The following is a 44,021-nucleotide window of genomic DNA, read 5'->3' as shown; positions in this document are numbered from 1 at the left end:
TCCAAAGCAAGGCTGTGTTCACTTTCAATATAAAAACCTTTTTGCGTAGCTAAACCGGCTTGAGGACGACTCCAACGCCCCCAGTACACAGGCACGCCTTGTACTTCTGTATGATAACGACTGTCTATATCGCCTATTTCTGCAGAGGAGCTTAGACGATTCACAGAAACAGAATCTAGGCTTTTCTTGTTGCCGCTGTTGCCGCTGTTGCCGCTGTTGCCACTGTTGCCACTGTTGCCACTGTTGCCACTGTTGCCACTGTTGCCACTGTTGCCACTGCTGTCACTGCTGTCACTGCTGTCACTGCTGTCACTGCTGTCACTGCTGTCACTGCTGTCACTGCTGTCACTGCTGTCACTGCTGTCGTTATTGCCGTTATTGCCGTTATTGCCGTTATTGCCGTTATTGCCGTTATTGCCGTTATTGCCGTTATTGCCGTTATTGCCGTTATTGCCGTTATTGCCGTTATTGCCGTTATTGCCGTTATTGCCGTTATTATTAGTGTTACCGCCATTGCCATTATCTGGCCCAGTTTCATCGTTACCATAACCCTTATCATGGTCATCAGGCGAATCTTTATCCTGGCCATTTCCCTGACTCTGTTCATTATCACAATTCAAAGTGCAGGTTTCTGAGTCTGTCGTTTCTGAGTCTGTCGTTTCTGAGTCTGTCGTTTCTGAGTCTGTCGTTTCTGAGTCTGTCGTTTCTGAGTCTGTCGTTTCTGAGTCTGTCGTTTCTGAGTCTGTCGTTTCTGAGTCTGTCGTTTCTGAATCTGATGTTTCTGAATCTGATGTTTCTGAGTCTGGTGTTTCTGAATCTGGTGTTTCTGAATCTGGTGTTTCTGAGTCTGGTGTTTCTGAATCTGGTGTTTCTAGGTCTGGCATTGCTGAACCCGATGTTTCTACGTCTGGCATTGCTGAACCTGATGCTTCTGAATCTGGTGTTTCTGAATCTGGTGTTTCTGAATCTGGTGTTTCTGAATCTGGTGTTTCTGAATCTGGTGTTTCTGAGTCTGGTGTTTCTGAGTCTGGTGTTTCTGAGTCTGGTGTTTCTGAGTCTGGTGTTTCTGAGTCTGGTGTTTCTGAGTCTGGTGTTTCTGAATCTGATGTTTCTGAGTCTGGTGTTTCTGAGTCTGGTGTTTCTGAGTCTGGTGTTTCTGAGTCTGGTGTTTCTGAATCTGATGTTTCTGAGTCTGGTGTTTCTGAGTCTGGTGTTTCTGAGTCTGGTGGCTGTGGATAATAGCTATCATCAACAACTACACCTGATCCGGAACCATCAAGCCAATCTGAGGGATCTTTATCTTCTTCTACAGGTATTTCAGGTGTCTGAGGTGGTTCTGGCTCAGGTTCAGGCAAGGGCTGAGGCACTTGATAATCAAGCAATTTTTCTTGTAAAGCATCCCCTAGCTTCTGATTAGCGGCCTCTGATGAAGCTGTTTGGGGTGCTTGTGCAGGCAAACTCATACTACGAGCTTCACCCTGTGGACGCGGACTTAAAATAGGCTCGACACGTCCATCAGTAAATAAAGTCTGGCCGGCATCAATCATTTTTAAGTGCTCGGCTACCTGCATAAAGGCTTGCCCAGAATTCACACTGAGATAAGAGCCCGGTACTTGATATGGATAATCTGGGTGACCTTGTTCTGGGATATGTAAAATATCTATATCCGTACCACGAATCCCCATAGTGGCAACTGGTGTTTTATAACTCACACCTTGTGGATTGAGCTTACCAATGGCACCACTAATCGCACGCAACCCTCCTTGCAACAAGGTGGTACTTGACTGGTTAGCCTCTGCTTTCTCTGGTTGATACTCAAAGGTATCAAGACGCAATTGAGAGTGAGGACGTAATGCAAAACGTGCACCATCTTGGTAACGAATTTGAATGACACTTGCTGACCCTGTAGTCAACAAATCCCCCACAAATAAAGCCTCTCCCTTAGTGACATGATCGAATGTTTGCTGATCACGGGTGAGGCTAAGTGCTTGCCCATGTGCAAAAGTCACTTGTGCAATTGCCTCAGCCTTAGCCTGTACTTGGGGACTTGCCAAACCCAGCACAGCAATCAGCCCCAAAGGATGTATGGAAAACACAGAACGCAAGGACAACATAGAAAAACCTCATATCGCTGCGGCTTAGTGAAAATAACTTAAACTCAGGACAGCTTGATACTGATCATAGGTGTATAAAGGCAGGTTGGCATCTTGCTCGTACCAATGCCCACTTAAGACCATTTGCCAATGCGAATTCCATTGCCACCGCCAGCTTATAGAGGCACTTTGGCGTTTATCTTCACGTTTTACATCAAAGCCCGGTAAATAACGTAAGCCTTCTGCATAATAATGAGAATAATCTTTGAATTGATAACTATAGTCTGCCGCCAAAATATGTGCTGGCGCCACTACGTATTCCACCCCAAATCCTGCTTCCCAAGACCAAGCATCTCCATTAGGTTTTTGTTGATCTGCTTCTTCAGTTGCTAAAGCCAAGGAGGTATCAAGGCGCCAACGAGGGTGAGGTTGATAACGCCAGTCAAGCTGCCAACTGAGCTCTGTATATTCAGATTTTCGGCTGTCAAAATGATAATCCCGTAAACTTTGACGGCTGATCAACTGATGGGTTTTATTCAACTGCCATACAGCGCGCGCCCCTACACCATAATGCTGTCGATAATTATCGTCATCGAGCCAAAGCACACCGGCTTCTGTAAAGACCTGCCAATAATTTTTGGTATCTTCAAAAACTTGCCATGCCCATTGGCTATTTAACAAACGGGTATCAAAGGCTTGTGCCTGTGTGCGCCAGTGCTTTTGTTCTGACCAAGAGGTAGTCCATTGAAATGCTTGGTGAGTATCCCAAGCCTTCTGGTACTGATAGACCCCTTGTAATCGGGTATAGGGTGAGGCAATTTCATCTAGGCTCAGTAAACCCAGATCAAGTTGAGGATAAGCAGAAGCATTATCATTGTAACCTTGCGCCAACACGAGCAGAATATAATCAGCATCTTGTGCAGGCGCTAAGGCTTGTTCAGTTTGTGCTAAGTAATATTCGATAGCCGCTTGTGCTGATGCGGGTGGCTTTAACGCCAGTAAGGCATGTAATTGCTCTTGTGCGCCAAGGTAGTTGCCCAATGCTAAGTAAGCACGGGCTAAATCTAAACGTGCTTCTGCATGATAAGGGGCCAGTAAAAGTACACGCTCCAGCACCCAAGTAGCATACGCAGGATCATCCGCAGCTAAAGCGACTTGGCCTAATAAAGCATCGAAAGTCACCTCGCCTGCATACTTGGCTTCTAGGGCTTGCATCTTTTGGTAAAGCGTTTGTACTTCACCCGCAGCTAAAGCAGCTTGCACTGCTGAGATATCTAGCTCATCCTGCGCGTAAGCATGCGTACCTAATACACAAATACCGATGACAGCCTTCAACCAAGTCTGACGCTTTATTATTCGCTTCATCGCACTGATTCCTACTTGAGGCTTGTGTTACTTTAGAATATCAAAAGTTAAGATTTGCAACATACTTTTCTCAGGGGCATCTGCTGAGTATAGCGGTTGAAAACCTTGTGCGCTCAGTTGAGGATGTTCAGGTGCATGGGTTTGCAACAAATCGATATAGGTTTGTGCTTCTGCCATCTGTTGCAAGTGTGTATAGGCTTCTGCCATAACCGCCAATGCATCTCGGGTTGCCGGCGTGTCTGGATACGCCTCTAACACTTCGCGGCCACGATTGACCGCCGCCACATAGGCCCCACGCTTTAAATAATAACGCCCAATATAAATTTCTTGGCGGGCTAATAGGTTTTTCAAAAATTGCAGACGTTGATAAGCATCAGCTGCATAAGGGCTCTGTGGGTAGCGGCGCACTAACAAACTAAAGTCTTGGTAAGCATCTCGGGTGGCACCTGGATCACGCTGAGAAATATCAATCAGCTCTAGCCATTCCAAAGCATGGCGCCCTGCACTCCAAGAGGATAAACCGCGCAGATAATAAGCATAATCAACTTGTTCATGCTGAGGGTGCAGACGAATAAAACGACCCGCAGCTACAGCGGCTGCATCATAGTTTTGCAGTTGATAATATGTATAAATTAATTCTAGCTGTACTTGCTCTGCATAACGCCCAAAGGGATAACGTGCTTCCAATGTCTGTAACTTTTGTAAGGCTTGTGTATAGTCTTCCTCTGTCAAAGCATCTTGCGCTTCTTGGTAGACTAGGGCTTCAGTTTGTACTTGCTGTTCACTTTGATTAGCAAACCAAGACGTGCTCGTTGCACAACCTGTCAATAACCATAAACATACAGGCAAGCAGTATAAAATCCGTGGCATATTTTCACCTCAAGACAAACAGACGCTGGAAGACGCAAATCGGCCCCAGAGTATAGCGAATCTTGCCGGTATAGCGAATCTTGGATGAAAAATAAGAGGGTAGGAAAGAAGTCAGCGGAAGTGGCCCGCCCTACAGGATTCGAACCTGTGGCCTCAGCCTCCGGAGGGCTGCGCTCTATCCAGCTGAGCTAAGGGCGGATTTTATGAATTGACTTGCAGAAAAAAGGCGCTTTGTGGATGAAAGCGCCGATATGATAAAGGTTTATCTTGTCAGAGTCTAGCCTAGGTTGATGATGCTAGAAGATCTCGTTAGGACGCAACTGGAATTCTGGTTCCTCGCGAATTTGCACCCCATCAGGAAGAATTTGCTGCTCCAGTTGATCAATTGCTCCGCGACTTTCCGCGTTGCTTTGATTAACAACGATTTCTACCCGTCGATTCATCGCACGATTATCTGCAGAGTCATTGGCAACTCTAGGTTTTGTCTCCGCATAGCCAATCACTTTTACCCGTTCCGGAGTAATATCACCACTGACAAGCAGTTCATTGGCGACCGAGGCCGCACGAGCTGCCGACAAATCCCAATTAGAACTAAAACGATCCGTTGAAATAGGCACATCATCTGAATGCCCTTCAATCGTAATGGTCCCTGGAGTATTCATGAGCGCAAAGCGGATTTTATCCATCACATCGATAAAAGATTCATTTAAAGTTGCAGATCCAGATGCAAAAGAGCCTTTTTCTTCTACACGAATAATAATGTTACGCCGATCTAGCTCAACTTGTACGCGTCCATCTTCAATCGAATCTTGCAAAGCCTTGGCGATATTTTCCGCATCTTGCTTGGTTTGTTCTAAAGGTAACTCGTTGGTCGATTCTGTCGTTAGATTCTGTTCATAACGCGTGGTTTGCTGCTGAATGATTTCCATCGGATTGGGTTCAGGCTTACCGGGCGTATAATTATGAAAAATAGGACTAGTTCCCATAGGGACATCATCCGCGCGAATCTGACGCTGTACCCCAAAGGCACGTTGGAGTTCACCCGCTAGGCGCTTAAACTTCATGGCGTCGATTTCAGCAAAGGAAAGCAGCAACACGAAAAAGCACATTAGCAGTGACATCAGATCAGCAAAGGTCATGACCCAAGCCGGAGAACCCGCCTTACATTCTTCCTGCTGTTCTTCGTCATCTACATCAGCACTCATAGCCTGACCTCTCACTCATCATGATTTGATTAACACCTAAGCTTAACCGCCTTCACCACCGCCTAAATCAACTTCACGTTGGGAGTTAGGCAAGTAAGTACGCAACATCTCGTCGATTACTTTCGGGTTTTGTCCTGCTTGGATCGCCATTAAGCCGTCAATCACCAAAGACTGTAGACGCGCTTCTTCTGTCATACGTAAGTTCAGCTTGTCTGCAATGGGAATACAGAACATGGTAGCTAACATGGCGCCATAAAGGGTTGTGAGTAGGGCGACGGCCATTGCAGGACCAATCGCTTTAGGGTCATCCATATTGGCCAACATTTGTACCAGACCAATCAAGGTCCCTATCATCCCCATTGCAGGGCCAACGTCCCCTAGCGCACTAAAAACTTTAGTCCCCCATTGGTGACGATCCAGTGTTAGGGCCCTGTCTTTTGCCAGCATAGCACGTACCACATCCCTATCATGACCATCGACCAATAGCTGAATACCATTTTGTAGGAAAGGGTGGCTAATTTCCTTATCTTCTAAAGCTAATAAGCCACCTTTACGTGCAATCTGGGCGATTTCTACCATTTCATAGATCATTTCCTCTAAGCTAGGAAGCTTAAAAGAAAAAGCCTTAACCGCAGCCTTCATCGCAATGGAAAAATTTTTGAAGCTAAATTTTGCCATAACAACAAAAAGACTGCCGCCAATCACAATCAGGATCGAGGGTACGTTAAGAAACATACCCGCCGAGCCACCCAAAATTATGGCGGATGCTACTATCGCGGTCGAGCCTATTAAACCTAGTAGGGTTGCAATATCCACTGATGTCTCCTCGATATATAGACCTGATATTAGGGTGGCTAGCTACTTCCCAAAGGCTAAGTGTATATCTTGCTTAGCAAGTTCATGGGGTAAGCGACTACCGACATAGCAGATTTATTTTACGGTAGCCAGTTTGGCCTTGTTACATTTGGTATAATACCTATTTTTGCAGCGTATCAAAACACAGCAAGGAAATACATGAATAGTCTTGGTGAAAATCTAAGTTCCCTGTTTGCTGAAGAAAGCTGCTATCATCCCGAAACTGAGATTGATTAGGAATGAGCAAGCGCCTGTGACTCTATCATCATCCCCTATAGATACTATCTTTGCTGATTACCGTGACCGCGTGAATCAAAGCTTGGATGCTTATTTAAGCCCTGAAAATATCACCAATGAGCGCCTCAGTGCTGCCATGCGTTACAGCGTACTGCAAGGTGGCAAACGGTTTCGTCCGGTTCTTGTGTATGCCACAGGTGAGACGCTAGGTGTACCCTTGCACGCCTGCGATCCTTTTGCCATGGCTGTCGAGTTGATTCATGCTTATTCACTGGTCCATGATGATTTGCCAGCAATGGACAATGATGACCTACGTCGTGGACAACCAACGTGCCACAAAGCCTTTGATCCAGCGACGGCTATTCTAGCAGGGGATGCGTTACAAACCTTAGCTTTTCATTGCATTAGCTATGCAAAAACTTTGGACTTAACGCAAAAAAACAAAGGTATCCAACTTCTTAGCCAAGCAAGCGGTCCTGCTGGTATGGTCGCAGGGCAAATGTTGGATATGCAAAGCGAGCAACAAACCCTTAGCCTGGATAAGCTGGAAGGCTTACATCAGTGCAAAACAGGGGCCTTAATTCGTGCTAGCGTTCTCTTAGGTGGCTTAGCGGCACAGGCAAGTCCGAAAACCCTAAATGCATTGGATACTTATGCAAGTGCTATCGGTTTGGCTTTCCAAATCCAAGACGATATTTTGGATGTTGTCAGTGATACTTCTACCTTGGGCAAGCGTGTTGGTGCAGATGCCGCCCACCAAAAAGCAACTTATCCACAGCTTTTAGGCTTACAAGGTGCTCGTCAGCGTGCGCAGCATTTAATTAATGAAGCGCTACAAGCGCTCGAGTTACTGCCAAATGAAGCGCCTTACTTACGTGCTTTAGCCCGCTATATTGTGGAACGCCTGCATTGAACTTGTCAGCTTGCTTGCTGGCCTAACAGCCCATTCGTGCCTCAAAGAGACAAAATGCCTTATGTTTGATGAGATTCCTTCCAGCCGTCCACAAACGCCCTTGCTTGATCAAATTCAAACGCCTGAAGATTTAAGGCGTTTATCCGTGCAGCAATTGCCCCAAGTTGCGCACGAATTAAGAGCTTATCTTCTTTATAGCGTTGGCCAAACTGGAGGACATTTTGGTGCCGGTTTAGGGGTCATCGAGTTGACTATCGCCTTGCATTACGTTTATCAAACGCCGGAAGACCGTTTAGTCTGGGATGTTGGTCATCAAGCTTATCCACATAAAATTCTCACTGAACGCCGCGAGGCCATGCTCAGCATACGTCAATACCAAGGTTTAGCCGCTTTTCCTAAACGCGCCGAGTCTATTTACGATACTTTTGGTGTTGGTCATTCTAGCACCTCGATTAGCGCGGCTTTAGGCATGGCAATTGCTGCGCAGCACCAAGGTCAACAACGTAAAAGTATCGCAGTGATTGGTGATGGTGCTTTAACCGCTGGCATGGCATTTGAGGCTTTATCTCACGCAGGACATGTACGTGCTGATTTGCTCGTCGTGCTCAATGATAATGAGATGTCGATTTCTGAAAATGTCGGTGGTCTGGCTACCTATCTTGCTAAAGTACTAGCAAGTCGCACCTATGCGCGGGTCCGTGAAAATAGCAAAAAAGTGCTTTCTAAACTACCCATGGCTTGGGAACTGGCCAAACGTACCGAAGAACACATGAAAGGTATGGTTTCCCCTAGTACCCTATTTGAAGAAATGGGCTTTCATTATATTGGTCCTATTGATGGGCATGATTTACCTGCGCTGATCAAGGCACTTGAGACAATTAAAGAACTCTCTGGGCCGCAATTTTTACATGTTATTACCCGCAAAGGGCGCGGTTTTGCCCCCGCTGAAGCAGATCCAATTGGTTATCACGCCATCACCAAATTAGAAAAACCTAAATCTCCCAGTAAAACAGGCCCTAAATATTCACAAGTTTTCGGACAATGGATTTGTGATATGGCTGCGCAAGATGCACGTTTAATAGGCATTACGCCCGCGATGCGTGAAGGCTCAGATCTGATCCGTTTTTCACAGGAATATCCTGAACGCTATTTTGATGTTGCTATTGCCGAACAACACGCAGTGACCCTTGCTGCAGGGATGGCCTGCGAAGGTTTAAAACCCGTGGTCGCCATTTATTCCACCTTTTTACAACGTGCTTACGATCAGTTAGTCCATGATGTGGCTGTACAGAACTTGGATGTCTTGTTTGCAATTGATCGTGCAGGTCTTGTCGGTGAAGATGGTCCAACCCATCACGGGGCTTTAGATTTATCTTTCTTGCGCTGTGTACCTGAGCTTATTTTAATGGCACCTGCAGATGAGCAAGAATGCCGTGATATGCTAACGACAGGTTATTTATATGCGGGACCTGCAGCCGTGCGTTATCCAAGAGGCACAGGACCCGGATGCCTACCTAACAACACTTTTAATCAACTTCCTCTTGGTAAAGCACAAAAGCGTCGCTCAGGCACACGCGTTGCTCTTTTAGTTTTTGGTAGCCCGTTAACTACTTGTGCTGAAGTCGCAGATCAACTCAATGCAAGCCTGTACAATATGCGATTTATCAAACCGTTAGATAAAGAAGCATTACAAGAAGCAGCAGCTATGCATAGCCTGCTGGTCACGGTAGAAGAAAATGCTTTGGCTGGAGGCGCTGGTAGTGCTGTGAATGAAGCGCTTGCTGAACTAGGCATTGATTGCCCGGTACTAAATTTAGGTTTACCTGATCGCTTTATTGATCAAGGCAGTACAGCCGAGCTCTTAGCTGAGGTTGGTTTGGATAGCCAAGGAATACAAGCCGCCATTTCACAACGTCTTGCGACGCTTGAAACCCGTACTTAAATAAAAAAACCGGCTACAAGTGCCGGTTTTTAGGTTTTACTTAAGCTTATTCATCGTCGCTTGCAGTCGTTTGTGGACGGTCTACAAGTTCAACATAAGCCATAGGTGCGTTATCGCCCGCGCGGAAACCGCACTTCAAGATACGCACATAACCACCAGGACGTGCTTGGTAACGTGGGCCAAGCTCTTGGAAAAGCTTACCTACAGCTGCCTTGCTATCAGTACGCGCAAAAGCCAAACGGCGATTTGCTACTGAGTCGTTCTTAGCCAAGGTGATTAATGGCTCAATATAACGACGCAACTCTTTTGCCTTAGGCAGAGTTGTTTTAATAACTTCATGCTCAACTAGAGAAACGCACATGTTTTTGAACATGGCGCGTCGGTGTGAGCTGGTACGATTGAGGTGACGACCACTCTTACGATGACGCATCTTTACAGTTCCTTACCAAACCGTTTGTAGGACTCGAATTGACTTTAGGCGGAAGCCTTATCGTCGTTCTTTAAACTCGCCGGTGGCCAGTTTTCTAAGCGCATACCGAGGGACAAACCGCGTGAAGCGAGAACGTCCTTAATTTCGGTAAGGGATTTCTTACCTAAATTTGGTGTTTTCAACAGCTCAACTTCAGTACGCTGAATCAAATCACCAATATAGTAAATATTCTCGGCTTTCAGACAGTTCGCTGAACGTACTGTCAATTCGAGGTCATCAACCGGGCGCAGAAGAATAGGATCAATTTGATCTTCTTCTTCCTCGGGCTCTTGTTCTTTGTCGGTCTCCAAGTCCACGAAGGCAGCCAATTGCTCTTGCAAGATAGTTGCAGAGCGGCGAATCGCCTCCTCAGGATCTAAAGTGCCATCCGTTTCCAGATCAAGGATGAGCTTATCCAAATCTGTACGCTGTTCTACACGTGCATTTTCTACCGTGTAAGCAACACGACGTACTGGACTGAATGTTGCATCGAGTTGCAGACGACCTATAGCGCGGGTTTCATCGTCCGCAGTATGGCGTGCATCTGCAGGCACATAGCCGCGACCACGTTGAACCGTTAAGCGCATTTTAAGCTCACCACTATCGTTTAAGTGAGCAATGACATGATCTGGATTAACCACATCAATATCATGGCTTAGTTCGATATCGCCTGCCACCACTGGACCGGGACCCTTCTTGTTCAGCGTTAGCACAGCTTCATCGCGACCATGCATTTTGATGGCCACATCCTTCAGGTTGAGCAGGATTTCAATAACATCTTCCTGCACACCTTCGATAGCACTGTACTCATGCAGAACGCCTTCGATCTCCGCTTCCACAATGGCGCAACCAGGCATGGAAGACAGCAGGATACGACGCAGAGCATTCCCCAAGGTATGTCCAAAGCCACGCTCAAAGGGCTCTAAGATAACTTTTGCGCGAGTCGCGTTGATCTCTTCAACCTTGATCTCACGTGGGCGGAGAAACTCTGTCACTGAACGCTGCATAAGAACACCTATTTAGGCTGCCAGACGGATTACTCTCAGGGATTACTTGGAGTACAACTCGACAATCAGGTTTTCGTTGATGTCTGCTGACAAGTCGCTGCGCTCAGGCACTGCCTTGAACACACCTTCTTTTTTGTTGCTGTCAACATCAACCCAAGCAACATCTCCACGCTGTGCAGCTTGCTCTAGCGCTTGCTGGATACGTAATTGCTTCTTCGCTTTCTCACGGATAGCAACAACATCACCAGGTTTTACGCTATAAGAAGCGACATTCACTGTTTTGCCATTGACAGAGATTGCTTTATGGCTGACTAACTGACGCGCTTCAGCACGTGTAGCACCAAAACCCATACGGTAGACAACATTGTCTAAGCGACGCTCTAGAAGTTGCAATAGGTTCTCACCAGTAGCACCTTTTAAACGAGCGGCTTCTTTATAATAGTTACGGAATTGCTTTTCTAATACGCCATAGATACGACGTACTTTTTGTTTCTCACGTAGCTGTAAACCGTAATCAGAAAGACGACCACGACGCTGACCATGCTGGCCAGGTGCTGTTTCTGATTTACATTTTTTCTCAAAGGCCATCACGCCGCTTTTTAGCAGCAGGTCTACGCCTTCACGACGAGAAAGTTTACACTTAGGTCCAATATAACGTGCCATTTAGTCCGCCTCCTTAAACACGACGCTTCTTGGGTGGACGACAACCGTTGTGCGGGATCGGCGTCACATCAGTAATGTTAGTGATCTTGAAGCCAGCGGCATTCAGCGCACGAACGGCGGACTCACGGCCAGGACCTGGGCCTTTCACCATAACATCTACATTTTTTAGACCATATTCGGCTGCCGCTGTAGCGGCACGTTCACTTGCTACTTGAGCAGCAAACGGGGTGCTCTTACGAGAACCACGAAAACCCGAACCACCGGCAGTTGCCCAAGAAAGGGTGTTGCCCTGGCGGTCTGTGATCGTAACGATCGTATTGTTAAAAGACGCATGGATATGGGCAACGCCATCCACCACAGTCTTTTTAACTTTTTTACGGTTACGCGCGGGGTTAGCCATAATATTCTGTTCCTAATTATGTATTCGTATCAGCCACCTAATAATCTAGGGGCGACACCAATAACTACTTACGAATAGGTTTACGCGGACCTTTACGAGTACGCGCATTAGTTTTAGTACGCTGACCACGTACAGGAAGACTACGGCGGTGACGCAGACCACGGTAGCAACCTAGGTCCATGAGACGCTTGATACTCATGCTAATCTCACGACGTAAATCACCTTCTACTGTGTAAGCGGCAACCGCATTACGCAGGATATCAAGCTGCTCTGCAGAGAGCTCTTTAATTTTGGTGGTTTCCGCAATACCTGTTTCTTTACAAATGGCTTGTGCACGAGTGCGACCTACACCAAAAATGTAAGTCAAAGAAATAACAGTATGTTTGTTGTCTGGGATGTTGACACCAGCAATACGGGCCATTCATCTTACTCCGCTGTTGAGTGATTTTAACACCACTCGATGTTTTTTACGTCCTGCAAGGGCGCAAAAGCATACCCCTTGACATCTAAAATATCAAGGGGTATCAAAAGCCCTCAGGTCCAAGCCAGAGAGAATCAGCCCTGGCGCTGCTTGTGACGAGGTTCGATGCAGATAACGCGTACTGAACCACGACGACGAATGATTTTGCAGTTACGGCAAATCTTTTTAACGGACGCACGAACTTTCATCATCCACTCCAGATAGTGCAGGGCTACTTACCATAACCCTTCAGGTTAGACTTTTTCAGCAAAGACTCGTACTGATACTGATTGGACATCAGATGTGCCTGCACTTGCGCCATAAAGTCCATGATGACCACAACAACGATCAACAAGGAGGTTCCTCCTACGTAGAAAGGAACATTCCACGCAACTTGCAAGAACTGAGGCATCAGAGAGACTGCTGTAATGTAAAGTGCCCCAAATAGTGTGAGGCGAGCTACCACCCCATCGATATAGCGCGCAGTCTGCTCACCTGGACGTATCCCTGGTACAAAGGCACCAGATTTTTTCAGATTGTCCGCGATATCCCTAGGGTTAAATACGAGGGCCGTATAAAAGTAGCAGAAGAATACAACGCTGAGCGCAAAAAGCAAGATATATAAAGGCTGACCTGGGCCAAGCAATTGAGAAATATCTTGCAGCCACTCCATACCTTCAGCTTTTCCAAACCACTGACCAATAGATGCTGGGAAGAGCAACAAGCTAGAGGCAAAGATAGGTGGAATCACCCCTGCCATATTCACTTTTAAAGGAAGGTGGTTGGATTGTGCGGCATAAACTCGGTTACCTACTTGACGCTTAGCATAGTTCACCGTAATACGTCTTTGCCCACGTTCGATAAAGACAACAAAAGCAACAGTTACCACACCCAAGATGGCAAGCGCCAATAGAGGTAAGATATTCCAACTGCCTTCATTGCGGGCGACTTCTAAAGAACGCCCAATCGCACCAGGTAGACCAGCCACTATACCTGCAAAAATTAGCAAGGAGATTCCATTGCCAATTCCACGCTCGGTGATCTGTTCACCTAACCACATCAAGAAAACTGCACCTGCAACCAGAGTGGTAACAGCCACAAAGTAGAACATGATGTCGGCGTGATAGACGACACCCCCTTGTCCTGCCAGACCGACTGCCATACCAATTGCTTGCACTAAAGCCAGAGCGACTGTGCCATAGCGCGTATACTGGTTGATTTTGCGACGGCCTGCTTCACCTTCTTTTTTCAGCTGTTCGAGCTGGGGTGAAACAACCGTGAGCAGCTGCATGATAATCGATGCTGAGATGTAAGGCATGATCCCTAGTGCAAGGATACTCATGTTTTCCAAAGCACCACCTGAGAACATGTTAAACATATCCAAGATGGTGCCTTGATTCTGCTCAAATAAGGCAGCGAGCTGACCAGGATTGATACCGGGAACGGGTACATGTGCACCGATTCGATACACTAAAATTGCAAGGAACACAAAGCGCAGTCGAGCCCAGAGCTCTTGTGTACCACTTTGCGCCCCTACCGGTAATGCTCCTGATTTAGCCATTTAGTCCTCGACTTTTCCGCCTGCAGCTTCAATCGCTGCACGTGCACCTTTAGTCACTTTCAGACCGCGTACTGTCACTGGCTTATTGATTTCACCAGAGAGAATCACTTTACCGTATTGGATAGATTCTTTGATGATATCTGCAGCTTTCAGAGCCGCTAAATCAACGACTTCAGCTTCTACTTTAGCGATTTCACCTAAGCGAATTTCTGCAGTCACTGCTGCCTTGCGCGAAGTAAAACCGAACTTAGGTAGACGACGCTGCAAAGGCATTTGACCGCCTTCAAATCCTGGCTTAACACTACCACCAGAACGCGACTTTAGACCTTTGTGACCACGGCCACCTGTCTTGCCTAAACCGCTACCAATACCACGGCCTACACGCTTAGGTGCATGTTTAGAGCCTGGAGCTGGGCTTAGAGTATTCAATTGCATAGATTACTCTCCCTCAACGCGCACCAAGTAGTTTACTTTATTGATCATACCGCGCACAGAAGGTGTATCTTCCAGCTCAACAGTATGACCAATGCGACGTAGACCCAGACCTTTTACACACAACTTGTGCTTAGGTTGTGTAGCTATGGGGCTACGAACAAGAGTCACTTTAATCTTAGCCATTAGCTTAACCCCGGATCTCTTCTACACTCTTGCCGCGTTTTGCAGCAATGTCTTCCGGTGAACGCATACTCGTTAAACCATTGATGGTTGCACGAACAACGTTAACGGGATTAGTAGAGCCATAGCACTTAGCCAGTACGTTATGTACACCAGCTAACTCAAGCACAGCACGCATCGCGCCACCGGCGATAATCCCTGTACCTTCAGAAGCGGGCTGCATATATACCTTGGAGGCACCATGACGCGCTTTCACTGGGTATTGCAGTGTTGTACCGTCAAGCTGTACATCAATCATGTTACGGCGTGCTTGTTCCATAGCTTTTTGAATTGCTACTGGCACTTCACGCGCTTTACCACGACCGAAGCCAACACGACCTTTTCCGTCACCCACGACAGTCAAAGCTGTAAAACCGAAGATACGGCCACCTTTAACTACCTTGGCGACGCGGTTGACCTGCACTAACTTTTCTTGCAGATCGCCGCCTTTTTGTTCACTGTTCGCCATCGTCAAACCCTTTAGAATTCCAGACCGCCCTCACGTGCCGCGTCAGCTAAGGCTTTCACACGACCATGATATTTGAAACCAGAACGGTCAAACGCCACTTTAGTAATGCCTGCTGCTTGTGCACGCTCAGCGATCAAGCGACCTACTTTGGTTGCGGCATCCACATTACCTGTTGCACCTTCACGTAGGGCGTTATCCAGAGTAGACGCGCTAGCCAGTACTTGGCTACCATCCGGTGAGATGATCTGGGCGTAAATATGCCGTGGCGTACGGTTTACGCAAAGGCGATGGATGCCAAGCTCACGGATTTTGGCACGAGCACGGCGGGCACGACGTAAACGAGCTTCTTTCTTAGCGTTCATAACCCTGCCTTATTTCTTCTTAGCTTCTTTCCGGCGAACCTGCTCATCGCTGTAACGGATACCCTTACCTTTGTAAGGCTCCGGACGACGATAGTTGCGGATTTCAGCTGCCACCTGGCCTACTAACTGCTTATCAGCGCCTTTTAATACGATGGTCGTATTATTAGGCGTTTCAGCAGTCACACCTTCTGGCAGCTCATAGTCTACCGGATGAGAGAAGCCAAGGGTCAGGTTGATTACTTTGCCTTTAGCTTGTGCACGATAACCGACACCATTGATTTCCAAGGTACGAGAAAACCCTTGGGAAACGCCAGTGATCATGTTGTTAACTAAAGCGCGAGTCGTTCCCGCTTGCGCCCAAGCATTGGCATCTTTTGTTCGCGGTGCAAAGGTCAAGACATTAGCATCTTGGCTGACAGCAACGCTTGGGTGAACATTGAGATTGAGCTGGCCATTGCTGCCTTTCACTGTCAATTGCTGACCATCTAGCTTCAGCTCAACACCGCCAGGCAATTCAATAGGACTTTTAGCTACCCTAGACATTGCTATCTCCTAGAATACGGTGCAGATAACTTCGCCACCGATACCGGCCTGACGAGCTGCACGATCTGTCATCACACCTTTAGAGGTAGTTACGATCGCTACACCTAAGCCATCGGCTACTTTAGGCAATGCATCTTTGCCTTTGTAGATACGTAGACTAGGCTTGCTTACACGCTCGATCTTTTCGATGACCGGTTTACCTTCGAAGTATTTCAGAACAACAGTCAATTCAGGTTTAGCACCTTCATTTACTGAGTAGTCACTGATATAACCTTCTTCTTTCAATACACGGGCAACATTCACTTTCAAAGTGGAAGAAGGCATGACGACTTCTTCTTTAGTTGCCATTTGTGCATTACGGATACGAGTGAACATATCCGCTAATGTGTCTTGCATGCTCATTCGATTTGCGCTCCTAGATTCCGACGCGGTTACCAGCTGGCCTTGCGCAGACCAGGCACATCACCGCGCATAGCAGCTTCACGCAGCTTATTACGGCACAGACCGAACTTGTTGAAGAAGCCATGCGGACGACCTGTTTGACGGCAGCGGTTGTGCTGACGAACAGGACTTGCATCACGCGGCAACTTCTGCAGCTGCTGCTGAGCGTCCCAACGCGCCTCTTCAGAGGTGCTTGGATTATTAATAATCGCTTTCAGTTCGGCACGCTTTGCAGCGTACTTTTTCACGAGATTTGCGCGTTTGGTTTCGCGCTCAACCATGCTCACTTTTGCCATGTTCTGAAACCTGCCTTATTTCTTGAATGGGAAGTCCAATGCACTTAAAAGCGCACGTCCCTCTTCGTTGGTCTTGGCAGTGGTAGTTACAGTGATATCCAGACCACGCACGCGATCGATTTTATCATAATCGATCTCGGGGAAAATGATCTGTTCACGAACACCCATGCTATAGTTGCCGCGACCGTCAAAAGACTTGGGATTCAGACCACGGAAGTCACGAACACGTGGAATCGCAATATCAACCAAACGGTCAAGGAATTCCCACATACGCTCACGGCGTAGGGTTACCTTACAACCAATGGGCCAACCTTGGCGAACCTTGAAACCGGCAATGGACTTACGAGCCTTGGTCACGATGGGCTTTTGGCCGCTCAGCTTTTCGAGATCAGCTAACGCATTTTCAATCAGTTTTTTATCACTGGTTGCTTCGCCGATCCCCATGTTTAGAGTCACTTTCGTAATCCGAGGCACTTCCATCACATTCTTGTAACCAAACTCATCTTGTAGCTTGGTCACAACTTCGTTCTGGTATAGCTCTTTCAATCTAGACATGCTGGTACCTGCCTCGCGTTAGGCGTCGATCTCTTTCTGATTCGACTTGTAAATCCGTACCTTGGAACCGTCTTCCAGGATCTTAAAGCCGACCCGGTCCGCCTTCCCGGTGTCTTTGTTGTAGATGGCAACGTTGGAGGCGTGAATAGGTGCTTCACGCTCAGTAATTCCACCTTGTACCCCTGCATAGGGATTGGGTTTTGTATGGCGTTTGATCATGTTCATACCGGACACGATCAGTCGGCCATCACTCAGCACGCGCTTGACGGTCCCACGCTTGCCTTTATCTTTACCCGCAATGACGACCACATCATCGTCACGTTTAATCTTGCGCATAAACCGACCTCTCGCTCCTTACAGCACTTCGGGCGCCAAGGAAATGATCTTCATGAACTTGTCGCCACGCAGTTCGCGTGTCACTGGGCCAAAGATACGGGTTCCGATCGGCGCATCGTTGTTATTCAGCAATACTGCTGCATTTCCATCGAAGCGGATCAAAGAGCCATCCTGACGACGTACACCACTACGGGTGCGCACCACAACAGCCTTTAGTACCTGACCTTTCTTTACTTTACCGCGAGGAATCGCTTCCTTCACAGTCACTTTAATGATGTCGCCGATGCGTGCATAACGACGATGGGACCCGCCCAACACCTTGATACACATGACTCGACGCGCGCCGCTGTTATCGGCCACATCTAGCATTGTTTGCGCCTGAATCATCGGTTCACTCCAAACCTAAGTTCTGCACAGAATTTAACCACGAACGTCGAGTGTTACACTTCACGCGCACGTTCAACGACTTCGACCAGTGTCCAGGACTTGGTCTTTGATAGCGGACGGCATTCCTGGATGGTCACGGTATCACCCTGACGAGCATTATTTGCTTCGTCGTGGGCGTGCAGCTTAGTAGAGCGCTTCACATACTTACCGTAGATCGGGTGACGTACACGCCGCTCAATCAGCACAGTGATGGATTTCTCCATCTTGTCACTCACCACTTTACCTGTGAGTGTACGAGCTTTCTTTTCTGTTTCGGCCATTTTAGTTACCTGCCTTCTCATTCAGCACAGTCTTGACGCGCGCAACATCACGGCGCACTTGCTTGAGCAGATGAGTTTGACCCAGCTGGGCAGTGGCTTTTTGCATCCGCAGGTTGAATTGCTCACGTAGCAGACTATGAAGCTGTTCCTTGAGCTCTTCGACAGACTTGTCGCGCAGTTCTTGGGCTTTCATTACATTACCGTCCGCTTAACAAAGGTTGTCGGTACTGGAAGCTTTGCGGCAGCCAATGCAAAGGCTTCGCGCGCGAGTTCTTCTGAAACCCCTTGTACTTCGTACAAGACTTTACCTGGTTGGATCAAGGCAACCCAGTATTCCACGTTACCTTTACCCTTACCCATACGAACTTCCAGTGGCTTTTCAGAAACAGGCTTGTCCGGGAACACACGGATCCAGATTTTACCACCACGCTTAATATGGCGTGTCATGGTACGACGAGCCGCTTCGATTTGGCGAGCAGTCAAACGACCACGGCCTGTAGCTTTTAGGCCGAAATCACCAAAGCTCACCTTGTTGCCGCGCAGTGCTAGACCGCGGTTACGGCCCTTTTGCATTTTGCGGAACTTTGTACGCTTAGGCTGAAGCATCGACTACCCCCTATTTGCCTTTTTTCTTAGGTGCATTCTGTTTAGCGCGTACTTCATCGAGTCCGCCCAGAATTTCACCTTTGAAGATCCATACCTTCACACCGATAACACCATAGGTGGTATGGGCTTCGGCAGTTGAGTAGTCGATATCAGCACGTAAAGTGTGTAGAGGCACACGACCTTCGCGATACCATTCAGTACGTGCAATCTCTGCACCACCTAAACGGCCACTCACTTGGATCTTAATGCCTTTGGCACCTAAACGAATCGCATTTTGTACCGCACGCTTCATTGCACGACGGAACATGACACGACGTTCTAACTGACTCGCTACGCTTTGTGCAACCAGAGTCGCATCCAATTCAGGCTTGCGAATCTCTTCGATGTTGATGTGAACAGGCACACCCATCAGTTGCGAAATATCTTTACGCAGCTTATCAACATCTTCGCCTTTCTTACCAATCACAATGCCAGGACGCGCAGTGTGGATGGTAATACGTGCGTTTTGAGCAGGACGCTCAATCTGAATACGGCTTACAGAAGCCTGCTTCAGACGCTCTTCAAGGAACTTACGTACCTGAAGATCGTTGTACAAATTGTCTGCATAGGCACCGCGATCGGCGTACCAGACGGAGGTATGATCTTTGACGATACCCAACCGAATGCCTGTCGGATGTACTTTCTGACCCATCTGGTCGTCTCCTACCTGTCTGCTACCTTGACCGTGATGTGGCAAGTGCGCTTGAAGATGCGATCAGCGCGGCCTTTAGCACGTGCTTTGATACGCTTCATAGTCATACCTTCGTCAACGAAGATGGTAGACACGCGCAGTTCGTCAACATCAGCGCCTTCGTTATGCTCAGCATTCGCAATCGCAGATTCTAAGACTTTCTTAACCAGCTTTGATGCCTTTTTAGGGCTAAAAGTCAGCAGGTTAAGTGCCTCTGCCACTGGCATTCCGCGCACCTGGTCAGCGACCAAACGCGCCTTCTGAGCGGACAGACGGGCACCACGCAGTTTAGCGGCTACTTCCATCTCTCTATCCCCTTGGCTTAACGTTTGGCTTTTTTATCTGCCGCGTGACCACGATAGGTACGAGTAGCAGCAAATTCGCCCAGTTTATGGCCTACCATCTCTTCAGAGACGTAAACCGGTACATGTTGGCGTCCGTTATGGACTGCAATGGTCAGACCAACCATCTCAGGCATGATCATGGAACGACGCGACCAAGTTTTAATTGGTTTTTTGTCGTTGTTTTCCAGCGCAGCCTCGACCTTCTTCAAAAGATGAAGGTCAATAAAAGGACCTTTCTTCAGTGAACGTGGCACAGCCGTTTCCCCTTAATTCAGTTATTTCGCAGCACGGCGACGAACAATCATCTTGCTAGTACGCTTGTTTTTGCGAGTTTTGTGGCCTTTAGTCGGCACACCCCATGGAGTCACAGGATGACGACCACCAGAGGTACGACCTTCACCACCACCGTGTGGGTGATCCACTGGGTTCATAGCCACACCACGCACTGTTGGACGAACACCGCGCCAGCGCTTAGCACCTGCTTTACCTAGTTGACGTAGGCTATGTTCTGAATTGCCTACCTCACCTAAAGTTGCACGACACTCAACCAGCACTTTACGCATCTCACCAGAACGTAAACGCAAGGTTGCATAAGCACCTTCACGGGCTACCAGCTGTGCAGACGCGCCTGCAGAACGCGCAATCTGCGCACCCTTACCAGGCTTAAGTTCGATACAGTGAATCGTCGAACCTACTGGAATGTTGCGCAAAGGCAAAGCATTACCTGCTTTGATAGGCGCATCAATGCCAGACTGAATAGAATCACCTGCTTTAACACCTTTAGGTGCGATGATGTAACGACGCTCACCATCAGCATATTTCAATAGTGCCAAATGTGCAGAACGGTTCGGATCATACTCTAAACGCTCTACAACTGCAGGTACACCATCTTTCTGGCGACGGAAGTCAACCAGACGGTAGTGTTGGCGATGACCGCCACCTACATGACGCGTAGTGATACGGCCATTGTTGTTACGACCACCACTTTTACTCTTTTTCGCCAGCAGCGGCGCATAGGGGGCACCTTTGTGCAGATCCGCGTTCACCACCTTAACAAGATGGCGACGACCGGCTGACGTGGGCTTACATTTTACAACTGCCATTTTTACCACCCCTTGCCTTATTCAGCGCCAGCGAAATCGATTTCCTGACCTTCCGCTAAGCTAATGTATGCTTTGCGAAAGCCCTTACGGCGACCAATCCCACGCATAGTGCGCTTGGTTTTGCCCTTCACATTCAGGACACGTACGCCTTCAACTTTTACATTTAAAAGCTGCTCAACTGCTTCCTTAATCTCAGGTTTAGTGGCATCTTGAGCAACTTTGAACGCGATCTGGTTATATTTTTCACCTAGGATCGCTGCCTTCTCGGTTTGGTGTGGACCGAGCAGAACCTTGAACACGCGCTCTTGATTCATGCCAGTTTCTCCTCGATTTGGCGCAATGCAGGAACAGTGACCAGCACTTTCTCGAATCCAATGAGGCTCACAGGATCGATAGCATTGGCATCAACAACGTCCACATGTGGAAGGTTGCGTGCGGCCAAATACAGGTTTGCATCAAGACTTTCTGTCACGATCAAAACCTTGTTCAACTGCAATTCGTTGAGCTTGTTAACCAGAAGTTTTGTTTTGGGCGCTTCTACAGTAAAACCTTCTACCGCTAATAAACGGTCTTGGCGCACTAACTCAGAAAGAATGCTGCGCATTGCTGCACGGTACATTTTTTTGTTCACTTTCTGAGCAAAGTTTTGTGGCTTAGCTGCGAAGGTCACACCACCACTGCGCCAGATTGGCGAACGAATGGTACCTGCACGCGCGCGGCCTGTGCCTTTTTGACGCCAAGGCTTTTTGCCACCACCGCTTACTTCTGAACGTGTTTTCTGTGCACGAGTCCCTTGGCGACCAGCTGCCATATAAGCAACAACAACCTGATGCACCAAGGATTCGTTAAATTCTTTACCAAAGGTCACGTCAGAAACTTCTACCGCACCTTCAGCTCCGGCAAGATTCAGATTCATAATCCTCTATCCCCTTAGCTGCGAGCCTTGACGGCAGGACGTACGATGACATCACCACCTGTTGCGCCAGGCACTGCACCCTTAACCAGCAATAAGTTACGCTCGGTATCTACGCGCACTACTTCGAGAGACTGTACAGTGACGCGCTCAGCGCCCATGTGACCAGCCATTTTCTTGCCCTTGAATACGCGGCCTGGGGTTTGGTTTTGACCAATAGAACCTGGGGCACGGTGGGACAGAGAGTTACCGTGAGTCATGTCTTGGGTACGGAAATTCCAACGTTTAATTGCACCTTGGAAGCCTTTACCCTTAGAGGTGCCAGTCACATCAACTTTCTGACCAGCTTCAAAGAGGGATACTGTTAGCTCATTGCCAACTTCTGGGGTTTCATCACCTTCAGTGAGGCGGAACTCCCATAGACCACGACCGGCGGCAACATTTGCTTTAGCAAAATGACCAGCTTCAGCCTTAGTCAGATGCTTGGCTTTACGGGCGCCCGTGGTGATCTGTACAGCTGCATAACCATCTTGCTCTAGGCTACGCAATTGAGTGACTCGGTTAGGGTCAACTTCAATTACAGTCACAGGGATAGAAGCACCTTCTTCGGTAAAGATACGGGTCATGCCGCACTTTTTACCGACCAAACCTAATGCCATCTTGTGTCTCCTAATTCAGTGTACGGGGCTATCACCCGCTATGGCTGTTCTTTCCAGAACATTCCACTATTCAATTGTGTGGCGTCTCGCGACGCGTGCCTCTTGAGAGGTACAGAAGGTCTATCTTAGCTCAGACTGATCTGTACATCAACGCCAGCTGCTAACTCTAACTTCATTAGAGCATCAACTGTTTTTTCTGTTGGCTCAACGATATCCAGTACACGCTTATGAGTACGCAACTCATACTGATCACGAGCGTCTTTGTTTACGTGCGGAGAGATCAGCACGGTAAAACGCTCTTTACGCGTTGGCAGGGGGATAGGTCCACGAACCTGAGCACCTGTACGCTTGGCAGTATCTACGATCTCTTGCGTAGACTGGTCGATCAAACGGTGATCGAACGCTTTTAGCCGGATACGAATTTTTTGGTCTTGCATTAGCCAAAACTCCAATGGATCTGGACGACACCCTGCCGTCAACCCACGCTCAAAAAGGAAGCGCATTGTATGAGGCATTGAGGAGGATGTCAATACATGAAGGATGCAGAAAAGGGGCCCTGTAAGAGACCCCTTTTAAAATCATACGTTTAATCCAAAAGATTACTCGATGATTTTAGCAACGACGCCCGCACCAACTGTACGACCGCCTTCACGGATCGCAAAGCGCAGACCATCTTCCATCGCGATAGGGGCAATCAAGGTCACAACCATTTGCACGTTATCACCTGGCATTACCATCTCGACACCTTCCGGCAGTTCACAAGAACCTGTCACGTCCGTTGTACGGAAGTAAAACTGAGGACGGTAGCCTTTGAAAAATGGCGTGTGACGACCACCTTCTTCTTTAGAAAGTACGTACACTTCTGATTCAAAAACAGTATGCGGCTTGATCGTACCTGGCTTAGCCAATACTTGACCACGCTCTACGTCATCACGCTTAGTACCACGTAACAAAGCACCAATGTTCTCACCTGCACGACCTTCGTCAAGCAGCTTACGGAACATCTCAACGCCCGTTACCGTGGTCTTAGTGGTGTCACGGATACCAACGATCTCAACTTCTTCACCAACTTTGACAATACCACGCTCTACACGACCTGTTACCACGGTACCACGGCCTGAGATCGAGAATACGTCTTCAATCGGCATCAAGAAAGCTTGATCGATCGCACGCTCTGGTTCTGGGATGTACTCGTCTAGGGTTTCAACCAGCTTCTTCACCGCTGTCGTACCCATTTCGTTGTCGTCTTCACCGTTCAACGCCATCAGCGCAGAACCCACAACGATAGGTGTATCGTCACCTGGGAAGTCGTACTGGCTCAGAAGATCACGGACTTCCATCTCAACCAGTTCTAGCAACTCTTCATCGTCAACCATGTCCGCTTTGTTTAGGAAGACAACGATGTAAGGTACGCCAACCTGACGTGAAAGCAGAATGTGCTCACGTGTTTGCGGCATGGGGCCGTCAGCTGCTGAACAAACTAAGATAGCACCGTCCATCTGCGCCGCACCTGTGATCATGTTCTTCACATAATCCGCGTGGCCTGGGCAATCTACGTGTGCGTAGTGACGGCTTGGAGAGTCATACTCAACGTGTGAAGTTGAGATGGTAATACCGCGCTCACGTTCTTCTGGTGCATTGTCGATACCATCAAACGCTACTGCAGAACCGCCCCATACTTCTGCGCATACGCGAGTCAGCGCTGCGGTTAGTGTGGTTTTACCATGGTCTACGTGACCGATAGTGCCCACGTTTACGTGGGGCTTGGAACGTTCGAATTTTTCCTTAGACACAGTGATAACCTCTTGGCTTAACTAATAGGGTTATTTTTTCTGGTTGATGACGGCTTCAACAACGCTAGAAGGTGCTTCTGCATACTTGGCGAACTCCATAGAGTAGCCTGCACGTCCTTGAGTTGCAGAGCGCAGATCGGTCGCGTAACCGAACATTTCACCCAGGGGTACTAGCGCACGAATGATTTTGCCTGCTGGAGACTCATCCATACCTTGAACTAGGCCGCGACGACGGTTTAAATCGCCCATAACGTCGCCCATGTAGTCTTCCGGCGTTACAACTTCTACTTTCATTATAGGCTCAAGAAGGACCGCACCTGCTTTTTGACAGCCTTCTTTGATACCCATAGAACCTGCGATCTTAAACGCCATTTCATTGGAGTCAACATCATGGTATGAGCCGTCGAATAAGGTCACTTTAACGTCGATTACAGGATAGCCAGCGATAACACCGTTTTGTAGTTGCTCGTAACAACCTTTATCAACGGCAGGAATGTATTCCTTAGGTACCACACCACCTACAATCGCGTTGACGAATTCGTAAGTTTTCTCTTCGTCTTCGCCTTTTTCAAGCAAAGGCTCGATCTTCAACCATACGTGACCATATTGACCACGACCACCAGATTGACGAACGAATTTGCTTTCTTGTTCAACCGTTTTACGAATAGTTTCACGATAAGCTACTTGCGGCTTACCAATATTCGCTTCTACTTTAAACTCACGACGCATACGATCAACGATAATATCTAGGTGCAGCTCACCCATACCTGAGATAATCGTTTGACCAGACTCTTCGTCTGTTTTTACACGGAAAGAAGGATCTTCCTGTGCTAGCTTACCTAAAGCAATGCCCATTTTTTCTTGGTCTGCTTTAGATTTAGGCTCAACAGCAACCGAAATTACAGGCTCAGGGAATTCCATACGCTCTAGGACAATTTTGTTGTCCATATTGCACAAGGTATCCCCTGTGGTTACATCTTTAAGACCTACGCAAGCAGCAATATCACCAGCGCGAACTTCTTTAATTTCTTCACGGCTGTTCGCGTGCATCTGCACCAAACGACCGATACGCTCACGCTTTTGCTTCACTGAATTGTAAACAGCAGAGCCACTTTCTAGAACGCCTGAGTACACACGAATGTAAGTCAAAGCACCTACGAAAGGATCAGTTGCAATCTTGAAGGCCAAAGCAGCAAAAGGTGCATTGTCGTCAACCGGGCGGGTATCAACTTCACCATTCTCCAGTTCACCTTCAATCGCACGTACTTCATCAGGCGCTGGTAAAAATTCAACTACTGCATCCAACATGGCTTGTACGCCCTTGTTTTTGAATGCAGAGCCGCAAAGCGCAGGAACGATTTCGTTCGCCAAAGTGCGTGCGCGAATCCCTTGCTTGATCTCTTCGATAGTGAGCTCACTACCTTCAAGATACTTATTCATCAACTCTTCGTTAGCTTCAGCAGCAGCCTCGATCATTTGTTCACGATAGGCTTCAGCATCATCTTGCAACTCAGCAGGAATCTCACGTAACTCGTACGTCATCCCTTTATCTTCTTCGTTCCAATAGATAGCTTTCATGCGCATCAGATCAATCACGCCTTCAAAGTCATCCTCTGCACCAATAGGCAATTGCAAGGGTACAGGAATCGCTTTCAAACGATTTTTGATTTGATCAACAACACGTACGAAGTTAGCGCCTGCACGGTCCATTTTGTTTACGAACACAATGCGAGGTACTTCATACTTGTTTGCTTGACGCCAAACAGTTTCTGACTGAGGCTCTACACCTGAAGAACCACAGAACACCACAACAGCACCATCAAGTACACGTAAAGAACGTTCTACTTCAATCGTGAAGTCTACGTGTCCTGGCGTATCAATAATATTGACACGGTGCTCCTCAAACTGGTGGTCCATCCCTTTCCAAAAGGTGGTTACCGCTGCAGACGTGATAGTAATACCACGCTCTTGCTCTTGCTCCATCCAGTCTGTGGTAGAAGCGCCATCATGAGTTTCACCGATTTTGTGGTTAACACCTGTGTAATACAGGACGCGTTCTGTTGTTGTAGTTTTACCTGCGTCAACGTGAGCACAGATACCTATGTTACGATAGCGATTAATGGGAGTCTTGCGAGCCACGGTAGTAATCCCCGTTGGTTAGAAGCGATAGTGTGAGAAAGCCTTGTTGGCTTCGGCCATACGGTGCACGTCTTCACGCTTCTTGACCGCTGCGCCTTTACCTTCGGCGGCATCAAGAATTTCACCAGCCAAACGCAGATCCATAGACTTTTCACCACGCTTACGCGCGTAATCTACCAACCAACGCATAGCTAGCGCAGTACGACGGCTTTGACGTACCTCTACAGGTACTTGGTAAGTAGCCCCACCAACACGACGGGATTTTACCTCAACGAGAGGCTGGATCGCTTCTAGTGCCTTTTCAAACAACTCGAGCGGATCGCCTTTGCTACGTTCTTGTACCTTGTCTAGGGCACCGTACACAATGCGCTCAGCTACAGACTTTTTACCGCTAACCATGACATGGTTAATAAACTTAGCCAAACGCTCACTACTGAACTTAGGATCAGGAATAATGTCGCGTTTTGCAACAACACGTCTTCTAGGCATGATAAGCCCTCAATCGGTCTTCAGGTAAATCCGAGACACCTGCATGGTACCCGGCCTTACTCTTATCAGACTTTAATGAAAAAAATATAACAAGCGTAAAAATAGGCGCAAACTAATACAAAATTAGCTTATCTCAAGCCCTTATTTAGGACGCTTAGTACCGTACTTAGAACGACCTTGCTTACGGTTTTGTACACCAGAGGTATCCAAAGCACCGCGCACTGTGTGATAACGTACACCTGGCAAGTCTTTTACACGACCGCCACGGATGAGTACTACAGAGTGCTCTTGTAGGTTGTGACCTTCACCACCGATGTAGGAAGTCACTTCATAGCCATTTGTCAAACGCACACGGCAAACTTTACGTAGTGCTGAGTTAGGCTTTTTAGGTGTAGTAGTATAGACACGAGTACAGACGCCACGTTTTTGTGGGCAAGCTTGAAGAGCAGGTACATCACTCTTAGCGACTTTGCGTTTACGTGGCTTGCGTACCAACTGATTAATGGTTGCCATGCAAGCAAACTCCGAAATAGTCCCGGTTGACAGGCAAAATAAACTTTCGCCCCCAATATCAAAGGATGCGCATTCTAAAGTTCGAACGCGCACTTAGTCAAGGGAAAACCTCTGTTGTCAAGAGGTTCCCTAGATCAAAACGCTGTGGGCCACACGAAAACTAGCCCACTTACGCTTTATTTTTCAAAGGATTAGATTTCACCATCTAAAGCAGATAAAGCATCTGCTAATCCTTGTTCTACCTCAGTCGCATCTGGTGTCAGTGCGTCTGCTACTTCAGTCACAGGGCGAGCATCTTGGCGCTTTAATTTACGCTGGCTGTGATACGTCAGACCTGTACCAGCAGGAATCAAACGCCCAACAACAACGTTTTCTTTCAAACCGCGCAAGTAATCTTTTTTCCCTGTGACTGCCGCTTCGGTGAGTACACGAGTTGTCTCTTGGAACGAAGCTGCGGAGATAAAGGATTCTGTTGCCAAAGCCGCTTTAGTAATCCCCAGCAAGATACGCTCATAACGCGCAGGGAATTGATTCTCTTGTCCCAAACGCTTGTTTTCTTCGACAACTTTCACATATTCGATCTGATCGCCTTTGATAAAGGTGGAATCACCAGATTCACTGATTTCCACTTTACGCAACATTTGACGTACGATGACTTCGATATGCTTATCATTGATGACAACCCCTTGAGTACGATAAACCTCTTGGATTTCTGTCACAATGTATTTGGTTAGTTCACTAACACCCAATAAACGCAAAATATCGTGCGGGTTAGAAGGTCCATCGGAAATAACTTCCCCACGGCTAACTGTCTCACCTTCAAATACGTTGATTTTGCGCCATTTGGGCACCAAAACTTCATAAGGATCAGCACCATCCGTTGGCGTAATCACCAAGCGCTGTTTCCCTTTGGTTTCCTTGCCGAAGGAAATCACACCGTCAATTTCTGCTAGAATAGCGGGTTCTTTTGGACGACGCGCTTCAAATAAATCAGCAACACGCGGCAGACCTCCAGTAATGTCCTTATTACCACCAGATTCTTGTGGAATACGAGCGATGACTTCACCCACACCCACATAATCGCCATTATTGACAGAAACAGTCGCATTACCTTGCAACGGATACTGTACAGGCGTTTGGCTGCCTGGCAAGGTGATCTCATTACCAGCTTCATCTTTGAGCATCACCATGGGGCGCATTTCTTTACCCGAAGAAGGACGCTCGCCGGTTTCGATCACTTCGATACTTGGAATACCCGTTTTCTCATCCACCTTGTGCTTGATGGTAATCCCATCTTCCATTTGATGGAATTCTACTGTACCACCAATTTCTGCAACAATCGGATGTGCGTGTGCATCCCAACGTGCAATATCTTGCCCAGGCTTGACCTGATCATCTTCCTGCACGCTCAACTCACTACCATATGGTAGCTTGTAGTATTCACGCTCACGGCCTTGCGCATCAGCAACCGCCAAAGCACTAGAACGCGAGATCACAATCAGCTTGCCATCTTTACGAGTGACAGTTTTGATGTTATGGAAACGTATGGTCCCGCCATGCTTCACACTCACCTTGTCTTGTGATGCTGAGCTAGAAGCAGCACCACCGATGTGGAAAGTACGCATGGTTAACTGAGTACCTGGCTCACCAATCGACTGGGCAGCAATAACCCCGACAGACTCACCCACATTCACCAAATGTCCGCGTGCGAGGTCACGACCATAACACTGAGCACAAATACCAAAGCTGGATTCACAGGCAATCGCAGAACGTACCACGATTTCATCCACCCCCATACGATCTAGTTGATCGCACCAAGCTTCATCCATCAAGGTATCACGTGGAATGAGCACTTCCCCAGTTTTCAGGTCGATAACATCTTGTGCTACCACACGCCCTAATACGCGCTGCGCAAGGGAAACTTTAATATCACCGCCTTCAATGACTGGGTGCAGGGTTAAACCATGCTCAGTACCACAATCATTTTCAGTCACCACCACATCTTGGGCGACATCCACCAAACGACGTGTTAGATACCCTGAGTTCGCTGTTTTCAAAGCGGTATCTGCAAGACCTTTCCGCGCACCGTGTGTCGATATAAAGTACTGAAGTACGCTTAAACCTTCACGGAAGTTTGCCACGATCGGCGTTTCAATAATGGAGCCATCTGGCTTAGCCATCAGACCACGCATCCCAGCAAGCTGACGAATCTGGTTTTTACTACCCCGTGCACCTGAATCCGCCATCAAAAAGACGCTATTAAAAGAGGCTTGCTCGCACACTTGGCCTTCACGATCACGCACCTCTTCCTTGGAAATCACTTCCATCATGGCATCGGTCACGTAATCGTTGGTTTTACTCCAAAGGTCAACAACCTTGTTGTAACGCTCACCTGCAGTGATTGCACCGCTAGCGTGTTGATCTTCCAGATATTTTACTGCCTTTTCCGCTTCAGCTACGATACGCGCTTTAGCTTCAGGAATCACGAAGTCATCCACACCTACGGAACAGCCTGACCAAGTAGCATAACGGAAACCCGTATACATCAGCTGGTCAGCAAAAATCACCGTTTCTTTCAGACCAACGCGACGATAAGCCGCATTGATCAGGCCCGAAATGGCTTTTTTCTTCATTGGTTGATCAACCAATTCAAACGGTAAGCCTTTAGGGACAATCCGGAAGAGGAGCGCACGTCCAATCGTTGTATCTTTTAATTCTGTATGTGCAACGAACTCGCCGTCTTCATTCGGTAGATATTCGGTAATACGAATTTTTACACGGGCATGTAGGGCTGCTGTACCTGTTGCATACGCACGTTCAGCTTCATCAATGCCAGTCAATAGACGGCCTTCACCCAAAACATTCAGCTTTTCACGCGTCATATAGTAAAGCCCAAGTACCACGTCTTGTGACGGTACAATGATAGGCTCACCACTTGAAGGCGAGAGTACGTTGTTGGTTGACATCATCAAAGCACGCGCTTCGAGCTGAGCTTCCAGCGTCAAAGGCACGTGAACAGCCATCTGGTCGCCGTCAAAGTCTGCGTTATAAGCCGCACACACCAAAGGGTGCAACTGCAGTGCCTTACCTTCAATTAAGCTCGGCTCAAACGCTTGAATCCCTAAACGGTGCAAAGTCGGCGCACGGTTCAGCAACACAGGATGCTCACGAATCACTTCCGCAAGAATATCCCATACTTCTGCTTCTTCACGCTCGACTTTTTTCTTAGCCGCTTTAATAGTCGTAGCTAAGCCACGTGCTTCTAACTTGGCAAAAATAAATGGCTTAAATAACTCCAAAGCCATTTTTTTCGGTAAGCCGCACTGATGCAAACGTAACGTAGGACCAACAGTAATCACCGAACGGCCAGAATAGTCGACCCGCTTACCCAAAAGGTTTTGACGGAAACGCCCTTGCTTACCCTTGATCATATCAGCCAAGGATTTTAATGGGCGTTTATTGCTGCCTGTAATCGCGCGACCACGACGACCGTTATCCAAAAGTGCATCCACAGCTTCTTGTAACATGCGTTTTTCGTTACGCACGATAATATCCGGTGCACTCAGATCAAGCAGGCGTTTCAGGCGATTATTCCGATTGATCACACGACGGTACAGATCATTCAAATCTGAAGTTGCGAATCGACCACCGTCCAAAGGTACCAAAGGACGTAAATCTGGCGGTAATACAGGCAAGACTTCTAGAATCATCCATTCAGGGCGGTTACCCGATTCATAGAAAGATTCCATCAGCTTTAAACGCTTAGAAAGCTTTTTCGTCTTGGTTTCTGAGTTGGTTTGCGGAATTTCTTCGCGTAGATGCTCGATCTCATCTTCAAGATCGATATCTTCTAGCAAGCCTTTGATGGCCTCGGCGCCCATGCGCGCATCAAAATCATCACCAAACTCTTCTAAAGCGTTGTAATATTCTTCGTCGTTGAGCAGTTGACCACGCTCTAGCGAAGTCATCCCAGGATCGATAACGACAAAGCTTTCAAAATAAAGAACGCGCTCAATATCACGTAAGGTCATATCCAAAATCAAACCAATGCGCGATGGCAAAGATTTCAAAAACCAGATATGTGCCACTGGGCTAGCCAGCTCAATGTGTCCCATACGTTCACGGCGGACGCGCGCCTGTGTCACTTCAACACCGCATTTTTCACAGATAATGCCACGGTGTTTCATGCGCTTATATTTACCGCACAAGCACTCGTAATCTTTTACTGGGCCGAAAATTTTGGCACAAAAAAGACCATCACGCTCAGGCTTAAAAGTACGGTAATTAATAGTTTCAGGCTTTTTGACTTCACCATAGGACCAAGTACGGATCATTTCTGGAGAAGCGAGCGAGATTTTAATCGCGTCAAATTCTTCAGGATGACCTTGAGTACGTAATACTTTAACCAGGTCTTTCATTGGCCAATGCTCCAGGGGGCGTTAAGCATCCGGCGGACGCACCGCCGGAATCAAGTCAGTAAGGATCAGAAAAAACGTCTAGTTTGAGTAGAAATTAATACTCAAGATCAATATCAATCGCTAACGAGCGAATTTCTTTGACCAATACGTTAAAGGATTCTGGCATCCCTGGTTCCATACGATGGTCACCTTCGACGATATTTTTATACATTTTCGTTCTTCCATTAACATCGTCCGATTTCACAGTGAGCATTTCTTGTAGGGTATAAGCAGCACCATAAGCCTCTAGTGCCCAAACTTCCATTTCCCCGAAACGCTGTCCACCAAATTGCGCTTTACCACCCAGAGGCTGCTGGGTCACCAGAGAGTAAGAACCCGTTGAACGCACATGCATTTTGTCATCCACTAAGTGGTTGAGCTTGAGCATATACATGTAACCCACAGTGACAGGGCGTTCAAAGGCATTCCCTGTACGTCCGTCAAACAGCTGCATTTGTCCACTACGAGGCAGACCAGCGAGTTCGAGCATATCTTTGATTTCATGCTCTTTTGCACCATCAAACACAGGTGTTGCCATAGGCACGCCGCGCTTTAGGTTTTTCGCCAATTCAAGCACTTCTTCATCAGTCAGGGTATCTAGGTCTTCACTACAACGCCCTGAAAGTTTGTAGACTTCTCGTAAGAACTTACGAATTTCTTGCAGTTGCTGCTCACGTTCTTGCTGTAACAACTCATTGATCCGCTCACCTAGACCTTGTGCCGCTAGCCCTAAGTGGGTTTCCAAGATTTGCCCAACGTTCATACGCGAAGGAACACCCAAGGGGTTCAAGACGATATCAACCGGCGTGCCTTTTTCATCATAAGGCATGTCTTCAACCGGCATAATCGCAGAAATAACCCCTTTGTTCCCGTGACGACCCGCCATCTTATCACCAGGCTGGATGCGACGCTTAATAGCAACATACACCTTCACAGTTTTTAAGATACCAGGAGATAACTCATCACCTTGCTGGAGTTTGCGTTTTTTATCTTCAAAACGCTCATCCATATCTTTTTTACGCTGCTCTAGCTGCTCATGCGCTTGTGCCAATTCTTCATTGAGCACTTCATCTTGCATACGCAGTTTCATCCACTGCTTACGCTCTAAGCGCGTTAGGTATTCAGCATCCAGAACATCATTTTTTGCTAGTCCAGGGGCACCATTGACGGCTTGATTGACTAAACGACGTTGCAAACGCTCATAAGTCGCGTCTTCCATGATGCGATATTCTTCGTGCAAATCCTTGCGCACTTGTGCGAGCTGAGATTCTTCAATAGATTTTGCACGCTTGTCTTTCTCAATACCATCACGTGTGAAAACTTGTACATCAATGACTGTCCCTCGAACCCCAGTGGATACGCGTAGGGAGGAGTCTTTAACATCAGAGGCTTTCTCACCAAAAATGGCACGCAGCAGTTTTTCTTCCGGTGTGAGTTGGGTTTCACCTTTAGGCGTCACTTTACCAACTAGAATATCGCCTGGGCCGACTTCAGCACCAATATACACAATGCCAGCATCATCCAGCTTGGCAAGCGCTGCCTCACCTACATTAGGAATATCTGCGGTGATTTCTTCCGCACCTAACTTGGTATCTCGGGCAACACACGTCATTTCCTGAATGTGAATGGTGGTAAATCTATCTTCCTGCACGACGCGTTCAGAAAGAAGAATAGAATCCTCGAAGTTATAACCATTCCAAGGCATAAAGGCGATACGCATATTTTGCCCAAGGGCTAATTCGCCTAGATCCGTTGATGGACCATCCGCAAGAATATCGCCTTTAGCAATCTGGTCACCTGTTTTGACAATAGGGCGCTGGTTAATACAGGTGTTTTGGTTAGAACGCGTGTACTTAGTCAGGTTGTAAATATCAACGCCCGCTTCACCTGTCGCTGTTTCTTCGTCATTGACGCGAATCACAATACGCGAGGCATCAACAGAATCAACCACACCGCCACGGCGTGCAACTGCACAAACCCCCGAATCACGCGCCACATAACGTTCCATTCCAGTACCAACTAAGGGCTTATCAGCACGCAAGGTCGGCACAGCCTGACGTTGCATGTTGGAACCCATCAAAGCACGGTTAGCATCATCATGCTCAAGGAAAGGAATCAAGGCTGCGGCCACAGAAACAACCTGACGAGGTGAAACATCCATCAAGTCAACCTGTTCCGGGCTAACGAAAGTGGATTCACCTTTATGGCGTACCTGTACGAGGTCGTCTACTAGATAGCCTTCTTCATCAATCGGCGCAGAAGCTTGCGCTATCACGTGTTGACCTTCTTCGATCGCTGACAAATAAACCACTTCATTGGTCACACGACGACGAATTTGGCTCACATCGATATCGTCATCTAAAGGCGCATTTTCCTCAACGACCTGGCCATGGATTACCTTTTCTACCTTACGGTAAGGCGTCTCCAAAAAGCCATACTTATTGGTACGCGCATATACGGCTAAAGAGTTGATCAAGCCGATGTTCGGACCTTCGGGCGTTTCAATCGGACAAACACGACCATAGTGCGTTGGATGTACATCACGCACTTCGAAACCAGCACGTTCCCGTGTTAAACCGCCTGGACCCAAAGCAGAAACACGACGCTTGTGCGTGAATCCCGACAGTGGATTGTTCTGATCCATAAACTGAGATAATTGTGAAGAGCCGAAAAACTCTTTGATCGCTGCACTAACCGGCTTAGCATTGATCAAATCTTGTGGCATAAAGCCTTCACTTTCTGCTTGCGATAAGCGCTCTTTTACTGCACGCTCAACACGCACCAGACCAATACGGAATTGGTTTTCTGCCATCTCACCGACAGAACGAATGCGACGGTTACCCAAATGGTCAATATCGTCAACTTCGCTCTTGTTATGACGAATTAAAATCAACTCTTTGATCACATCCACAATATCATCATGTGTCAAAGTGCCAGGACCTGTATCTTCGCTACGTCCTAAACGGCGGTTGAATTTCATCCGACCTACAGTTGAAAGATCGTAACGCGCCTCAACGAAAAAGAGGTTTTCAAACATGGACTCAGCCGCTTCTTTAGTGGGCGGCTCGCCAGGGCGCATCATACGATAGATTTCAACCAAGGCTTCTAGCTGAGTACGCGTATTATCAATACGCAAGGTATCCGAAATAAAAGCCCCTGAATCTATATCATTGATATATAAGGTATCAATTTTAGTGATTTTAGCTTGCGCAAGCTTTGCTAAAACCTCAGGCGTGATTTGTGTGTTACAGGGGTATAAGAGCTCTCCTGTCGCTGGATCAGCAAGATCACAAGCGAGCATGCGACCATAGAGATATTCCATAGGCACTTGCAGGTGAGTCATTTTAGAAGCTTTTAGCTGGCGTACTTGCTTTTGGGTAATCCGGCGGCCTTGTTCAACAATCACATTACCTTCTGGTCCTGTAATTTCAAAGCCCATCACCTCATTTAACAAACGCTCAGGGAATAGCTCAGTTTTAATACCATCAGGCTCTAAATAGAACACATTGGTATCAAAGAAGAATTCTAGCATTTGCTCATTGGTGTAACCCAAAGCACGTAGCAACACAGTCGCAGGTAATTTACGGCGACGGTCAATACGCACATACAGCAAATCTTTAGGATCAAACTCAAAATCTAACCAAGAACCACGATAAGGAATAATGCGCGCAGAATACAGGCGTTTACCTGAAGAGTGCGTTTTTCCTTTATCATGATCAAAGAACACACCAGGAGAGCGGTGTAACTGAGAGACGATCACACGCTCAGTACCATTGATAACAAAGGTACCGTTTTCAGTCATCAGTGGGATCTCTCCCATATAGACTTCTTGGTCCTTGATATCTTTAATGGTTTTGTGTGCTGAATCTTTATCATAAATAATCAGGCGTGCTTTAATACGTAAAGGCGCACCATAAGTCACGCCACGCAGTTGACATTCTTTGACGTCAAAAGGTGGTGTACCCAAACGATAGCTTACGTATTCTAAGGATGCATTACCTGAATTGCTGTCAATTGGGAATACCGATTTAAAAGCCGCATGCAACCCAACTTCATCCCGCTGTTCTGGCTTCTGCTCCATTTGCAGAAACTGGCGGTAGGAGTCGAGCTGAATGGCCAGCAAGTACGGCACATCCATGACATTAGGCAGTTTGCCGAAATCCTTACGGATGCGTTTTTTCTCAGTGTAAGAGTAAGCCATCAGTATTCCCCAGCTTGTTCACTAGAAACTAGACCGCTTTATTAAAAAAAGGTCAAATCGCTTTAACTTGATAGCGGGTAAGGCATCACCCGTTACGGCAGCAGTGAATCTATAAAATAATTAATAAGTTACAAACATCCTGCCGATGGCGTCAGCCCTAAAGCTGTTATCAAACTAAACTGTTAATATTGCACTTATGCCCGATCAAGTGCCTTGTCATGATAAACAATCGCTATTAACAGAAAAAGGCCGGCGGCGAATTCGCCACCAGCCAATGTGGAGTAGCTCGCAGCAGGGCTGCACACGCGGGCTTACTTGAGTTCCACAGTTGCGCCAGCTTCTTCAAGCTTAGCTTTCGCTGCTTCTGCTTCTTCTTTAGAGGCCGCTTCTTTAACAGTTGCAGGTGCACCGTCAACCATGCCTTTAGCTTCTTTCAAGCCAAGACCTGTGATTTCACGTACTACCTTAATTACGTTTACTTTCTTCTCGCCAGCAGCAGTCAGAACAACGTCAAACTCAGTTTTTTCTTCCGCAGCAGCTTCGCCGCCTGCAGCAGGGCCAGCCATTACAGCGGCAGCAGCAGATACGCCGAATTTTTCTTCCATTGCTTCGATCAGCTCGACCACTTCCATTACGGACATTTCAGCAACGGCGTTAATGATATCTTCTTTTGTCAGTGCCATGATTTTAAATCCTACATCAGCAAGCTAGCGAACTTGCTCGATTATAATCAGTTGGTATTAAGCAGCTTGGCTGTAAATAGCACAAGCAATTAAGCAGCTTCTTGCATTTTGTCGCGCAGAGCAGCCAAAGTACGTACCAGCTTGCCGGCAGAAGCTTCTTTCATTGTCGCCATCAGGCGTGCAATCGCTTCGTCGTAAGTTGGTAGGCTGGCCAAACGGTCAATGTTTTCTGCAGCAATCAGCTCACCTTCGTAGGCTAGGGCTTTAACTTCGAATTTAGCTTCCGCTTTTGCGAAGTCTTTGAACAAACGTGCCGCTGCACCTGGATGCTCCATAGAGAAAGCAATCAAGGTGGGGCCTGTCATTTGTTCTACCAAGCACTCGTATGAAGTCCCTTCAAGTGCACGACGAGCTAGGGTATTACGTACAACACGCAGTTGTACCCCTGCTTCACGCGCTTGCTTACGCAAGCTAGTCATTGCACTTACGGTGACACCACGCGAGTCTGCAAGCACTACAGAAAGAGCCGATTGGGCAGCCTCATTGACTTCAGCAACAATCGCTTTCTTGTCGTTAAGACTTAGTGCCACGTGACGCGCTCCTAAATAGAGTAGAGGGAAAATTCCCTTGCTTATCCAGACTTTAGTCGTTTCCGTCTAAAGTGTACCTGATGATTGGACCAGCAGAATTCTGGCGGCCTTACCATCTGCGCAGGCTAAATTAAGTTTACTTTATTTGTAAACACCTGCGGTCTTTGAGAGTCCTTGCTAGCTAACCTCAGCTAGCAAGTCCGCAAAGTTCGTTGTGCTTAGATATCTAAGCTATTGTGATCAACTGTCAAACCTGGTCCCATAGTTGTGGACAAGGTGACTTTTTTCATATATTGGCCTTTAGAAGAAGAAGGCTTGAGTTTTTTCAGCTCAGCCAACAAAGCTTCTAGGTTGCCTTTCACCGCTTCTGCAGTAAAACCAACTTTGCCAATACCTGCGTGGATAATACCATTTTTGTCTGTACGGAAACGTACTTGACCTGCTTTGGCATTTTTAACCGCAGTAGCAACATCAGGTGTGACTGTGCCTACTTTAGGGTTTGGCATCAAACCACGGGGACCTAAGATTTGACCTAACTGACCCACAACGCGCATGGCATCAGGTGCAGCGATCACTACGTCAAAATCTAAGTTGCCTTTTTTCACTTCGTCAGCAAGATCTTCCATACCAACGATATCAGCACCTGCTTCTTTTGCAGCATCAGCACCAGCGCCTTGTGCAAAGACAGCAACACGCACGTCTTTACCTGTACCGTTTGGCATTACAGTGGCGCCACGTACAACTTGGTCTGATTTACGTGGATCAACGCCCAAGTTCACAGAAACATCGATGGATTCTTTGAACTTAACAGTTGATAACTCAGCCAATAAGGCAACGGCATCTTCTAACGCGTAGACTTTAGTTGAGTCTACTTTTTCTGCAATCTGCTTAGCACGCTTAGTTAACTTGGCCATCTTATAAGCCCTCCACATCAAGACCCATGCTGCGGGCAGTACCAGCGATGGTACGTACAGCGGCTTCTAAATCAGCTGAAGTGAGGTCAGGCTCTTTAGTTTTTGCAATTTCTTCTAATTGCTCAACAGTTACCTTACCAACTTTCTTCTTGTTAGGCTCGCCTGAACCTGATTTGATGCCAGCAGCTTTTTTCAACAAGATAGCTGCGGGAGGCGTTTTGGTGACGAAGGTAAAGCTACGATCACTATAAACTGTGATAACAACAGGCGTTGGCAAACCTGGTTCTAGGTTTTGCGTTGCCGCGTTGAAAGCTTTACAGAACTCCATGATGTTCACACCATGTTGACCAAGTGCTGGACCTACGGGAGGACTTGGATTCGCCTGACCGGCTTTAACTTGCAGCTTAATGTAGGCTTGTACTTTCTTAGCCATGTATTACTCCTAGTGGGTGCAGCGCCTAAAACTAGGCTCCCCTGGGGACACAAAAGGCACGCAACTGAAGACCAGCTACGCGCCTATTTAGTTAATTAGTCTTTTTCTACTTGACCAAACTCAAGCTCAACTGGTGTGGTACGTCCGAAAATCAGTACAGAAATTTGTAGACGGTTTTTTTCGTAGTTAACTTCTTCTACCACACCATTAAATTCAGCGAACGGACCTTCGAGAATACGCACGGTTTCTCCCGGTTCGAACAAGGTCTTGGGTTTAGGCTTATCAGCACCATCTGCAACACGCTGTAAAATAGCATCTGCTTCGCGTTGGGTAATTGGCGCCGGCTTTTCTGGTGTACCACCGATAAACCCCATAACTCTAGGGGTTTCTTTCACTAGGTGCCATGTAGAATCGTTCATATCCATTTCTACAAGCACATAGCCAGGATAAAATTTGCGTTCGCTACGGCGCTTTTTGCCGTCGCGCATTTCAACAACTTCTTCTGTAGGTACAAGAATCTGACCAAAGTCTTCTTCCATACCTTTTAGCTTGACTCTTTCTTTAAGAGAGCGCATCACCTGCTTTTCAAAACCTGAATAGGCGTGCACTACATACCAACGCTTTGCCATGAAATTGCTCCTCTTTTTAGGCGATAAAACCTTCTAACAACCAGCTCAAGAGGGAGTCAATTATCCACAACAACAAGGCCATAAAGAAAACTGCGGCTAACACAATCAGGGTCGTTTGTGTGGTCTCTTGGCGTGTTGGCCAAATGACTTTACGAATCTCTGCACGCGCATCACGCGCCATGGATAAAAACTTTTGTCCTTTCGCAGTACGCAACGCTATTGTAGCAGCAATGACGGCAACGACGACAACACCCAGCACACGATATAGCAAGGACTCGTCGGAAAAGTAACCATTACCTGCTACCGCGACAGCGACTAAGGCGAAGACAAGACCCCACTTCAGACCGTCGAAACGAGCTTCCGGCGCATCTGTTTTTGCATTCATCAGAGGGACTCCTTCGGGTGCGGCATACACAAGTAAAGCGCTTGCTTTAAGGGATAGTGCGTCGAAGTGCCAACCTGAGGAAGGTTGGCAGGCCAGGAGGGAATCGAACCCCCAACCTGCGGTTTTGGAGACCGCTGCTCTGCCAATTGAGCTACTGGCCTACGCTTAACAAAAGGGGCTGCCTCAACAGCCCCTGTATTCTACTGATACCCCCTAGGGGATGCAAGTAGTTTATTCAATAATTTTAGCAACGACGCCCGCACCAACTGTACGACCGCCTTCACGGATCGCAAAGCGCAGACCATCTTCCATCGCGATAGGGGCAATCAAGGTCACAACCATTTGCACGTTATCACCTGGCATTACCATCTCGACACCTTCCGGCAACTCACAAGAACCAGTCACGTCCGTTGTACGGAAGTAAAACTGAGGACGGTAGCCTTTGAAAAATGGCGTGTGACGACCACCTTCTTCTTTAGAAAGTACGTACACTTCTGATTCAAAAACAGTATGCGGCTTGATCGTACCTGGCTTAGCCAATACTTGACCACGCTCTACGTCATCACGCTTAGTACCACGTAACAAAGCACCAATGTTCTCACCTGCACGACCTTCGTCAAGCAGCTTACGGAACATCTCAACGCCCGTTACCGTGGTCTTAGTGGTGTCACGGATACCAACGATCTCAACTTCTTCACCAACTTTGACAATACCACGCTCTACACGACTTGTTACCACGGTACCACGGCCTGAGATCGAGAATACGTCTTCAATCGGCATCAAGAAAGCTTGATCGATCGCACGCTCTGGTTCTGGGATGTACTCGTCTAGGGTTTCAACCAGCTTCTTCACCGCTGTCGTACCCATTTCGTTGTCGTCTTCACCGTTCAACGCCATCAGCGCAGAACCCACAACGATAGGTGTATCGTCACCTGGGAAGTCGTACTGGCTCAGAAGATCACGGACTTCCATCTCAACCAGTTCTAGCAACTCTTCATCGTCAACCATGTCCGCTTTGTTTAGGAACACAACGATGTAAGGTACGCCAACCTGACGTGAAAGCAGAATGTGCTCACGTGTTTGCGGCATGGGGCCATCAGCTGCTGAACAAACTAAGATAGCACCGTCCATCTGCGCCGCACCTGTGATCATGTTCTTCACATAATCCGCGTGGCCTGGGCAATCTACGTGTGCGTAGTGACGGCTTGGAGAGTCATACTCAACGTGTGAAGTTGAGATGGTAATACCACGCTCACGTTCTTCTGGTGCATTGTCGATACCATCAAACGCTACTGCAGAACCGCCCCATACTTCTGCACATACGCGAGTCAGCGCTGCGGTTAGTGTGGTTTTACCATGGTCTACGTGACCGATAGTGCCCACGTTTACGTGGGGCTTGGAACGTTCGAATTTTTCCTTAGACATGCTATATCACTCCACAATGAGCTAAGACTAAAAACATCACTTTATAAAGTGGGGCTATTGTGTACTGCTTAAGCGCGGGCGACAAGTGCTCTCTTGAGAACGAGTAGTTTCTCAGGCCGGATTCGCTTAATTTGCAAAGGCCACATACAAAAACGGCGGATGCTCTTTTAAGCAACCGCCTTTTTATCTTTTTCTGGAGCTCATGGCCGGATTTGAACCGGCGACCTCTTCCTTACCAAGGAAGTGCTCTACCCCTGAGCTACATGAGCCTAACTTGCTTAGTCTGCCTATAAATTATGTTTTTTGCGGCTTGCAGCTCAAGTTGGAGCGGGTAGCGGGAATCGAACCCGCACCATCAGCTTGGAAGGCTGAGGTTCTACCATTGAACTATACCCGCTTTTTACAGGCATTTTGAAATCTGGTGGAGGGGGAAGGATTCGAACCTTCGAAGCTTTCGCGGCAGATTTACAGTCTGCTCCCTTTGGCCACTCGGGAACCCCTCCTGACTTGGCGTTGCATTATACGTATTCTAATTTGAGTGTCAACCAAAAAAACTAATTTAAATCACTTTTCTGTAATTATAATAGTGCACTATCTTCATGACCTTGCTCAAAACCCGTTAGCTGACCAACTTTTTCCTGTTCAGTTAGTGGAAACATGACTTCCAAACCAGCGTAAACCATGTCAGGCCATAAAATAGCTTTTGTATCCAGCCCTTGACTCACCAAGCTGGCATCTCCTCCTGTAAGGACCAAAGGCCAACGCGTTTGATATTGATTACAAAACCTTTGATAACAGGCATTAATCTGCGCACTCACTGCAACAAAAATACCATGATTGACCGCATCTATCGTATTACACCCTGGCAAGCTTAAACGTGCTGGGTTTTGCTCAGCACCAATAGGAACATTGCGTGTTCCTAACTTTAAACTCTGCTTCATTAAACGGATACCAGGGGTAATATATCCACCTAGGTGCTTTCCTGCGTGATCAACAAAATCAATCGTAATTGCGCTGCCACAATCTACTACGCAACACCCTTGCAAAGCTTGAAAACCAGCCAATGTCACCAACCAACGATCAACACCCAAACGCTCCGGCTGTTGATACCCACTCACTACACGCCCAAAACGAGCGCTAGAATGTGCAATATAAATAGGAATTTGATAATTTTCAGCTAAGCTCGCAATTGTATCCAAGACTTCTTGACCGGCAACATTGGAAATCCGCAAAGCCTGCACCTGCGCTAAATCAGGAAAAGCCTCGGCAAGCTCCCATGAAGTTTGTGTCCACACTGCACCACGAGCAAGGATCGCATTCGAATGCCACGACTTAGAGCGCCATTTAGTTAAGGTATTGCCTACATCCAAATCAAGAATCATGCGTAGCCTCTTTGGGTTATACTGGGCGTATACTAATTTCACCGCCTTGTAAATGTTCGCACTGACCATCACGCTGGATTTTAAGTGCACCACGTTCGTCTACACCCAAAGCCAATACTTTTTCTTTCTTATGACCTAAAATCAAATAAACTTCTTGATTTGTGTAAGCATGATGTTGATTCCAATCATTTTGATAAGGCTGGAATCCAGTCTTTTCAAAGGAGTTAAATAAATCTAATAGCGAAACAATTAAATCTGCAGCTAGTTGATTGCGCGTTTTAAGCAGATTAGGTTGCCTCACTAAATCTGTAATCCCTATCACAGGCTGGGTAAGGCTTTGTTTTTCTTGCTCAGTTAAACTGTAATTCAAGCCTATACCCAATACGACCTGGCACGGTCCACTTAAATCACCAGCCAATTCAACTAAAATACCCGCGAGTTTTGCACCTTGTGCTAGCACATCATTAGGCCATTTTAGATCAACTTGAATACCATAAGCTGCCAAAACACGCGCAACACAAACACCAACGGCCAAACTTAAACCTTCTAATGCTTGCACACCTTGCTCAAATTGCCATCCCATGGACAGACTTAAACTACGTGCATAAGGGCTTAACCAAGTACGCCCACGACGGCCACGCCCTCCTGTTTGCATCTCTGCCAACTTAATATAAGCCGTTTTTGATCTAAATTTTATCTGTTTAAATTCATCTAAAATACTTTGGTTAGTCGAATCCGTCACAGATTGAATATCAAGATCACCTATATAATTTTTTTTATCTTCAGGAATATAAGCAAATAAAGTATGTTGATTTAAAAGATCTAAAGGATGATTGAAGCGATATCCTAAACCTTTAGTTGCTTCAACCTCTAAACCTAAAGTCTCTAATTTTTTTAACTGTTTCCATACCGCAGTACGGCTAACACCAATTGCTTGGCCAATTTCTTCACCAGAATGATAATGACCATCAGCTAGAATTTTAATAAGTGTATAAAGATCCATCCAAAATAACCTCTTAGTAAAAGCCCCTGCGATACTAAGAGATTTACTAAGTATTAGAAAGTGAAAATTAGGTTTTTATTAGCAAACGCAAAAAACCCCCAAGCATCTGCTTGAGGGTTTTTCTGTTAGGTACTTGACGATAACCTACTTTCACATGGGGAGACCCCACACTATCATCGGCGCGACGCGGTTTCACTGCTGAGTTCGGCATGGATTCAGGTGGTTCA

Annotated in this window: 50 protein-coding genes, 5 tRNA genes, 1 rRNA gene and 1 pseudogene; 2 read left to right on the top strand and 55 right to left on the bottom strand. The window is 47.2% G+C overall.

Annotation, left to right across the window (positions count from 1 at the left end):
• Positions 1-609 precede the first annotated feature (609 nt).
• From BMX05_RS13000 to pomA, 7 genes and pseudogenes are all read right to left on the bottom strand, one after another.
• Positions 610-1,182, bottom strand: coding sequence for a pentapeptide repeat-containing protein (locus BMX05_RS13000; protein WP_395855428.1), 573 nt, complete (start codon positions 1,180-1,182; stop codon positions 610-612).
• Positions 1,183-1,715: 533 nt separating this feature from the next.
• Positions 1,716-2,114, bottom strand: a pseudogene (locus BMX05_RS12995) (hypothetical protein); the annotation flags it as partial.
• A 24-nt stretch (positions 2,115-2,138) separates the two neighbouring features.
• Positions 2,139-3,458, bottom strand: a complete 1,320-nt coding sequence (locus BMX05_RS11720; RefSeq protein ID WP_093312265.1) for a tetratricopeptide repeat protein — start codon at positions 3,456-3,458, stop codon at positions 2,139-2,141.
• A gap of 27 nt (positions 3,459-3,485) precedes the next feature.
• Positions 3,486-4,328, bottom strand: a complete 843-nt coding sequence (locus tag BMX05_RS11715; RefSeq protein ID WP_093312262.1) for an outer membrane protein assembly factor BamD — start codon at positions 4,326-4,328, stop codon at positions 3,486-3,488.
• Positions 4,329-4,449: 121 nt separating this feature from the next.
• Positions 4,450-4,526, bottom strand: a tRNA-Arg gene (locus BMX05_RS11710).
• 98 nt (positions 4,527-4,624) lie between these two features.
• On the bottom strand, positions 4,625-5,533 hold the full coding sequence (locus BMX05_RS11705; protein WP_093312259.1) for a flagellar motor protein MotB: 909 nt from the start codon (positions 5,531-5,533) through the stop codon (positions 4,625-4,627).
• A 42-nt stretch (positions 5,534-5,575) separates the two neighbouring features.
• Positions 5,576-6,349, bottom strand: coding sequence for a flagellar motor protein PomA (pomA, locus tag BMX05_RS11700; RefSeq protein ID WP_093312255.1), 774 nt, complete (start codon positions 6,347-6,349; stop codon positions 5,576-5,578).
• 292 nt (positions 6,350-6,641) lie between these two features.
• On the opposite strand from pomA, the gene ispA reads away from it, so the two are divergent.
• Positions 6,642-7,538, top strand: coding sequence for a (2E,6E)-farnesyl diphosphate synthase (gene ispA, locus BMX05_RS11695; RefSeq protein WP_093312253.1), 897 nt, complete (start codon positions 6,642-6,644; stop codon positions 7,536-7,538).
• Positions 7,539-7,599: 61 nt separating this feature from the next.
• Positions 7,600-9,480: a 1-deoxy-D-xylulose-5-phosphate synthase gene (gene dxs / locus BMX05_RS11690; RefSeq protein ID WP_093312250.1), complete on the top strand. Its 1,881-nt coding sequence runs from the start codon at positions 7,600-7,602 to the stop codon at positions 9,478-9,480.
• 46 nt (positions 9,481-9,526) lie between these two features.
• Here the strand turns inward: dxs and rplQ are convergent, their stop codons facing one another.
• The 48 genes from rplQ to rrf all read right to left on the bottom strand — a co-directional run.
• Positions 9,527-9,910, bottom strand: coding sequence for a 50S ribosomal protein L17 (rplQ, locus tag BMX05_RS11685; RefSeq protein WP_093312246.1), 384 nt, complete (start codon positions 9,908-9,910; stop codon positions 9,527-9,529).
• 44 nt (positions 9,911-9,954) lie between these two features.
• A complete protein-coding gene (locus tag BMX05_RS11680) occupies positions 9,955-10,956 on the bottom strand; it encodes a DNA-directed RNA polymerase subunit alpha (protein ID WP_093312241.1) in 1,002 nt (333 codons plus the stop codon).
• Positions 10,957-10,998: 42 nt separating this feature from the next.
• Entirely contained in the window at positions 10,999-11,619 is a 621-nt protein-coding gene (gene rpsD, locus BMX05_RS11675; protein WP_093312237.1) for a 30S ribosomal protein S4, read from the bottom strand.
• A gap of 13 nt (positions 11,620-11,632) precedes the next feature.
• Positions 11,633-12,019, bottom strand: a complete 387-nt coding sequence (gene rpsK / locus BMX05_RS11670) for a 30S ribosomal protein S11 (protein WP_093312233.1) — start codon at positions 12,017-12,019, stop codon at positions 11,633-11,635.
• A gap of 64 nt (positions 12,020-12,083) precedes the next feature.
• A complete protein-coding gene (rpsM, locus tag BMX05_RS11665) occupies positions 12,084-12,440 on the bottom strand; it encodes a 30S ribosomal protein S13 (protein ID WP_093312229.1) in 357 nt (118 codons plus the stop codon).
• A 134-nt stretch (positions 12,441-12,574) separates the two neighbouring features.
• Complete coding sequence (rpmJ, locus tag BMX05_RS11660) at positions 12,575-12,688, bottom strand: 50S ribosomal protein L36 (protein WP_072326876.1); 114 nt, start codon at positions 12,686-12,688, stop codon at positions 12,575-12,577.
• A gap of 23 nt (positions 12,689-12,711) precedes the next feature.
• On the bottom strand, positions 12,712-14,040 hold the full coding sequence (secY, locus tag BMX05_RS11655) for a preprotein translocase subunit SecY (protein ID WP_093312225.1): 1,329 nt from the start codon (positions 14,038-14,040) through the stop codon (positions 12,712-12,714).
• The gene (gene rplO, locus BMX05_RS11650) at positions 14,041-14,475 is read right to left on the bottom strand and encodes a 50S ribosomal protein L15 (protein WP_093312220.1); all 435 of its coding nucleotides are present in this window, start codon (positions 14,473-14,475) and stop codon (positions 14,041-14,043) included.
• A gap of 3 nt (positions 14,476-14,478) precedes the next feature.
• Positions 14,479-14,658, bottom strand: a complete 180-nt coding sequence (rpmD, locus tag BMX05_RS11645) for a 50S ribosomal protein L30 (RefSeq protein ID WP_093312215.1) — start codon at positions 14,656-14,658, stop codon at positions 14,479-14,481.
• Between the two features lie 4 nt (positions 14,659-14,662).
• On the bottom strand, positions 14,663-15,163 hold the full coding sequence (gene rpsE / locus BMX05_RS11640) for a 30S ribosomal protein S5 (RefSeq protein WP_093312211.1): 501 nt from the start codon (positions 15,161-15,163) through the stop codon (positions 14,663-14,665).
• 11 nt (positions 15,164-15,174) lie between these two features.
• Positions 15,175-15,525, bottom strand: a complete 351-nt coding sequence (rplR, locus tag BMX05_RS11635) for a 50S ribosomal protein L18 (RefSeq protein WP_093312207.1) — start codon at positions 15,523-15,525, stop codon at positions 15,175-15,177.
• 9 nt (positions 15,526-15,534) lie between these two features.
• Positions 15,535-16,068: a 50S ribosomal protein L6 gene (rplF, locus tag BMX05_RS11630; protein ID WP_093312203.1), complete on the bottom strand. Its 534-nt coding sequence runs from the start codon at positions 16,066-16,068 to the stop codon at positions 15,535-15,537.
• Positions 16,069-16,077: 9 nt separating this feature from the next.
• Positions 16,078-16,470 (bottom strand): 30S ribosomal protein S8, encoded by a 393-nt coding sequence (rpsH, locus tag BMX05_RS11625; RefSeq protein WP_093312197.1) that lies wholly within the window; start codon positions 16,468-16,470, stop codon positions 16,078-16,080.
• Positions 16,471-16,499: 29 nt separating this feature from the next.
• Positions 16,500-16,805 carry a 30S ribosomal protein S14 gene (gene rpsN, locus BMX05_RS11620; protein WP_093312192.1) on the bottom strand — a complete coding sequence of 102 codons (306 nt, stop codon included), beginning with the start codon at positions 16,803-16,805 and terminating at the stop codon, positions 16,500-16,502.
• A gap of 15 nt (positions 16,806-16,820) precedes the next feature.
• Entirely contained in the window at positions 16,821-17,360 is a 540-nt protein-coding gene (gene rplE, locus BMX05_RS11615) for a 50S ribosomal protein L5 (RefSeq protein WP_093312188.1), read from the bottom strand.
• Between the two features lie 18 nt (positions 17,361-17,378).
• Positions 17,379-17,696, bottom strand: coding sequence for a 50S ribosomal protein L24 (gene rplX / locus BMX05_RS11610; RefSeq protein ID WP_093312184.1), 318 nt, complete (start codon positions 17,694-17,696; stop codon positions 17,379-17,381).
• An 18-nt stretch (positions 17,697-17,714) separates the two neighbouring features.
• A complete protein-coding gene (rplN, locus tag BMX05_RS11605; RefSeq protein WP_093312180.1) occupies positions 17,715-18,083 on the bottom strand; it encodes a 50S ribosomal protein L14 in 369 nt (122 codons plus the stop codon).
• A 53-nt stretch (positions 18,084-18,136) separates the two neighbouring features.
• On the bottom strand, positions 18,137-18,403 hold the full coding sequence (rpsQ, locus tag BMX05_RS11600; protein WP_093312177.1) for a 30S ribosomal protein S17: 267 nt from the start codon (positions 18,401-18,403) through the stop codon (positions 18,137-18,139).
• A 1-nt stretch (position 18,404) separates the two neighbouring features.
• Positions 18,405-18,596 (bottom strand): 50S ribosomal protein L29, encoded by a 192-nt coding sequence (gene rpmC, locus BMX05_RS11595; protein ID WP_093312174.1) that lies wholly within the window; start codon positions 18,594-18,596, stop codon positions 18,405-18,407.
• Complete coding sequence (gene rplP / locus BMX05_RS11590; protein WP_093312169.1) at positions 18,596-19,009, bottom strand: 50S ribosomal protein L16; 414 nt, start codon at positions 19,007-19,009, stop codon at positions 18,596-18,598. Before rplP ends, rpmC begins: the two co-directional genes overlap by 1 nt.
• Positions 19,010-19,019: 10 nt before the next feature.
• A complete protein-coding gene (gene rpsC, locus BMX05_RS11585; protein ID WP_093312165.1) occupies positions 19,020-19,700 on the bottom strand; it encodes a 30S ribosomal protein S3 in 681 nt (226 codons plus the stop codon).
• Positions 19,701-19,711: 11 nt separating this feature from the next.
• Positions 19,712-20,044, bottom strand: a complete 333-nt coding sequence (rplV, locus tag BMX05_RS11580; protein ID WP_093312160.1) for a 50S ribosomal protein L22 — start codon at positions 20,042-20,044, stop codon at positions 19,712-19,714.
• A 17-nt stretch (positions 20,045-20,061) separates the two neighbouring features.
• Positions 20,062-20,337 (bottom strand): 30S ribosomal protein S19, encoded by a 276-nt coding sequence (gene rpsS / locus BMX05_RS11575; RefSeq protein WP_093312155.1) that lies wholly within the window; start codon positions 20,335-20,337, stop codon positions 20,062-20,064.
• 21 nt (positions 20,338-20,358) lie between these two features.
• Positions 20,359-21,186, bottom strand: coding sequence for a 50S ribosomal protein L2 (rplB, locus tag BMX05_RS11570; RefSeq protein ID WP_093312151.1), 828 nt, complete (start codon positions 21,184-21,186; stop codon positions 20,359-20,361).
• A gap of 17 nt (positions 21,187-21,203) precedes the next feature.
• Complete coding sequence (gene rplW, locus BMX05_RS11565; protein WP_093312147.1) at positions 21,204-21,500, bottom strand: 50S ribosomal protein L23; 297 nt, start codon at positions 21,498-21,500, stop codon at positions 21,204-21,206.
• Positions 21,497-22,102, bottom strand: coding sequence for a 50S ribosomal protein L4 (rplD, locus tag BMX05_RS11560; protein ID WP_093312142.1), 606 nt, complete (start codon positions 22,100-22,102; stop codon positions 21,497-21,499). The genes rplW and rplD overlap by 4 nt, the downstream gene beginning before the upstream one ends.
• A gap of 14 nt (positions 22,103-22,116) precedes the next feature.
• On the bottom strand, positions 22,117-22,758 hold the full coding sequence (rplC, locus tag BMX05_RS11555; protein WP_093312139.1) for a 50S ribosomal protein L3: 642 nt from the start codon (positions 22,756-22,758) through the stop codon (positions 22,117-22,119).
• A 125-nt stretch (positions 22,759-22,883) separates the two neighbouring features.
• Positions 22,884-23,195, bottom strand: coding sequence for a 30S ribosomal protein S10 (gene rpsJ, locus BMX05_RS11550; RefSeq protein ID WP_093312135.1), 312 nt, complete (start codon positions 23,193-23,195; stop codon positions 22,884-22,886).
• Between the two features lie 162 nt (positions 23,196-23,357).
• Positions 23,358-24,551 carry an elongation factor Tu gene (tuf, locus tag BMX05_RS11545; RefSeq protein WP_093312130.1) on the bottom strand — a complete coding sequence of 398 codons (1,194 nt, stop codon included), beginning with the start codon at positions 24,549-24,551 and terminating at the stop codon, positions 23,358-23,360.
• 30 nt (positions 24,552-24,581) lie between these two features.
• A complete protein-coding gene (fusA, locus tag BMX05_RS11540) occupies positions 24,582-26,690 on the bottom strand; it encodes an elongation factor G (protein WP_093312126.1) in 2,109 nt (702 codons plus the stop codon).
• 18 nt (positions 26,691-26,708) lie between these two features.
• Positions 26,709-27,179: a 30S ribosomal protein S7 gene (gene rpsG, locus BMX05_RS11535; protein ID WP_093312124.1), complete on the bottom strand. Its 471-nt coding sequence runs from the start codon at positions 27,177-27,179 to the stop codon at positions 26,709-26,711.
• Between the two features lie 141 nt (positions 27,180-27,320).
• The gene (gene rpsL / locus BMX05_RS11530; RefSeq protein WP_093312121.1) at positions 27,321-27,692 is read right to left on the bottom strand and encodes a 30S ribosomal protein S12; all 372 of its coding nucleotides are present in this window, start codon (positions 27,690-27,692) and stop codon (positions 27,321-27,323) included.
• Between the two features lie 191 nt (positions 27,693-27,883).
• Positions 27,884-32,110, bottom strand: a complete 4,227-nt coding sequence (gene rpoC / locus BMX05_RS11525) for a DNA-directed RNA polymerase subunit beta' (protein WP_093312117.1) — start codon at positions 32,108-32,110, stop codon at positions 27,884-27,886.
• Positions 32,111-32,204: 94 nt separating this feature from the next.
• A complete protein-coding gene (gene rpoB, locus BMX05_RS11520) occupies positions 32,205-36,350 on the bottom strand; it encodes a DNA-directed RNA polymerase subunit beta (protein ID WP_093312113.1) in 4,146 nt (1,381 codons plus the stop codon).
• 311 nt (positions 36,351-36,661) lie between these two features.
• Positions 36,662-37,033, bottom strand: coding sequence for a 50S ribosomal protein L7/L12 (gene rplL, locus BMX05_RS11515; RefSeq protein ID WP_093312109.1), 372 nt, complete (start codon positions 37,031-37,033; stop codon positions 36,662-36,664).
• A gap of 89 nt (positions 37,034-37,122) precedes the next feature.
• On the bottom strand, positions 37,123-37,623 hold the full coding sequence (gene rplJ, locus BMX05_RS11510; protein ID WP_093312107.1) for a 50S ribosomal protein L10: 501 nt from the start codon (positions 37,621-37,623) through the stop codon (positions 37,123-37,125).
• Between the two features lie 218 nt (positions 37,624-37,841).
• Positions 37,842-38,537: a 50S ribosomal protein L1 gene (gene rplA / locus BMX05_RS11505; RefSeq protein WP_093312104.1), complete on the bottom strand. Its 696-nt coding sequence runs from the start codon at positions 38,535-38,537 to the stop codon at positions 37,842-37,844.
• A 1-nt stretch (position 38,538) separates the two neighbouring features.
• Positions 38,539-38,970 carry a 50S ribosomal protein L11 gene (rplK, locus tag BMX05_RS11500; RefSeq protein ID WP_093312101.1) on the bottom strand — a complete coding sequence of 144 codons (432 nt, stop codon included), beginning with the start codon at positions 38,968-38,970 and terminating at the stop codon, positions 38,539-38,541.
• A 95-nt stretch (positions 38,971-39,065) separates the two neighbouring features.
• A complete protein-coding gene (gene nusG, locus BMX05_RS11495; RefSeq protein ID WP_093312097.1) occupies positions 39,066-39,599 on the bottom strand; it encodes a transcription termination/antitermination protein NusG in 534 nt (177 codons plus the stop codon).
• 16 nt (positions 39,600-39,615) lie between these two features.
• A complete protein-coding gene (gene secE / locus BMX05_RS11490; RefSeq protein ID WP_093312093.1) occupies positions 39,616-39,984 on the bottom strand; it encodes a preprotein translocase subunit SecE in 369 nt (122 codons plus the stop codon).
• 85 nt (positions 39,985-40,069) lie between these two features.
• Positions 40,070-40,145, bottom strand: a tRNA-Trp gene (locus BMX05_RS11485).
• A gap of 70 nt (positions 40,146-40,215) precedes the next feature.
• Positions 40,216-41,409: an elongation factor Tu gene (gene tuf / locus BMX05_RS11480; RefSeq protein WP_093312089.1), complete on the bottom strand. Its 1,194-nt coding sequence runs from the start codon at positions 41,407-41,409 to the stop codon at positions 40,216-40,218.
• Positions 41,410-41,603: 194 nt separating this feature from the next.
• Positions 41,604-41,678, bottom strand: a tRNA-Thr gene (locus BMX05_RS11475).
• Between the two features lie 54 nt (positions 41,679-41,732).
• Positions 41,733-41,806 (bottom strand) — tRNA-Gly (locus BMX05_RS11470).
• Positions 41,807-41,828: 22 nt separating this feature from the next.
• A tRNA-Tyr gene (locus BMX05_RS11465) sits at positions 41,829-41,912 on the bottom strand.
• A 75-nt stretch (positions 41,913-41,987) separates the two neighbouring features.
• Entirely contained in the window at positions 41,988-42,791 is an 804-nt protein-coding gene (locus BMX05_RS11460) for a type III pantothenate kinase (protein WP_177166897.1), read from the bottom strand.
• Positions 42,792-42,807: 16 nt separating this feature from the next.
• Positions 42,808-43,794, bottom strand: coding sequence for a biotin--[acetyl-CoA-carboxylase] ligase (locus BMX05_RS11455; RefSeq protein WP_093312083.1), 987 nt, complete (start codon positions 43,792-43,794; stop codon positions 42,808-42,810).
• A gap of 131 nt (positions 43,795-43,925) precedes the next feature.
• Positions 43,926-44,021, bottom strand: a 5S ribosomal RNA gene (gene rrf, locus BMX05_RS11450); the annotation flags it as partial.

Origin of the sequence: Allopseudospirillum japonicum (assembly GCF_900108915.1) — a bacterium.
Lineage (GTDB): Bacteria > Pseudomonadota > Gammaproteobacteria > Pseudomonadales > Halomonadaceae > Pseudospirillum > Pseudospirillum japonicum.
Note: the sequence above shows the minus strand (reverse complement) of the source record. Positions and strands in the feature narration are given on the sequence as shown.

What these genes read in the sequence shown, in the direction of transcription:
- rplV (WP_093312160.1), bottom strand. Translation starts at nt 20,044, where the DNA reads ATGGAAGTAGCCGCTAAACTGCGTGGTGCCCGTCTGTCCGCTCAGAAG.
- rpsG (WP_093312124.1), bottom strand. Translation starts at nt 27,179, where the DNA reads ATGCCTAGAAGACGTGTTGTTGCAAAACGCGACATTATTCCTGATCCT.
- rplN (WP_093312180.1), bottom strand. Translation starts at nt 18,083, where the DNA reads ATGATTCAGGCGCAAACAATGCTAGATGTGGCCGATAACAGCGGCGCG.
- dxs (WP_093312250.1), top strand. Translation starts at nt 7,600, where the DNA reads ATGTTTGATGAGATTCCTTCCAGCCGTCCACAAACGCCCTTGCTTGAT.
- BMX05_RS11715 (WP_093312262.1), bottom strand. Translation starts at nt 4,328, where the DNA reads ATGCCACGGATTTTATACTGCTTGCCTGTATGTTTATGGTTATTGACA.
- rplR (WP_093312207.1), bottom strand. Translation starts at nt 15,525, where the DNA reads ATGAACGCTAAGAAAGAAGCTCGTTTACGTCGTGCCCGCCGTGCTCGT.
- rplC (WP_093312139.1), bottom strand. Translation starts at nt 22,758, where the DNA reads ATGGCATTAGGTTTGGTCGGTAAAAAGTGCGGCATGACCCGTATCTTT.
- rpoB (WP_093312113.1), bottom strand. Translation starts at nt 36,350, where the DNA reads ATGGCTTACTCTTACACTGAGAAAAAACGCATCCGTAAGGATTTCGGC.
- rpmD (WP_093312215.1), bottom strand. Translation starts at nt 14,658, where the DNA reads ATGGCTAAGATTAAAGTGACTCTTGTTCGTAGCCCCATAGCTACACAA.
- rplD (WP_093312142.1), bottom strand. Translation starts at nt 22,102, where the DNA reads ATGAATCTGAATCTTGCCGGAGCTGAAGGTGCGGTAGAAGTTTCTGAC.
- secY (WP_093312225.1), bottom strand. Translation starts at nt 14,040, where the DNA reads ATGGCTAAATCAGGAGCATTACCGGTAGGGGCGCAAAGTGGTACACAA.
- rpsE (WP_093312211.1), bottom strand. Translation starts at nt 15,163, where the DNA reads ATGGCGAACAGTGAACAAAAAGGCGGCGATCTGCAAGAAAAGTTAGTG.
- BMX05_RS11460 (WP_177166897.1), bottom strand. Translation starts at nt 42,791, where the DNA reads ATGATTCTTGATTTGGATGTAGGCAATACCTTAACTAAATGGCGCTCT.
- rplX (WP_093312184.1), bottom strand. Translation starts at nt 17,696, where the DNA reads ATGCGCAAGATTAAACGTGACGATGATGTGGTCGTCATTGCGGGTAAA.
- rplO (WP_093312220.1), bottom strand. Translation starts at nt 14,475, where the DNA reads ATGCAATTGAATACTCTAAGCCCAGCTCCAGGCTCTAAACATGCACCT.
- rplP (WP_093312169.1), bottom strand. Translation starts at nt 19,009, where the DNA reads ATGCTTCAGCCTAAGCGTACAAAGTTCCGCAAAATGCAAAAGGGCCGT.
- BMX05_RS11705 (WP_093312259.1), bottom strand. Translation starts at nt 5,533, where the DNA reads ATGAGTGCTGATGTAGATGACGAAGAACAGCAGGAAGAATGTAAGGCG.
- rpsJ (WP_093312135.1), bottom strand. Translation starts at nt 23,195, where the DNA reads ATGCAAGACCAAAAAATTCGTATCCGGCTAAAAGCGTTCGATCACCGT.
- rpsK (WP_093312233.1), bottom strand. Translation starts at nt 12,019, where the DNA reads ATGGCTAACCCCGCGCGTAACCGTAAAAAAGTTAAAAAGACTGTGGTG.
- rpsM (WP_093312229.1), bottom strand. Translation starts at nt 12,440, where the DNA reads ATGGCCCGTATTGCTGGTGTCAACATCCCAGACAACAAACATACTGTT.
- rplW (WP_093312147.1), bottom strand. Translation starts at nt 21,500, where the DNA reads ATGAATCAAGAGCGCGTGTTCAAGGTTCTGCTCGGTCCACACCAAACC.
- rplF (WP_093312203.1), bottom strand. Translation starts at nt 16,068, where the DNA reads ATGTCTAGGGTAGCTAAAAGTCCTATTGAATTGCCTGGCGGTGTTGAG.
- rpmJ (WP_072326876.1), bottom strand. Translation starts at nt 12,688, where the DNA reads ATGAAAGTTCGTGCGTCCGTTAAAAAGATTTGCCGTAACTGCAAAATC.
- BMX05_RS11680 (WP_093312241.1), bottom strand. Translation starts at nt 10,956, where the DNA reads ATGCAGCGTTCAGTGACAGAGTTTCTCCGCCCACGTGAGATCAAGGTT.
- rplL (WP_093312109.1), bottom strand. Translation starts at nt 37,033, where the DNA reads ATGGCACTGACAAAAGAAGATATCATTAACGCCGTTGCTGAAATGTCC.
- nusG (WP_093312097.1), bottom strand. Translation starts at nt 39,599, where the DNA reads ATGGCAAAGCGTTGGTATGTAGTGCACGCCTATTCAGGTTTTGAAAAG.
- rplQ (WP_093312246.1), bottom strand. Translation starts at nt 9,910, where the DNA reads ATGCGTCATCGTAAGAGTGGTCGTCACCTCAATCGTACCAGCTCACAC.
- rplA (WP_093312104.1), bottom strand. Translation starts at nt 38,537, where the DNA reads ATGGCCAAGTTAACTAAGCGTGCTAAGCAGATTGCAGAAAAAGTAGAC.
- rpsH (WP_093312197.1), bottom strand. Translation starts at nt 16,470, where the DNA reads ATGAGCATGCAAGACACATTAGCGGATATGTTCACTCGTATCCGTAAT.
- rpsN (WP_093312192.1), bottom strand. Translation starts at nt 16,805, where the DNA reads ATGGCAAAAGTGAGCATGGTTGAGCGCGAAACCAAACGCGCAAATCTC.
- rpmC (WP_093312174.1), bottom strand. Translation starts at nt 18,596, where the DNA reads ATGAAAGCCCAAGAACTGCGCGACAAGTCTGTCGAAGAGCTCAAGGAA.
- tuf (WP_093312089.1), bottom strand. Translation starts at nt 41,409, where the DNA reads ATGTCTAAGGAAAAATTCGAACGTTCCAAGCCCCACGTAAACGTGGGC.
- rpoC (WP_093312117.1), bottom strand. Translation starts at nt 32,110, where the DNA reads ATGAAAGACCTGGTTAAAGTATTACGTACTCAAGGTCATCCTGAAGAA.
- rplE (WP_093312188.1), bottom strand. Translation starts at nt 17,360, where the DNA reads ATGTCTAGATTGAAAGAGCTATACCAGAACGAAGTTGTGACCAAGCTA.
- rpsC (WP_093312165.1), bottom strand. Translation starts at nt 19,700, where the DNA reads ATGGGTCAGAAAGTACATCCGACAGGCATTCGGTTGGGTATCGTCAAA.
- rplK (WP_093312101.1), bottom strand. Translation starts at nt 38,970, where the DNA reads ATGGCTAAGAAAGTACAAGCCTACATTAAGCTGCAAGTTAAAGCCGGT.
- rpsL (WP_093312121.1), bottom strand. Translation starts at nt 27,692, where the DNA reads ATGGCAACCATTAATCAGTTGGTACGCAAGCCACGTAAACGCAAAGTC.
- rpsD (WP_093312237.1), bottom strand. Translation starts at nt 11,619, where the DNA reads ATGGCACGTTATATTGGACCTAAGTGTAAACTTTCTCGTCGTGAAGGC.
- secE (WP_093312093.1), bottom strand. Translation starts at nt 39,984, where the DNA reads ATGAATGCAAAAACAGATGCGCCGGAAGCTCGTTTCGACGGTCTGAAG.
- rplB (WP_093312151.1), bottom strand. Translation starts at nt 21,186, where the DNA reads ATGGCAGTTGTAAAATGTAAGCCCACGTCAGCCGGTCGTCGCCATCTT.
- BMX05_RS11720 (WP_093312265.1), bottom strand. Translation starts at nt 3,458, where the DNA reads ATGAAGCGAATAATAAAGCGTCAGACTTGGTTGAAGGCTGTCATCGGT.
- rpsQ (WP_093312177.1), bottom strand. Translation starts at nt 18,403, where the DNA reads ATGGCCGAAACAGAAAAGAAAGCTCGTACACTCACAGGTAAAGTGGTG.
- BMX05_RS11455 (WP_093312083.1), bottom strand. Translation starts at nt 43,794, where the DNA reads ATGGATCTTTATACACTTATTAAAATTCTAGCTGATGGTCATTATCAT.